Origin of the sequence: Mycobacterium ostraviense (assembly GCF_002705925.1) — a bacterium.
In the GTDB taxonomy this organism is placed as follows: Bacteria; Actinomycetota; Actinomycetes; order Mycobacteriales; family Mycobacteriaceae; genus Mycobacterium; species Mycobacterium ostraviense.
On sequence record NZ_NKRE01000001.1, the window covers coordinates 2,312,286 to 2,369,956 of the forward strand.

The following is a 57,671-nucleotide window of genomic DNA, read 5'->3' on the forward strand; positions in this document are numbered from 1 at the left end:
CCATCACCGGACCCGCAGCCGATCCCACCGTCACCGACAACACCGGCCGGCAACTAAGCGCAGGATCGCTGGCACGCCCACCCACCCAACCCCCGCCCGCTGTCGCAGCCTATCCTGGGCCCACCGGCGAGCGCGCCGACTGGTGGTGGTACGACCCCTTCCAACCCCAACCACCACCAACCAACTGAGTTGGCTGCCGGCCCGGTTCCTGCCGGCACCGGATCGACGCTCAAACTGGTTGGCGCATCAAGGAATTCCGACAACCACACCCGCACCGCCGCCGACCTCGCAACACCCTCCCCACGACCCGCGACAACGTGCACACCATCGTGAGCCAAGACGGGGCAGCGCCACGTGCACTCCGCATTCCTGCGCGCTCACCTAGGCTGCGGCTCAAGACATTCCGCGGCGTGACAACGGTGCGGCGGCCAGCTATGCGGACGCGTGTTCGCGTCCCGCGTCAGTAGTGCGGCGTGCTCACCGGGAATCGATCGGTGTCCGCGGTTTCGGATGGGTCAACGGACTTGCCGTCGCGGGGCAGCAACAAAGCACGAACCAACGGCCGGGGGCCGTAAGGCCGAAGTAGCTGACTGGCCGGCCGGGTCCGCACTCGCTGCGGCCACCAGAACCAGCGGCCCATCAGCGCGGCGACGGAGGGCATCATGAACGACCGCACAATCAGCGTGTCGAACAGCAGACCCAGCGCGATCGTGGTGCCGACCTGTCCGATCACCTTCAAGTCGCTGAAGATGAACGAGGCCATGGTGGCGGCGAAGACCAGGCCCGCAGACGTCACGACGGCGCCGGTGCCGGCCATCGACCGGATGATCCCGGTCTTTATTCCGGCGCCGATTTCTTCCTTGAAGCGCGATACCAGCAGCAGGTTGTAATCCGACCCGACGGCCAACAGCAGGATGACCGACATTGCCAGCACCATCCAGTGCAATTCGAAACCGAGAATGTCCTGCCAGACCAGAACGGAAAGCCCGAACGAGGCACCCAACGACAACAGCACCGTGCCGACAATGGTGAACGCCGCCACCACACTTTGGGTAATGATCAGCATGATGATGAAAATCAGACTGGCGGCGGCAATTCCGGCGATCATGAGATCCCACTTGGAACCGTCGCGCATATCCTTCAAGACTGCGGCGGTGCCGCCGAGATAGATCTTGGCGCCTTCCAGCGGAGTTCCCTTGACGGCCTCCTTGGCCGCCTTCAAGATCGGCTCGACGTGCGAGATGCCTTCGGGGGTAGCCGGATCACCTTCGTGGGAGATGATGAAGCGGACCGCCTGCCCGTCCGGCGACAAGAACATCCTCAGACCCCGTTTGAAGTCGGGGTTGTCGAAAACCTCCGGCGGTATATAGAAGGAGTCGTCGTTGCGCGACGCGTCGAAAGCCTGCCCCATCGCCGTCGAATTCTTGGTCATCTCGTCCATCTGGTCATACAGCGACGACATCGAACTGTGCATGGTCAGCATCATCGTCTTCATCGTCTTCATGGTCGCGATCTGCGGCGGCAGCTGGGCAAGCATCTGCGGCATCAACACGTCCAATTGGTCCAAGTTGCCGGAGAGTTCCGCCAGCTTCTCGTCGATCTGGTCAAGACCGTCCAGCGCATCGAATATCGACCGGAGCGACCAGCAGATCGGAATGTCGTAGCAGTGTCGTTCCCAGTAGAAGTAACTGCGAATCGGCCGCCAGAAATCGTCGAAATCGGCGATGTGGTCCCGCATTTGGTTGGTGATCTCAACCATTTCATGGGTCAGCGTGTCCATGTTGTGGGTGACTTTCACCGTCTGGGCCATGATGTCGTACATCCGCTGCATGGTGTCGATCGACTGCTGCATCGCATCGGCCTGCGTCAGCATGTCGGCCATCCGCTGCTTCATGTACTGCATGTTCTCGACCTGGACAGTGCTTTGCATACTGATCTGGAACGGAATCGACGTGTGCTCGATCGGTCTGCCCAACGGCCGGGTGATCGCCTGCACCCGCCCGATACCGGGCACATGAAAGACGGCTTTGGCTATCCGGTCGATGACCAGCATGTCGGCCGAATTGCGCATATCGTGATCGGTCTCCACCAAGAGCAGCTCCGGATTCATCCTCGCGTGGGAGAAATGCCGGTCGGCAGCTGCGTAACCTACATTGGCCGGGGTCCACGGCGGCAGATATTTCTTGCTGTCGTAATTCGTCGTGTACCCCGGCAGCGCGAGCAGCCCGATCAGGGCGATCGCGATGGACACGGCCAGGATCGGTCCGGGCCAGCGCACGATTGCGGTACCTACCCGCCGCCAGCCCCTGGTCCGCATCTTGCGCTTCGGGTCGAAGATTTTGAAAAAACTGCCCACGACCAGCACGGCCGGCCCCAGGGTGAGTGCGGCCAGCACCGCTACCAGCATTCCTATTGCGCACGGGGCACCCAGGGTCTGGAAATAGGGAAGCCGGGTGAAGCTGAGACAATACATCGCACCGGCGATGGTCAGGCCGGAGCCGAGGACGACATGCGCGGTTCCGTGGAACATCGTGTAGAACGCCTTTTCCCGGTCCTCACCGAGACCGCGCGCCTCTTGATATCGGCCGAGCACGAATATCGCGTAGTCGGTGCCGGCCGCGATCGCCATCAGCACCAGCAGATTAACCGCGAAGGTGGAAAGCCCGATGATGTTGTAATGCCCCAGGAAAGCAACCACCTGCCGGGCCGCCATCAACTCGATTCCGACCATCACCAAGACCAGCGCCGTCTGGATAATGGATCGGTATACGAAAAGCAGCATCACGATAATCACCAGAAAGGTGATCATCGTGACTTTCTTGACGCCTTTGTCGCCGGACGTGGACTGATCGGCGGTGAGCGCGGCCGCGCCGGTGACATATGCCTTGACACCTGGCGGGGCCGGAACGCTGTCGACGATCTTGCGCACCGCTGCAACCGACTCGTTGGCCAGCGACTCGCCCTGGTTGCCGGCCAGGTTCAGCTGGACGTAGGCCGCCTTGCCGTCGGGGCTCTGCGAACCGGCCGCCGTCAGCGGATCGCCCCAGAAATCCTGGATGTGCTGAACGTGTTTGGTGTCGGCGGAAAGCCTGCGGATCAGTTCGTCGTAATAGTGGTGGGCGGCATCGTCGAGCGGCTTGTCGCCTTCCAGCACGATCATCACCGAGCTGTCGGTGTTGAATTCCTGAAAGACTTTGCCAACGCGCTTCATCGCGACCATCGATTCCGCATTGCTGGGGCTCAACGACACGGTGTGGTCTTGGCCGACCTGTTCCAGCGACGGTACGAAAATGCTGAGAACAACGACGAGTCCGATCCAGAGAAGCACGATCGGCACCGCAAGGCGGTGAATTATCCGGGCAAACGAGGGCCGTTTCCCGGCCTCGTTTCGGGTTGGGTCCGCGGGACTGTTTTCGGTGGTCGTCTGGATATCGCTCATGCCGATTTCACCAAGCAGAAGGTTTGGGCGTTCACTCCGTTCTCGGACCTTTCGTCCTTGACTTCGCCGTTCACGATGATGCGGCAACCGATCTGGTCGCTGTCGCCTTGCGCCACCACGTTGACGCTCACCGAAGCCAGCGTGGTGGTGACGGAAAGCGTCCAGGGCAGCGGCACGTTACTGGCCCGCTGCGGCTGCGCATTGATGTCCAAATAGTTGATGTTGGCAGTGGTCCCGGGGGGGCCGAAAACCTCGTACACCACATGCTTGGGGTTGAACGGCTTGATGTCGTCGGCAATGCCGCTGGTGATCGGCCCCTTGTCCTGATAGCCGAAAAAGCTGCGCAGGCGGTGGACACTGAAACCCGCCACCGCGACCACGGCAACGATGACGAGCGGGATCCACACTCGCTTCAGCATGTTGGTGACCGAAATCTTTGCCACCCATCACCTTCCGCTCGCCGAGACCGGGACCGTGCGTCCGAGCGCTTCGGCCATCGCGCGCGCCGGGTTTGTCGAACGAATCCAGGGAGCAAACCCGAGGCGGCTGGCAACGGCCGGCGTTCGTGGCCATCCCACCCAGATGGTTTGTTGCACTAAGTATCTTAAACGTACCCGTGGCGGGCCGCAGAACCTCGCCCTCGCGACAGTCCCAACCGGTTGTGATCTGGTCACGAAACTCTCCATCCTCGGTGGCTCAGGGACATTCGGCGGTGAGGCCGAAGCAGGTCGCGGTGAGCAGCCGGGTGAGGGCGGAGGCGAAGTCGAGGTTCCACTCGGGCGGCAGGACGTCCGGCTCCTCGGCGTAGGCGTCGGTGAGCCGCTCCGGCGGATTGGCGATCTGCCACAGCGTGGCCGCCAACGAGTAAGCCGCCAACAGAATGTCGAAGGCCCCGGAACGCCCGAGCGCCGGCAGCGCATTCTCGATCGCGTCCGCGAGCGCGATCACCGCGGCGGTGCTGGTGCGCTTTACCTCGACCACCCGGTCGACATCCACCTCGTGTTCGAGGTGCAGATGCAGATTGGCCAGCAGGTCACAGAACAGCGGATCGGCGGCCAGGCCGTCGGCCAGGGCTGCGGCCACCCGGGAATGCGACATCGGGCCGGGCTCGCTCAGGCTCTCGCATACCGTCTTCGACCACCGCACCCAGCCCTCGGCAGCGAGGTGCAGCAGGACCTCCTTGTGGGAGGTGAAATAGCGGCGCACCGCCGAGTAGTGAATGCCGGCGCGGTTGGCGACGGCGGTCAAGGTCACCGACGCCACCCCGGTTTCGGATGCCAGCGAACGCGCCGCATCCATCAACGCCGCGGCACGCCGGCGTTTGTTCTCCTCGGTGCGGGCGCGCCGGAACGTCAGTTGCGCCACTGGCAGAGGATAACGCACATCGTGTGATTTGAGAGCAGTAAGCCGGCCGGGTAGCGTGCCGTTACGCACGTGGTATGCGTTACACTGCCGCCGTGCGGGGAAGGAGCCGCGCTCCGCACCGCAATGGTTTACTTAGGCAAGGCTAGGCACAGTAATGGCGTGCTCGAGGTGATTCAGGGTGACCCGCGACGAGTAGCTCGTCGCGGCAACCGGCATCGCTGATCGGGTGCGTCGCGGCTGATCGGGCGCGTCGCGGTGCTCTGTCGTTGAAAGCTCGGAAGGACGTCATCAGGGGCGAGTATGGTTCGCCCGTAGCAAATACCAACCGGCGAAAGGACTTGAGATCTTCAAGGTGCTGTCGCGGACATGGATCGCGCTGGTAATCCTGGCGGTGGTCATCGCCGGGGGGTTCACCGTGCACCGGATTCGCGGCTTCTTCGCATCCGAGAAACGCGAGTCCTATTCCGACAGCAACCTCGACAGCAAACCGTTCAACCCCAAACAGATCACCTACGAAGTCTTCGGCCCACCCGAAACGGTCGCCGATATCAGCTATTTCGATGTCAATTCCGACCCGCAACGGGTCGATCAAGCGGTGCTACCGTGGTCGTTGCACTTCACCACGAACTTGGCGGCAGTGATGGGAAACCTTGTGGCTCAAGGTGACAGCGACAGCATCGGTTGCCGGATCACTGTGGACGGCGTGGTCAAGGCGGAGAAGGTTTCGCACGGGGTCAATGCCTACACCTACTGCCTGGTGAAGTCGGCGTGAGCTTCAAGTACGCGAACGACCCCGACACCGGCACCCATGCCGAAAAGCCGTTGATCGCGCGGATCATCCACGCGTTCGCGGTGCCGATCATTCTCGGCTGGCTCGCGATCTGCGTTGCGCTCAGCGTTTTCGTCCCGTCGCTGGAAGAAGTCGGGCAAGAGCGCTCGGTGTCGCTGAGCCCCAAGGAAGCGCCGTCGTACCAGGCCATGAAGCACATCGGGCAGGCGTTCAACGAAGGCAACACCGACAGCGTCGCCATGATCGTCCTGGAGGGCAACCAGCCACTCGGCGACGAGGCCCACAAGTACTACGACGTTCTCATCCGCAAACTGCGAGCCGATACCAAGCATGTCCAGAGCGTCCAGGACTTCTGGGGAGATCCGCTCACGGCGGCCGGGGCGCAAAGCAACGACGGCAAAGCCACCTACGTCCAGTTGAATCTCGCCGGCAACCAAGGCGAGCCGTTGGCCAACGAGTCCGTCGAAGCGGTGCGCAAGATCGTCGCGGACACGCCGGCGCCGCCAGGAGTGACGACGTATGTCACCGGCGCGGCGGCGATGGTCGCCGACATGCACCACAGTGGCGACAAGTCGATGATGAAGATCACCATCACCACGGTCGCCGTGATCTTCATGATGCTGCTGCTGGTATACCGCTCGCCGATAACCGTCGTCATGCTGTTGCTGACGGTCGGGGTGGAATTGACCGCGGCCCGGGGAGTGGTCGCGCTGTTCGGACACCTCGGGGCCATGGGACTGTCCACCTTTGCGGTCAGCCTGCTGACCTCACTGGCGATCGCCGCCGGCACCGACTACGGCATCTTCATCTTCGGGCGCTACCAGGAAGCACGCCAGGCCGGCGAAGACCGGGAAACCGCCTTCTACACGATGTACCGCGGCACCGCCCACGTCATCCTGGGCTCCGGATTGACGATCGCCGGCGCGACCTTCTGCCTCAAGTTCGCCCGGATGCCCTACTTCGAAACCCTCGGCATCCCCTGTGCGGTGGGGATGCTGGTGGCGGTCTTCGCGGCACTGACGCTGGGGCCCGCGGTGCTGACCGTGGGCAGCCGATTCGGGCTGTTCGACCCCAAGCGGCTGCTGAAGGTTCGCGGCTGGCGCCGGGTCGGCACGGTGGTGGTGCGGTGGCCGCTGCCCGTTCTCGCCGCCACCTGCGCCGTCGCCCTGGTCGGTCTGCTCGCGCTGCCCGGATACCGGACCAACTACAACGACCGCGCCTACCTGCCCAACTTCATCCCCGCCAACCAAGGGTTCACCGCTGCGGAACGCCATTTCTCGCAGGCCCGGATGAAGCCCGACGTGTTGATGATCGAGTCCGATCACGACATGCGAAATCCTGCCGACTTTCTGGTGCTCGACAAGCTGGCCAAAGGAATCTTCCGGGTTCCCGGCGTATCCCGGGTGCAGGCGATCACCAGGCCCGACGGAACGGCGATGGACCACACGTCGATCCCGTTTCTGATCAGCATGCAAAACGCCGGTCAGGTGCAGACCCTGAAGTACCAGCGCGACCGGATCGACGACATGCTCAAGCAGGCCGACGAGATGGCCAAGACCATCGCGATCATGCAGCAGATGTACAGCCTGATGTCGCAACTCGCCGAGAACACCCACCGCATCGCCGGCGACACCGAAGAGATGCAGCAGATCACCAATGAGCTGCGCGACCATATCGCGGACTTCGATGATTTCTGGCGCCCGATCCGCAGCTACTTCTACTGGGAGAAGCACTGTTACGACATCCCCATCTGCTGGTCCTTCAGGTCGATATTCGACGCGCTGGACGGGCTCGACCAGGTTGACGAGAAGCTCAGCGATCTGGTGGCCGATACCAAGAACATTGACCGGCTGATGCCGCAGATGCTCGCGACGTTCCCGCCGATGATCGACAGCATGGAGAGCATGCGGATCATGATGCTGACCATGCACAGCACCATGGCCGGCTTCTACGACCAGATGAACGAGATGAGCGACAACGCGAACGCCATGGGCAAGGCGTTCGATGCGGCCAAGAACGACGACTCGTTCTACCTGCCGCCGGAGGTCTTCAAGAACAAGGACTTCCAGCGCGCCATGAAGTCGTTCCTGTCACCCGACGGGCACGCCGCCCGCTTCATCATTTTGCACCGGGGAGATCCGCAATCGCCCGAGGGAATCGCGAGCGTCAGTGCGATACGCACCGCGGCCGAGGAGTCGCTCAAGGGAACCCCGCTGGAAGACGCCAAGATCTATCTGGCCGGGACGGCGGCCGTCTTCTACGACATCTCCGACGGGGCCAAATGGGACCTCCTTATCGCCGGGATTTCCTCGCTGTGCCTGATTTTCATCATCATGCTGATCTTGACCCGCGCCTTTGTCGCGGCGGCGGTGATCGTGGGCACGGTGGCGCTGTCCCTGGGCGCCTCGTTCGGGCTGTCGGTGCTGTTGTGGCAGCACATTCTCAGCATCGAGTTGCACTACATGGTGCTCGCCATGTCCGTCATCGTGCTGCTGGCCGTGGGTTCTGACTACAACCTGCTGCTGGTTTCCCGGTTCAAGGAGGAAATCAGCGCCGGGCTGAATACCGGCATCATTCGCGCGATGGGCGGTACCGGCAAGGTCGTGACCAATGCCGGGCTGGTGTTCGCGTTCACCATGGCCTCCATGGCCGTCAGCGATCTGCGGGTGATCGGCCAGGTGGGCACCACCATCGGCCTGGGTCTGCTGTTCGACACGCTGATCGTGCGTTCGTTCATGACGCCCTCCATCGCCGCGCTGCTGGGCCGCTGGTTCTGGTGGCCGATGAAGGTGCGTTCGCGGCCGGCCCGAATCCGTTCGGCACTAAGGGGTCCCGGAGAGGAGCCGCAAACGGACCGGCTGATGGCGATGAGCGGCGAACATTAGGCCGGTTAGCCGTCCCATCCGCGCTGCCGGCGGTTCCGAATACCTGATGTGCAGGAACGACATCCCCCGAGACGCTCGATAGCGGTCATCGGCAGCGGCGTCGCCGGCCTCACCGCCGCCTACGTGCTGTCCGGACGTGACCGAGTCACCTTGTACGAGGCCGACACCCGGCTCGGCGGACATGCCCACACCCACTACGTCGATCGCGACGACGGGACGGGTAATGGCGGTCTGGTAGCCGTCGACTCGGCGTTCCTGGTGCACAACGACCGCACTTACCCGACGCTGTGCCGACTGTTCGACGACCTGGGCGTGGCCACCCAGGAGTCGGACATGTCAATGTCGGTGCGCGCCGACGACATCGGCCTCGAATATGCCGGGGCACTGGGAGTCCGGGGACTGTTCGCGTGCCGGCAGGCGCTGCGGCCCCGCTACCTGTTGATGCTGGCCGAGATCCTGCGCTTCCACCGCGCCGCCTCCCGACTGCTGCTCGCGGAACCGGGCGACGAACCAGAGACATTGGAAGCGTTCCTCAAGCGGCACCGCTTCTCGCCATTTTTCGTCGACTACTTCATCACTCCCCTGGTGGCCGCGGTGTGGTCGTGCGCGAGCGCAGATGCGTTGCGCTACCCGGCCAGGTATCTGTTCGTCTTCCTCGACCATCACGGGATGTTGTCGGTGTTCGGCTCGCCCACCTGGCGCACCGTCACCGGGGGTTCGGCGGCCTACGTCCAGGCGATCACCTCACGTCTGCCCGAGGTGTCAACGGGCGCACCGGTGCATTCGCTGCGCCGGGTGGCCGGCGGCGTGGTGGTCCGAGCCGGTCACGACGCCCCGCGAGAGTTCGACGCGGCCGTGGTCGCCGTGCATCCCGACCAGGCGCTGCTGCTACTCGACCAGCCGACTGCCTGGGAGCGCCACGTGCTGGGCGCGATTCCCTATTCGACAAACCGGGCCCAGCTGCACACCGACGAGTCGGTGCTGCCCCGGCACCCCGGCGCCCGCGCGTCGTGGAACTACCTGGTGACACCGGGCACCGACCACGTGGTGGTCAGCTACGACGTCAGCAGGCTGATGCGCATCGACGACAACCGCCGGTTCCTGGTCACCCTCGGCGGCCATGACCGGGTGGACCCCGGGTCGGTGCTAGCCGAGATGACCTACAGCCATCCGCTGTACACACCGGAATCGGTTGCGGCCCAACATCTATTGCCTACACTCGATGATGATCGGGTGGTGTTCGCCGGGGCCTATCACGGCTGGGGGTTCCACGAGGACGGCGCCGCCTCCGGGCTGCGGGCGGCCCGCCGGCTCGGGGCGGACTGGCCGGCCGCAACCCGAAGGGAGGTGGTGCCATGCTGACTCCGGCGATCTACCGCACCACCATCACCCATGCGCGACGGGCCCCGGTGCACCACTCGTTCGAATATCGAAGCTACAGCTGGTATGTCGACGTCGACGACCTGCCGCGGCTGCCGTGGTGGCTACGACCGTTCGCCCGATTTCGCGCCGACGACCACTTCACCGGGACGCCGCACGGTTCATTGCGGGACCGGTTGGAGGCGTTCTTCAACGATCGCGGCGTCGCTGTTCCCGACGGCAAGATCACCGCGCTGCTGCAGGCGCGCGTGCTCGGGCATGTCTTCAACCCGTTGAGCGTCTATTGGTGTCACGACCGTGACGGCCGGGTGCGCCATGTGGTGGCCGAAGTGCACAACACCTATGGGGAACGGCACGCGTACCTGCTGCCGCCGGCCGACCTGCCCGTGGTGACGGCCAAGAAGTTCTACGTCTCGCCATTCAACGATGTCGACGGATACTACGTGGTGCGGGCGCCACGGCCCGGCCGCGAGGTCGACGTCACGGTTGCGCTACACGGCGAAAACCACCCGGCGTTCCCGGTTTTCAACGCGAACCTTCGCGGGACGCGACGACCCGCGACAACCAAAGAAGTCGCGCTCATGCAATGCATTTCACCGTTGGCCCCGTTGGTGGTGGCCGCCCGTATCCGGATACAGGGGATCAAGTTGTGGTTACGTCGAGTTCCAGTGGTACCGCGATGAGCATCGAAACGATCCGAACACCTTCGGTCACAATAGATTCCGAGCGCTGGCCGGCTGTCGCCGAGGTGCCGTCCGGACCGGTCGCCGCGGTGTCGGCGGCCATCGCCGACTGGCTGTTGCGTCGCGCGGTCGCCCGACTGCCGCTGCGACTGGTTTACCCGGACGGCACGGCGATCGGCGCCGGCGACGCCACGTCGGCGACGCTGACGGTTCACCGCCCGCAGGCGCTGGCACGACGGATCGGGCGGCACGGCCTGATCGGCTTCGGCGAATCCTACCTGGCCGGTGATTGGTCGTCGGAGGATCTCACCAGGGTGCTGACGGTCCTCGCCGAGTCGGTGGCCGACCTGGTGCCGGGCCCGCTGCAGTGGCTGCGTCCGCTGGCGCCGGCGTTCGAGCCGACGCGGCGCGGTCCCAGCCGCGATCAGGCCCGCCGCAATGTCGCCGAGCACTATGATCTGTCGAACGACCTGTTCGCTGAGTTCCTCGACGAGACCATGACATATTCGTCCGCGCTGTTCGACGATCTTCCCGCCTCGTGGCCCGATTTGGCTGCCGCCCAACGGCGTAAGATCGATCGGCTGCTCGACCTGGCCGGTGTCGGACCGGGCAGCCGGGTGCTCGAGATCGGTACCGGCTGGGGCGAGCTGTGCATCCGAGCGGCCGCCCGCGGGGCCCGGGTGCGGTCGGTCACGTTATCGGTGGAACAGCAGCGGCTGGCGCGTCAGCGGGTCGCCGCCGAGGGTCTGTCCCATCGGGTGCAGATCGACTTGTGCGACTACCGCGATGCCCGGTCGGGGCATGAGCCTTATGACGCGATACTCTCGGTCGAGATGATCGAGGCCGTCGGATACCGCTCCTGGCCAACGTATTTCGCGACGCTGGATCAGCTGGTGCGCCCGGGCGGCCGAGTGGCGATCCAGGCGATCACCATGCCCCACGACCGGATGCTGGCCACCCGCAACACCCGCACCTGGATCCAGAAGTACATCTTCCCCGGCGGACTGTTGCCGTCCACGCAGGCCATCGCGGCGATCACCGAGCGCCACACCAGCCTGCGCACTGTCGACACCGCCTCGCTGCGACCGCACTACGCCGAGACCCTGCGGCTGTGGCGGGAGCGGTTCGTCGAGCGGCGAGACCGGTTGGCACACTTGGGTTTCGACGAGGTGTTCGCCCGGATGTGGGAGTTCTACCTGGCCTACTCCGAGGCGGGATTCCGGTCCGGGTACCTCGATGTCGTCCAGTGGACGTTCGAGCGCAAGGATGACCGGTGAACGAGACCGACATCTTCCTGGTATCGGGCGCTGCGGCGCTGGCACTGGTCGCGGTGCATTCGACGGCATTCCTGATCGGCAAGTGGCTCGGCCGCTACAACGTCGTCGACGTCGCCTGGGGGTTGGGGTTCATCGCAGTAGCAGCGGTGGCGGCCGTATTCGGCACCGGAGACCCGACCCGGCGGTGGCTGCTGCTGGCACTGGTGACGGTGTGGGGTCTGCGGCTGAGCTGGCACATGTACCGCAAGACCGCCGGCAAGGGTGAGGATCCCCGCTACGCCGATCTGCTGCGCGGTGCCACCACAGCTCAGGTGCTGCGCAAGGTCTTCGGACTGCAGGCATTCCTGACGCTGTTCATCTCCTTCCCGCTGCAGTTGTCGGCGGTCACCGGGCCCACCCCGAAGCCATTGCTGGCGGTCACCGGTGTGGGCGTGGCGGTGTGGCTGGTCGGGCTCGTCTTCGAAGCGCTCGGCGACCGCCAGTTGCGGGTCTTCAAATCCGACCCGGCCAATCGCGGGGCCATCATGGACCGCGGCCTGTGGGCCTGGACCCGCCACCCCAATTACTTCGGTGACGCCTGTGTCTGGTGGGGGTTGTGGCTGATCACCATCAACGGCTGGGTGCCGCTGCTCACGGTGGTCTCGCCGTTGTTGATGACCTACTTCCTGGTCGACGTGAGCGGGGCCCGGCTGACCGAGAAGTATATGAAGGGCCGTCCCGGTTTCGGCGAATACCAGCGCCGGACAGCGTATTTCGTGCCGCGGCCACCGCGATCGGCGCGTCAGTTATGACCGGTGTGGCGATTTCGGTGCTGGTTGACGATAGGCTACCGTCGATGACGGGACCGCCACGGCTGAGCAGCGACCTCAGCGCCCTGTTGCACCAGATCGCACGGGGCGACCGCGACGCGTTCGCAACGTTCTACGACCACACCAAAACCCGGGTGTACGGACTGGTGACGCGGGTGTTGCGGGACCCGGGCTACAGCGAAGAAACCACTCAGGAGATCTATCTCGAGGTGTGGCGCACGGCGTCGGAGTACGACGCCGTCAAAGGCTCGCCGCTGGCCTGGTTGCTGACCATGGCACACCGGCGCGCCGTCGACCGGGTACGTGCCGAGCAAGCCGGCAGCCAGCGGGAATCACGCTACGGCGTGGCCAATATCGACCCGGCGAGTGACGTCGTCGCCGACTCCGCGATCGCCGGTGACGAACGCCGCCGGGTCGCCGCCTGCCTGGGCGGGTTGACCGACGCGCAGCGGGAGTGCATCGAACTGGCCTACTACGGCGGCCTGACGTACGCCGAGGTGTCGCACCGGCTGGCCACCAACCTGTCGACGATCAAATCTCGCATGCGGGACGCGTTGCGCGGTCTGCGGAACTGCCTGGGTATGTCATGACCGAGCCGACCGATTTCGGACTGTTGGAGCTGGCGATCCCGTATGCCCTGCATGCGATGTCCGACGAGGAGCGAGTCGACATCGAGCGAATGGTCGCCGCTGCGCCGTCGGCGGTGACGGCCGCCTTCAACGAAGAAGTTCGCGCGGTTCGCGAGACGATGGCGATAGTGTCGGCGACGACGGCCACCGAACCGCCGGAAGGTCTGCGCGCGGCCGTCCTGGACAGCGTCAAGCCAACCACCGGCCGCCGTCAGTCACGTTGGCGTACGGCCGTTTTCGCGTCCGCAGCCGCTATCGTGGTAGGGCTGGGCGCGTTCGGCCTGGGGACAGTGCTGCGGCCGCCGGCGCCGCCCACGGTCGCCGAGCAGGTCCTGGGCGCACCGGATGTGCAGACGGTCTCCCGCCCGTTGGGCAACGGGACCGCCACGGTGATGTTCTCCCACGACCGCAATGCCGGCGTGCTGGTGATGAACAACGTGCCGCCACCGTCCCCGGGCACCGTCTATCAGATGTGGCTGCTGGGCGCCAACGGTCCGACCTCGGCGGGGACCATGGGCCCGGCGGCGGTGGCGCCGTCGACGAAGGCCACGCTGACCAACCTCGGGAACTCGACCGCGCTGGCGTTCACCGTCGAACCCGGCACCGGTTCTACGCAGCCGACCGGCGCGATCTTGGCCGAGCTGCCGCTGCGTTAGTACGGTGCCGGCTCGCCCGGCAGCCATGGCCGCCACTCGCGATCTGGCGACGCTACTTCAGCAGCTACTTCCACAGACTTCCCAGCATCGCGGCCAGCACGCCCAGCGCCACCAGTGCCGCACCGGCGGCCAGCGTCAGGTTCAGCCACAGGTGCAGGCTGCCCTCCGCCGTAGCGACCATGACGTCGGCCACCCGCCGGATATCACCGGTGGTCCGATTGAGCGCGTCGTTGACATACCGGGTGCCGATCTCGATACCCGCCCAGCCGGCGGCGCCGACGAGCAGCGCCGACACGCCGAGGCTGGTCAGCGCCTTGCCTCGGCGGCGCGCGGTGGCCAGCATCAGCAACGCGCAGCCGGCACTCGATGCTGCGGCGCCGATACTGACCCACGGGCCCCACACCGCCAGCCGCCGCAGCTGTCCCTGGTGCACCGACTCAGGCAGCGACACCGTCAGCGGAACCTTCAGTGTCGCCGGCACCGTGACGTGGTAGCCGCTCAAAACCTGCTGCATCGAGCTGTCGTTGAGCATCGGGGCCAGATCAACCACCCATTGGTCACCGGTGCGGCCGGACTGCGGCTCGCCGAACAACCAGCGGTGCGCGACCCGGTTGGCCTGGGCGAACAGCGGCGGAAACGCGGGGCCGGCGGTGAATGCGGCCGCGGCATCGTGCACGGTCGAGCTGTCGACCGGATGGCTCGGATAGCTCGGCCCCCTGCGCTCGGCGATGAGCGCGGTTGCGCGGGTGGTGAGTTCGGCCGCCATGGCGGACTGCAGAACGGGATCGGCCGCGGCGGTCCGGGCCAGCTCGGCGTAGCCGTCCTCGTCGATGATCGTGATCTGCGCCCACGCCGCCGGCACCGCTACCGCCAGCGCGACCGTGGTGGCCAGCCACAACACCAACGTCGCAACGAATCGCACGCCTTGAAACCTACTCGGCAGCTACTGCGCCTGCGGCACGATCCCACGCAGGTAGGCGGCCTGGCCGAGATGTTGTGCGCAGTCGTCGATGATGCTGACCAAGCGCATGCTGGCGGTCACCGGCGGGTCCCAGTTGGTGTCCACGATGCGGGACAGCTCGACCGCGGTCACGCCGGCGACGTATTCGAGGGTGAGCTGGTGCACCGCGTAGTAGTAACCGTGCAGCAGGCCCGCCGGTGCGCGCACCTTGCCCACATCGGCGGGGCTGTGCCCGTAGCCGGTGTCGTCGCGCGGTAGGTCAAGGCCGAACCGGTCGACCCAGCCGTCGCGGGTCCACACCTGTTCCACGCCGGCGATGTGGGCCAGCTGGATGTCCTGGACGCGGGCACTGTGCCAGAGCAACCACGCGATGCTGTTGGCGCTCGGGGTCGGCCGGTAGGTGGCGACGTCGTCGGTCAGGCCGTCGGTGAGGTCGTCGGCGTGTTCGATCAGGCGGGTGAACGCGTCGCGCAGCAGCTCCTGGGCCGGGGCATCGTTGGCATCGGTGCTGGCCATACCGGCGACTTTACGGGCCGGCGCAGGATTCTGGCACCACCCGCCGCGGCGGTCGTAGATTAATTAGATGACCTATGACCTGCTCATCCGCAACGGCACCATCGTCGACGGGTCGGGCGGCGAACCGTATGTCGGCGACGTCGCGGTGCAAGACGGTGTCATCACAGCGGTCGGGTCAGTCAACAGCGAATTCGCCAAGCGGCAGATCGACGCGACCGGTCTGCTGGTCACCCCAGGTTTCGTCGACCTGCATACCCACTACGACGGCCAGGCCATCTGGTCCGACCGGCTGACACCGTCGTCGGCGCACGGGGTGACCACGGTGGTGATGGGCAACTGCGGGGTCGGCTTCGCGCCCTGCCGCCAGCAGGACCACGACGTGCTCGTCGACGTGATGGCCGGCGTGGAGGACATTCCCGGCGTGGTCATGACCGACGGCCTGCCGTGGACCTGGGAAACCTTCCCCGAGTACCTGGACGCGCTCGAGGCGCGCAAACGCGACATCGATGTGGCCGTCTACCTGCCGCATTCTCCGTTGCGGGTTTACGTGATGGGGCAGCGCGGCGCCGACCGCGAACCGGCCACCCCTGAAGACCTGGCCGCGATGCGGGCCCTGGCCAAGGAGGCCGTCGAGGCCGGCGCGCTGGGGTTCGCGTCGTCGCGGCTGACCATCCACAAGACCGAGAGCGGCTCGCCGATCCCCAGCTACGACGCCGCGCGGGAGGAGATCGAGGAGATCGCCAGGGGTGTGGTCGACGGCGGCGGCGGGCTGCTGCAGTTCGTGCCCGACATCCCGGCCGGCGGCTATCAGCCGGTTTTGCAGCTGGTGTTCGACGTCGCCGAGGACTTGGGGCTGCCGGTCACCTTCACGCTGGTGGTCGCCAACGCCGGCAACCGGACGTGGCCGGACGCCATCACCATGGTGGAGAAGGCCAATGCTGCAGGTGGCGATATCACCGCGCAACTGCTGCCCCGCCCGATCGGGCTGATCATCGGGCTGCAGCTGTCCGCCAACCCGTTCGTGCTGTACCCGAGCTACCGGGAGATCGCGCATCTGCCGCTCGCGCAGCGGGTCGCCGAGATGCGCAAGCCCGAGGTGCGTGCGCGCATCCTGGCCGACAAACCCGGCCACGGCCATCCGATCCTGTATGTGGCCCAGGCCTGGGACTGGATCTTCCCGCTGGGCGACAGCCCCGATTACGAGCCGGACCCGTCGGGCAGCATCGGGGCCCGCGCCCGGGCCCGGGGGGTGAACCCGATGGAGGAGGCCTACGACCGGCTGCTCGACGACGACGGTCACGCCATGCTGCTGGTCGCCACGAGCAATCTGGAGAACAACTCGCTGGACACCGTCGGCAAACTGCTGCACCGCGACGACGTGGTGCTCGGCCTCGGCGACGGCGGCGCCCACTACGGCATGATCTGCGACGCCAGCTACTCGACGTATTTCTTGGCGCACTGGGCGCGCGACCGGGCGTCCTGGCGGTTCACGGTGGCCGAGGCCGTGCGCGAACTCACCTCTGTTCCGGCCCGGGTGGCCGGGCTGGCCGACCGCGGACGCATCGCCGTCGGCTACAAGGCCGACCTCAATGTCATCGACCACGGCGCGCTGCGGCTGCACAAACCGGTCATCAGATACGACCTGCCCGCCGGAGGGCGGCGCCTGGACCAGACCGCCGAGGGCTACGTCGCGACCGTCGTCTCGGGCGAGGTGATCGCCGAGAACGGGGTGCCCACCGCCGCCCGACCCGGCAAGCTGGTCCGCGGACGTCGGTCCGCTCCGGTCCCTGCCTGAGCACTTAGGGGGTTCCTGTGCAGCGGGTATGGATATGCAGTTTTCCCGCGCCGATAATGGCCACGTCGAGGGGCTCGGGCGGGTAGTTTGGGCTAGTGACAAACCCGCATTTCGCGTGGTTGCCGCCAGAGATCAATTCGGCATTGATGTTCGCCGGTCCCGGCGCGGGACCGCTCCTTGCCGCGGCCGGGGCCTGGAACGGCTTGGCCGAGGAATTGGCGTCGTCGATGTCGTCGTTCAGCTCGGTAGTCGCCGAGCTGACCAACGGCTCTTGGCTGGGTCCGTCGGCGGCGGCGATGATGGCCGTCGCGACCCAATACATGGCGTGGCTCAGCGCGGCCGCGACGCAGGCCGAGCAAGTCGCGGCTCAGGCCGCGGCCACGGCGACGGCCTTCGAGGCGGCGCTGGCGGCCACGGTGCAGCCCGCGGTGGTCGCGGCCAACCGTGGCCTGATGCAGGTGCTGGCGGCCACGAACTGGCTGGGTTTCAACACTCCGGCCATCATGGACATCGAGGGCGCCTATGAGCAGATGTGGGCGATGGATGTGGCAGCGATGGCGGCATACCACGCCGACGCCTCCGCGGCCGCCTCACTATTGGCGCCCTGGCAACAGGTGCTGCGCAACCTCGGCATCGACATCGGCAAGAACGGCGCGATCAACCTCGGCTTCGGCAACACCGGCAGGGGAAACATCGGTATCGGCAACACCGGCAGCGGCAACCTGGGCATCGGCAACACCGGCAGCAGCAACATCGGCAGCGGCAACACCGGCAACAACAACGTCGGCGTGGGCAACCTGGGCAATAGCAACATCGGCTTCGCCAGTACCGGCAATCGTGACGTCGGGTTTGGGCTGACCGGCAATAACCAGGTCGGTTTCGGCGGCTTCAATTCCGGTAGCGGCAACATCGGCTTCGGTAACTCCGGCACCGGCAACGTCGGCTTTTTCAACTCCGGCAACGGGAACCTGGGAATCGGCAACTCGGGCTTCCTCAATAACGGGTTTGGGAACTCGGGAAACATCAACACCGGCTTCGGCAACGGCGCCATGAGCGCGGGCCTGTGGCAATCAGTGATGCAAAACAACGTGCCGGGCACGGCCGGCTTGGACGTGGGCTTGGCCAACTCCGCGAGCTACGCAACCGGTGGCACGGCGACCTTGAGCTCGAGCATTCTCAGCTCCGCCCTCGGTCAGACGGGCGGCGTGCACCCGGGTCTGGCAAACGCGCTCAACCCGGCCCCGGCCACACCCCCGGCGGCAACGCCGATCACCCCTCCCGCCGCAGTTGACCCCGCGGCCGCGACCAGCGGCGGCGCCAATGCCGGCACCGGCTCACCGGCGAATGCCGGACTGCGAAGCGCGGGCAGCGGGTACACCGGTTTCTACAACTCGGGCAGCAACGATTCGGCTGTGCGCAACACCCCCGTCCGTGAGCCGGTCAGCGGCGCTCCGGGCGTTCCTGGGTCGGGCATCCCCAAGTCGACCTTCTACCCCAGCCGCGAACCGGCCGACCCCGGCACCGGCATCAAGCTGCCGGTCCGGTCAGACTAGCCCCGACTAGCTAGCCCCGATCGGCCCCGACCAGCTCAGCAGCGCACGTCGGCCCGTCTTTACCGGCGCCTATCCTCGATTGCATGGGTGCCAAAAAGGTAGACCTCACGCGGTTGGCCGCCGCCTTGGCCGACTACCCCTTCGCCTACCTGATCACCGTCGATGACGACTACCGCGCGCACACCGTGACCGTCGAGCCGGTACTGCGCGGGGCCGTCCTCGACGTGGGGCTGGTCGGCGGAGGAACCCGCAAGAACCTGGCGCAGCGCCGCGACGTGACGCTGCTGTGGCCCCCGCGTGAGCCCGGCGGCTATTCGCTGATCGTTGACGGCAGCGCCGAAGTAACAGGAGCCGGTGAGGAGACCGTCCGTCTGGGGGTGGTGCCCACCCGCGCGCTGCTGCACCGCGAGGCCGAACCCGACTCCCCCGCGGCGGCCAAGGGATGCCGCCACGACTGCGTGGTGTTCTCGGCGCCGTAGCGTGCCCCGCGCGCGTGTCCAGTCTGCGGTCACTGCGTCGAAACTGCGGTGAGCGTCTACGTTGCCTTAGTTCTCTAGCCGGGCACGCAGTCTCGTCGCACGAAAAAGCCCGGCCCCATGACGGGACCGGGCTTTTTCGCTGTCATGGACCTAGAAGTCCATACCTCCCATGTCGCCGCCACCGGGCATGGCGGCCTTTTCCTTCTCCGGCTTGTCGGCAACGACGGCCTCGGTGGTCAGGAACAGCCCCGCGATGGACGCCGCGTTCTGCAGCGCCGACCGGGTCACCTTGACCGGGTCGGCAACGCCGGCCTTGAGCAGGTCCTCGTACACGCCGGTCGCGGCGTTGAGGCCGTGCCCCGCGGGCAGGTTGCGCACCTTCTCCGCGACCACGCCGGGCTCCAGGCCCGAGTTGAACGCGATCTGCTTCAGCGGAGCCTCCAGCGCCACCTTGACGATGTTGGCCCCGGTGGCCTCGTCGCCCTCGAGCTTGAGCTCGTCCAACGTGGGCGCGGCCTGCAGCAGCGTCACACCGCCGCCGGCGACGATGCCCTCCTCGACGGCCGCCTTGGCGTTGCGCACCGCGTCCTCGATGCGGTGCTTGCGCTCCTTGAGTTCCACCTCGGTGGCCGCGCCGGCCTTGATCACCGCAACGCCGCCGGCCAGCTTGGCCAGGCGTTCCTGCAGCTTCTCGCGGTCGTAGTCGGAGTCGCTGTTCTCGATCTCCTGACGGATCTGTGCCACCCGCCCGGCGATGGCGTCGCTGTCGCCGGCGCCCTCGACGATGGTGGTCTCATCTTTGGTGACGACGACCTTGCGAGCCTTGCCGAGCAGGCTCAGGTCGGCGTTCTCCAGGGTCAGGCCGACCTCCTCGCTGATCACCTGACCGCCGGTGAGGATCGCCATGTCCTGCAGCATCGCCTTGCGGCGGTCACCGAAGCCGGGGGCCTTGACCGCCACCGACTTGAAGGTGCCGCGGATCTTGTTGACGACCAGGGTGGACAGCGCCTCGCCCTCGACGTCCTCGGCGATGATCAGCAGCGGCTTGCCGGCCTGGATGACCTTCTCCAGCAGCGGCAGCAGGTCCTTGACCGTCGACACCTTCGAGCTGACCAGCAGGATGTAGGGGTCCTCCAGAACGGCTTCCTGACGCTCGGCGTCGGTGACGAAGTAGCCGGAGATGTAGCCCTTGTCGAACCGCATACCCTCGGTGAGCTCGAGCTGCAGGCCGAAGGTGTTGGACTCCTCGACGGTGATGACACCCTCGTTGCCCACCTTGTCCATCGCCTCGGCGATCAGGTCACCGATCGACTGGTCACCGGCGGAGATTGCCGCAGTGGCCGCGATCTGCTCCTTGGTCTCGACCTCCTTGGCGCCCTTGAGCAGCGTCTCGGTGACCTTCTCGACGGCCTTCTCGATGCCGCGCTTCAGGCCCAGCGGGTTGGCGCCGGCCGCGACGTTGCGCAGACCCTCCTTGACCAGCGCCTGAGCGAGCACGGTGGCCGTGGTGGTGCCGTCGCCGGCGACGTCGTCGGTCTTCTTGGCGACTTCCTTGACCAGCTCGGCACCGATCTTCTCGTACGGGTCCTCCAGTTCGATCTCCTTGGCGATGGAAACCCCATCGTTGGTGATCGTGGGGGCGCCCCACTTCTTCTCCAGGACGACGTTGCGGCCCTTGGGTCCCAACGTCACCTTTACCGCGTCGGCGAGGGCATTGAGGCCCCGCTCGAGGCCGCGACGGGCCTCTTCGTCGTACGCAATTGTCTTGGCCATTGCGAAGTGATTCCTCCGGATCGGGAATGAAACCGGGGCCGCCGGGTGGTGACAACCCCGTTACTTACGCTGGCCGGGCGCAGTGCCCGCGACGGACGATCGCAGCTGTTGCGGCTGGACCTCACCGTCCCGACCTAGCACTCGCCGGTGGAGAGTGCCAACGTCATTCTTAGCACTCGCCCATGACGAGTGCAAGGAACGGGTCGGTGATCGATTCCCGCAGCGTCCCGCCTTGAATGGAACGCCACGGCGAATTTCCGAGCGGATTTTCGCCGTGGCGTTACGCTCGGCGGCTCGGTGCGGGCAAGCTGGCGATCCACGGCTTCCGCAACGACTCCGACCAGCCGGCGTCGATCCTGAACCTGTTCGCCCCGGGCGCACCTCGCGACGGCTATTTCGAGGGTTTGCCGCCCTGGCCGAGACGTCGGCCAACAGCGCCGGGCGCCCCCGTCGACGCCACTGAGTATCTTGTGCCCCATGACCTCTGACGTCTCGGCGAACCGCAAATGGACGCGGGCCGACATCCCGGATCAAAGCGATCGCGTGGCCGTCGTCACCGGCGCCAACACCGGCCTGGGCTACCACACCGCCGCGGTGCTGGCCTTTCGCGGCGCGCACGTGGTGCTGGCGGTACGCAACCTCGAGAAGGGCAACGCCGCCCTGGCGCGCATCGTCGCCGCCGCGGGCCGGAATGCCCAGAGAGTAGACGTCACGCTGCAGCAGCTCGACCTGAGCTCGCTGGGTTCGGTGCGCGCCGCCGCCGAGGCGCTGCGTTCGGCGTATCCCCGCATCGACCTGCTGGTCAACAACGCCGGGGTGATGTGGACGCCCAGGCAGGTCACCGAGGATGGGTTCGAGATGCAGTTCGGCACCAATCATCTCGGTCACTTCGCGCTGACTGGCCTGCTGCTCGACCGACTGCTGCCGGTGCGCGGTTCGCGGGTGGTGACGGTCAGCAGTCTGGGCCACCGGATTCGCGCCGCGATCCACTTCGACGACCTGCAGTGGGAACGCGGCTACGACCGCGTCGCCGCCTACGGCCAGTCCAAACTGGCCAACCTGCTGTTCACCTACGAGCTGCAGCGCCGCCTGGCGGCAGATCCCACGGGCGCCACCATCGCCGTCGCCGCCCACCCGGGCGGCTCCAACACCGAATTGGCGCGCCACCTGCCGCGGGTTGTGCGGCCGCTGTCGAACATCTTCGGGCCGGTGCTGTTCCAGAGTGCGGAGACGGGTGCGCTGCCGACATTGCGGGCCGCCACCGATCCGTCCGTCGAGGGCGGGCAGTACTACGGTCCCGACGGTTTCGCCGAGCAGCGCGGCCACCCGAAGCTGGTGCAGTCCAGCGCTGCGTCACATGACGAGGAGCTGCAACACCGCCTGTGGGCGGTCTCCGAGGAGCTCACCGGCGTCCACTTCCCGGTGTAGCGGAACGATAATGGCCGGGTGGGGTCAGACTTGCGATCAGTAGCAGAACACCAGCGCGTCGTCACCGACATGATCCGGGCGCGTCCGGCGGTGACGCTGGCGTTGAGCGAGGCCCAGGGCCTTGTCCTGGCCGGCGACGTGATCGCGCAGCTGTCACTGCCGGTGTTCGACAACTCGGCGATGGACGGATACGCGGTTCGCGCCCAGGACACCGCGGACGCGACGGCCGAGCATCCGGTGACGTTGCCGGTGGCCGAGGACATACCAGCCGGGCGCACCGACCAACTGCGGCTGGCACCCGGCACCGTCCACCGCATCATGACCGGCGCGCCGATACCCTCCGGTGCAACGGCCGTCGTGCCGGTCGAAGCCACCGACGGCGGCGTAACGACGGTGGCGATCCGCCAGCCGGCCACACCGGGCAAGCACATCCGGCGCGCCGGCGAAGACGTCGCCGCCGGCACCACGGTGCTGCACGCCGGTCAACATGCGACGCCGGCCGCGCTGGGTTTGGCCGCGGCGCTGGGGCTGCCCGAACTGACCGTGATTCCGCGCCACCGGGTGCTGGTGGTCTCCACCGGGTCCGAGCTGGTGCCGCCGGGCAGCCCGCTGCGACCGGGGCAGATCTATGAGTCCAACTCCGTCATGCTGGCCGCCGCGGTTCGCGACGCGGGTGCCGCCGTCGTGGCAACCGAGACCGCCGGCGACGACGTCGCACAGTTCGCCGCGATCATCGACCGCTATGCGGGTGACGCCGACCTGATCATCACCAGCGGCGGCGTCAGCGCCGGCGCCTACGAAGTGGTCAAAGACGCCTTCGGCCGGACCGGCGACCAGGGCGTGGAATTCGTCAAGGTGGCCATGCAGCCGGGAATGCCGCAGGGCGTCGGCGTGGTGGCGGGCACACCGATCGTGACCCTCCCGGGCAACCCGGTCAGCGCGCTGGTGTCCTTCGAGGTGTTCATCCGGCCCGCGCTGCGCAAGGCGATGGGTTTTCCCGATGCGATTCGGCCGCGGCGGGCCGCGATGCTCACCGAGTCGGTGACCTCGCCGCGCGGCAAGCGGCAATTCCGGCGGGCGGTACTGGACGCCGACAGCGGGCAGGTCACCAGTTACGGCCCGCCGGCCTCCCATCATCTGCGCTGGCTGGCCTCGGCCAACGCGCTGCTGGACATACCGGAGGACGTCGTCGAGGTGTTCGCCGGAACCGAGCTGCAGGTCTGGGATCTGTCCTGATCTCGGTGCGCCGGTCAACGGTCCCATCAGATAGCCGTGGCCACCGGATCGACTCGGGGACACCGGACGGCCAGCTTCCGTAAGATGACCGCGTGGCACGACGCCCCCGCCCTGAAGGCCCACGACACCTGCTCGAGTTAGTGCGGTCCACCATTCCGCCGATTCACCCGGCCGGGCGGCCGTTCATCGCCACCGGCCTCGCGGTTGCGGCGGCCGGATACCGCTATCGACGGTTGCGCCGGACCGGCTTGCTGGCCGCCGGTGCAAGCGCGGTATTTTTCCGGCACCCTCCGCGAGTGCCACCGACCCGGCCCGGCGCCATCGTCGCGCCGGCCGACGGCGTGATCTGCGTGATCGACTCCGCGGCACCGCCCGCCGAACTCAGCATGGGCGCCGCACCCCGGCCCCGGGTCAGCATCTTCCTGTCGGTTTTCGACGCCCACGTGCAGCGGTCACCGGTGAGCGGCGAGGTGATCGCCGTGCAACACCGGCCCGGTCGCTTCGGATCCGCCGACCTGCCCTCGGCCAGCGTCGACAACGAACGCACCAGTGTGCGGATCCGTACGCCCGGCGGCGCCGAGGTGGTCGCCGTGCAGATCGCCGGGTTGGTGGCACGCCGCATCGTGTGCGACGCACGTGTCGGGGACAAGCTGTCGATCGGGGACACCTACGGCCTGATCCGGTTCGGCTCGCGGCTGGACACCTACCTGCCGCCGGGAGCGGAACCCGTGGTCAAAGTGGGCCAGCGGGCGATCGCCGGCGAGACCGTACTGGCCGAGCTGCCATGACCACCAAGCCTCGGATCAGACGAGGGGTGAACCTGCATCTGTTGCCCAGCGCGATGACGGTGCTGTCCATCTGCGCGGGATTGACCTCGATCAAGTTTGCCCTCGACCACAAGCCGATACCCGCGATGGCGCTGATCGCCGTGGCCGCCATCCTCGACGCCCTGGACGGCCGGGTGGCCCGCATCCTGGACGTCCAGTCGCGGATGGGCGCCGAAATCGACTCACTGGCCGACGCCGTCAACTTCGGCGTGACACCGGCGCTGGTGGTCTACGTGACGATGCTGTCGAAGTGGCCGATCGGCTGGATGGTCGTGCTGCTGTATGCGGTATGTGTGGTGTTGCGGTTGGCCAGGTACAACGCTCAGCTAGACGACGGCACCTTGCCCCCCTACGCGAAGGAATTCTTCGTCGGAATGCCCGCGCCGGCCGGCGCGGTGTCCATGATCGGTCTTATCGGCCTCAAGCTGCAGTTCGGCGAGGGCTGGTGGACGTCGGTGTATTTCCTGGCCTTCTGGGTCACGGGCACGTCGCTGCTCATGGTCAGCGCGATCCCAATGAAGAAGATCCACACCGTCGCGGTGCCGCCCAACCTGGCCGCCCCGCTGCTGGCGGTGCTGGCGATTGTGGCGGCCGCCGCCGTCCTGGCGCCTTACATCCTTATCTGGATCATCATCATCTCCTACGTGTGCCACATTCCGTTCGCTGTGCGCAGCAAACGCTGGCTTGCCGAACATCCCGAGGTGTGGGGCGAAAAACCCAAGCAACGACGTGCCGTCCGGCGCGCAATCCGCCGAGCGCAGCCGCACCGGCGGTCGATGGCGCGGCTGGGGCTGCGTAAGCCGGGCGGGCGGTTGTGACTCGTCCCGGCGATCCGGTTCGTAGCAATGCCCCACAGCTGACGCTGACCGCCCGGCTCAACACCTCGGCCGTCGACTCGCGCCGGGGTGTGGTGCGGCTGCATCCGAGCGCCATTGCCGCGCTGGGCATCCGGGAGTGGGATGCGGTGTCGCTGACCGGGTCCCGGACGACCGCGGCGGTGGCCGGCATGGCGGGCCCGCAGATTCCGGTGGGCACCATCCTGCTGGACGACGTCACGCTGTCCAACGCCGGAGTGCGGGAGGGGACCGCGGTGCTCGTCAACGCGGTCACCGTCTACGGCGCGCGAACGGTGACGCTCAGCGGCTCGACGCTGGCCTCTCAGTCGATCTCGCCGCTCACCCTGCGCCAGGCCCTGCTCGGCAAGGTGCTGACCGTCGGTGACGCGGTGTCACTCCTGCCCCGCGACCTGGGCCCCGGCACCTCCACGTCGGCGGCCACCCGGGCGTTGGCGGCTTCGGTCGGGATCAGCTGGACCTCGGAGCTGTTGACGGTGACCGGCGTCGATCCCGAAGGGCCGGTCAGCGTGCAGCCGAACTCGCTGGTCAGCTGGGGCTCCGGGGTTCCCTACCGGGCGTCGACGGCCGCGGAGAAGGCCAGCGTCGCCACCCCGGAGATCCAGGTCGAGGAGCTCAAGGGCACCCAGCCGCAGGCCGCCAAGCTCACTGAATGGCTCAAGCTGGCCCTCGACGAGCCGCACCTGCTCAAGACCCTGGGGGCGGGCGCCAACCTGGGGGTGCTGGTGTCGGGTCCGGCCGGCGTCGGCAAGGTGACGCTGGTGCGCGCGGTGTGTGCCGGGCGCAAGCTGGTGGAGCTGGACGGACCGGAGGTCGGCGCGCTGGCTGCCGAAGACCGGCTCAAGGCCGTGGCCGCTGCCGTGAAGGCAGTGACGGCAGAGCGTGACGGCGGCGGGGTGCTGCTGATCATCGACGTCGACGCCTTGCTGCCGGCAACCGCCGAACCGGTGGCCTCGCTGATTCTGGCCGAGTTGCGTACGGCGGTGGCCACCGACGGCGTGGCGGTGATCGCCACCACCGCCCGGCCCGACCAGATCGATGCCCGGTTGCGCGCGCCCGAGCTGCTGGACCGGGAACTCGGTCTGCCGCTTCCCGACGCCGGCACCCGCAGGGCGTTGCTGGAAGCGCTACTGCGACACGTCCCCACCGGTGACCTTGATCTCGACGAAATCGCAAGCCGCACACCGGGTTTCGTCGTCGCCGACCTGGCCGCACTGTTGCGTGAGGCGGCATTGCGGGCCGCCTCGCGGGCCAGCGCGGACGGTCAGGCGCCGACGCTGAACCAGGACGATCTGGTCGGCGCGCTGACCGTCATCCGGCCGCTGTCGCGCTCGGCCAGCGAAGAGGTCGCCGTCGGCAGCATCACGCTCGACGACGTCGGCGACATGGCCGAGGCCAAACAGGCGCTGACCGAGTCGGTGTTGTGGCCGTTGCAGCACCCGGACACCTTCGCCCGGTTGGGGGTCGACCCGCCCCGCGGGGTGTTGCTCTACGGACCGCCCGGGTGCGGCAAGACCTTTGTGGTGCGCGCGCTGGCCAGTACCGGGCAGCTGAGCGTGCATGCGGTCAAGGGCTCCGAGCTGATGGACAAGTGGGTCGGCTCGTCGGAAAAGGCGGTGCGCGAGTTGTTTCGGCGCGCCCGCGACTCCGCGCCGTCGCTGGTGTTTCTCGACGAAGTCGACGCGCTCGCACCCCGGCGCGGCCAAAGCTTCGATTCCGGTGTGAGCGACCGGGTGGTGGCGGCGCTGTTGACCGAGCTGGACGGCATCAACCCGCTGCGCGACGTCGTCGTGCTGGGCGCCACCAACCGGCCCGACCTGATCGACCCGGCCCTGCTGCGCCCGGGGCGGTTGGAACGCCTGGTGTTCGTCGAACCGCCCGACGCGGCGGCGCGGCGCGAAATTCTGCGCACCGCCGGCAAGTCGGTCCCGCTGGCCGCAGATGTCGACCTGGACGAGGTGGCCGCCGGGCTCGACGGGTACAGCGCCGCCGACTGCGTCGCCCTGCTGCGGGAGGCCGCCCTGACCGCGATGCGGCGTTCCATCGATGCCGCCGACGTCACCGCCGCCGACCTGGCCGCCGCCCGGGAAATCGTCCGGCCGTCGCTGGATCCGCTGCAGGTCGCGGCGCTGCGCAGCTTTACCGAGGGCCGCTAGCAACCCATCTTGACGCGCGCCCGACCGAGCATCATGATGCCTGGTATGCGCACCACTTTGACGCTCGACGAGGACGTCGTTCGCTTGATCGAGGAGGCGGTTCACCGCGAACGCCGCCCCATGAAGCACGTCATCAACGACGCGCTGCGCAAAGCGTTGGCGCAGCCGATGGAGCCCCGTACGCCGTATGAGTTGAAGCCGCATCGCTCGGCAGTACGGCCGGGATTCGATTTGGCCGGCTTCAACCGGCTGGCCGACGAGATGGAGGACCAAGCGATCCTGGACCGGACGCGACCGGCCCGGTGATCATCCCCGATGTCAATCTGCTGCTGTACGCGGTCATCACGGGCTTCCCACAACATCGGCGCGCGTACGCCTGGTGGTACGACACCGTCAACGGCCCCGAGCGCGTCGGGCTTACATACCCCGCCATATTCGGCTTTTTGCGGATCGCGACCAACGCACGCATCCTCACCGAGCCCCTGTCGGCGACCGAAGCAGTCTCCTATGCGCGCGACTGGCTTACCCAGCCCAACGTCGACCTTCTTACCGCTTCTGGTCGCCATCTGGACCTGGCTTTGGGGCTGCTCGAGGAACTCGGCACGGCCAGCAACCTGACCACCGACGTCCAATTGGCCGCCTACGCGATCGAGCACAACGCCGAGATGCATTCCAGCGACGCTGATTTCGCCCGATTCGCCGGTCTCACGTGGACCGACCCACTGCGTGACCGATAACCGGCGCGCTATTCGGACAGCTGGAACTCCACTATCGCGGCCACCGCGTCGACAGCCTCACCCAGCGCTGCCAGCCGCGCCGCAGCCGACGGCGCCGACAGCACCGCGTAACAATCAGCGGTGCCCATCGGAATCCGCGATGCCAACGCGTACAGGCGTTGCCCTGCTTCCCGGTCGGCACGGCCGTAGCCCAGCAGGACGTCGCGACCCGGCAACTGCGCACCACGGGCCGCGGCGATCCGTTCGAACAACGCCATCACCCGATCCTCGAGCTCGAGCAACTGCGCTTCGGTCACCGGTTCCCCGGGCTCGTCGGGCCAGCTCTGCGCGATCGCCCGCGGGTAGGGATCGTCGGGCAGCCACTCGGCCACCCGGATCCGCTCGCCGATGCGGCAACGCAACAGATATCGGCCGAGGCCGAGATCGGCGCATTCCTCGATTCTGGCCAAAGTCCCTACGTCACAACGTGTTTCGCCGCCACCGACCTCACGCCCGCGGGAGATCAGCACGACTCCGAACGGATCGCCGCTGCCCGTGCAGTGCCGCGCCAACGCGGTGTAGCGCGGCTCGAAGATGCGCAACGGCAGGTCCTGGCCGGGCAGTAGCGCCGTCTCGAGCGGGAACATGGGCAGCTCCACCGGTGCGAAAGGCGCCATCAGCTAAACCTAAAGCCACCGAGCCGGGAGTTGATAGCTCGGACCCTTAGATGTCGAGCTCGGCAACCAGCGCGTCAACGACGGCGCGCAGGTCGCCGTCATGGTCCTCGGCCACCCGGCGCTGCCGTTGATAGGAAGCACCCACCCGGGGGATGTCGGCTACCGCGGCCAGCTCGTCGGCACAATTCAGCGACTTGGCGACCGGCTCCAGCCGGGTCAGCAGATCGCCGAGGTCCTCGGTGACCAGCCGCTCGTTGCTGTCGGAGTCCAAGATGATCACCGCGTCCAGGCCGTAGCGAGCGGCACGCCACTTGTTCTCCTGGACGTGCCAGGGAGGCATGGTCGGCAGCGTCTCCCCGGCGTCGAGCCGGCGGTCCAGGTCGACCACCAGGCAATGAGTGAAGGCGACCAGCGCGCCGAGCTCACGCAAGTTGGAGATGCCGTCACACACCCGTACCTCGATCGTGCCCAGATGCGGCGAAGGTCTTATGTCCCAACGGATTTCGTCCATGTGGTCGATGATGCCGGTCTTCTTCTGGTCGTAGACGAAGCCTTCGAACTCGGCCCAGGTTTGGAACTGGAACGGCAGCCCGGCGGTGGGCAGCTGCTGAAACATCATCGCCCGGTTACTGGCATAGCCGGTGTCATCGCCGCCCCACCAGGGTGAGGACGCCGACAGCGCCAACAGGTGCGGGTAGTAGTTGAGCAGCGACGAGATGATCGGCATCACCTTGTTGGCCGACGAGATCCCGACGTGGACGTGCACGCCCCAGATCAGCATCTGGCGACCCCACCATTGGGTGCGCTTGATCAACTCGGCGTAGCGCGGCGCGTCGGTGAGCTTCTGGGTCGACCACCGCGCGAACGGGTGAGTGCCGGCGCAGAACAGCTCCATGCCGCGGTCCCGGACGATCCGGCGCGCAGAGCCCAGGGTGTCACGCAGATCCTGCATCGCCTCGGCGGCACAGTCACAGATACCGCTGACCACCTCGACGGTGTTGCGCAGCAATTCCTTGTGGACGCGCGGGTTTTCGCCGATCTCGGCAATGACGGCGGTGGCTTCGTTGCTCAGGTCTCGGGTCTGCGCGTCGACGAGCGCGAACTCCCATTCCACACCGACAGTCGGCCGCGGTGACGGGGCGAAATCGATACGGGCATCACCTTTTTTGGGCGCCCTGTCGGCCGGCGAGCTAGCCGGCACCGATGACACCACACGCCACCCGCTTGCCGGCGTCACCGGTGGTCATCGTGGTCTGATCGGGCCCCGGCGTGCCGTTGGCCTGGGTGTAACGGTCCGCCGGGATGTTGGCGAAGTTGTCGGCACCGGCGTGGATGATGATCGCGGTTTTCTCGCCGCTCACCAGGTCGTCCATGGTGAAGGCATCGGTGGTGGTGACCAGCGTGCCGCTGCCGTCACCACGCACCTGCAGCGACGTCAGGTCACCATTGGATTGTCCGGCCTTGGCACGCCCGGGCACCTGGAAGTGCCCGCCGGCGGACAGGAAGTCGCCGGCAGCCCCGCCGGACGGGGCGACCGAATTGGGCTCGCACTTGCCCGCCTGGTGGATGTGCACGCCGTGGAAGCCGGGCGCAAGGCGGCCGGTGCCGGTTGTCACGATGGTGATGGTCGCGAACCCGTTGGCGAACTCGAACTTGGCGGTTGCCACCTCGGTGCCGTCGGGCGCCCGCAGCTGGGTGGTCAAGCCCTGTGCGCCGGGCACCCCCTCCTGGTTGCCCCTGCCCTCCGACGGCGCGGGTGATCCGGTCCAGATCGACGGCGTGGTACCCGGTGTCGTCGAGGCGCGTTGCGGCGACGAGCACGCGCTTACCAGCGCGACGCAAGCGGCCGCCGACAGGGCGGACAGGGTGGTGACTACGACATGGCGATGACCGGCGGGCATAGACATAGCGGAGAGCCTAGCCTGGCTCCGAAGCGGGTCGAAACGACCCGCTGAGAAGCCAGGCAATCAGATCTAGCCTGGCGCCCCCCTTCCTACCGAGCGGGTCGAAACGACCCGCTGAGAAGCCAGGCTCAACCCGTGACGAGGACGATGACGCCGGGCGGCTGGTCGGCGAGTTCGGCGATGCGCCGCTCGACGGGCGCTCCCAGTTTCTGTCCGACCGCGTCCGCGGTGGCCCGCTCCCCCTCGGCGTCGCCGTAGTAAACGGTGGTGGCGGAGACGTCCGACACGGCGAGGTTCGTGACCTCGGTCACTTTGAAACCGGCCGCTTTGAGTTGGTCCGCGGTACGCCCGGCGACTCCCTCTTTGCCGGAGATGTTGTACACCCGCACCTCGGCCTGGTTCGCCGCGGGCTTGGCGCTGGTCGAGGTGGGCGCGGTGCTGGTGGTCGTCATGCCGGCCACCGTCGACGAGTCGTCGTCGGATTTCCCGGACGAACCCAGGGCTTGCCAACCCAGCAGCAGGAAGATGACGCCCAAGAACAGCAGCACCATCACCATGGCCCGCAGGGGAAGCCCCGTAGAGTCGGGTACGCGCTCGTTCATCGAGCCCACTGTAGCCAGGAGTAGGACGAAACCTGTAACGGCACGTCAAAAAGGTGGACGGCTGTCAGGTCACCTCGAAGCCGAGGCGCCGCGCCGCCCGGGCCTTCTGGCGGCTGGCGCGCAGCCGCCGCAGCCGTTTCACCAGCATGGGATCCGCGGCCAGTGCCTCGGGTCGGTCAACCAGCGCATTGAGCACTTGGTAATAGCGTGTCGCCGACATGGAGAACAGCTCTTTGATCGCTTCTTCCTTGGCACCGGCGAACTTCCACCATTGACGTTCGAAAGCCAAGATGTCGTGCTCGCGACGGGTCAGACCTTCGGCAATGTCAGAGTCGTCCCCCGCTCGATTTGCCCGCGCCATAGCGCCGTCCATATTGCTTCCCCTGGGCCCTTCCGGCGAATGCTCACTTAGCTCGAATGACTTGACCTACAAAGGCGCATGTTCCGGCGAATATTGAACCACGCCCGGAAGTGATGCCCGGTGACCCTGACCCGCGAGTCGGCCGATTGGCGCGCCGATAGGGTTCATTGACCTGCTGCGCCCGCCGCGCAGCCGCGAGCACGTTGTCGGCAGCCAGCCCGCTGCGCCGCTTCACGGCGGGTCCTGGGGCCGGGGTCGGCCCGCCTAAGCTAGCCGACCATGGCAGTCGTACCTATTCGCATCGTGGGCGATCCCGTCTTGCACGCTCCGACGAAGCCGATACCGGTCGGCGCCGACGGATCGCTACCGGCCGACCTGCCGCAACTGATCACCGATATGTACGACACTATGGACGCCGCGTACGGCGTCGGCCTGGCCGCCAACCAGATCGGCTACGGACTGCGGGTGTTCGTCTACGACTGCGCCGAGGACCGCGGTAAGACCGCGCGCCGCCGAGGGGTGGTCATCAACCCGGTGCTGGAGACTTCGGAGATCCCCGAAACCATGCCCGATCCGGATAACGACGAGGAGGGCTGCCTGTCGGTTCCCGGCGAGTCGTTTCCCACCGGGCGCGCCAAGTGGGCGCGGGTCACCGGCCTCGGCGCCGACGGCACGCCGGTCGACATCGAGGGCACCGGCCTGTTCGCGCGGATGCTGCAACACGAAGTCGGGCACCTGGATGGCTTCCTGTACCTGGACTGCCTCATCGGCCGGCATGCCCGCAGCGCGAGACGGGCGGTCAAGTCACACGGTTGGGGCGTACCCGGCCTGTCGTGGCTGCCGGGCGAGGGGCCCGACCCGTTCGGTCACTGATGGCCGTCTCGTGGCCGGACGCCGGGACGCGGGTGACGGTTCGCTACCGCCGGCCCACCGGGTCTGTGCCGCCGCTGACCGACGCGGTGGGCCAGCTGTTGACCGTCGCCCCGACGGTGCGGGTGCGGACGAAGACCGGCGCGACGGTCGAAATCGCACCCGCGGACGTTGTGGCGGTGCGGGTTCTCACCGATGCTCCGGTGCGCACCGCGGAGATCCGCGCCGTCGAACACGCGGCCGCCAAGGCCTGGCCCGGTGGGGAACGCTGCTGGCTCGACGGCTGGCTGCTGCGAGCCGGCGACGGCGCCACCCCCGCCGATTCAGCAGTGCCGCTGGACATCTCGGCCCGCGCCGGTACCGTCCCCGCGATCGCCGACTGGTACCGGGCCCGCGGCCTCACGCCTCGGCTGGTGATCCCCGAACGGCTACTGCCCCACCCGACCGGCTGGGTGCCCGAACGCACCGAACGCCTACTGGTGCGCGACGTGGAAGAAGGGGCCAGCCGCCCAACCGACCGCTCGATCATCGTGTCCGCCAGTCCCGACGACACCTGGCTGCGGCTCGACGACCGCCGGATACCCGTTGATGTCCTTACCGCCGTCGTCGACGGTGAACTGGCTTTCGGCAGCTACCCCGGGGTGGCCGCCGCACGCGCGGCCGTGACCGACGCACCGGACGGCAGCCGGTGGGTGGGGCTGTGGGCAACCGGTGACCAATCCCGCGCCGCCCCACTGTATGAAGCGCTGCTGGCCTGGGGCGCTCGGCGCGGCGCGACCCGGGCCCACCTGAGCGTGCCGGACACCGGCCCAGCCCAGCTACTGGGTTTCCGGCCGCACCATCGCCGCCGCTACCTGCGGCCACCCGATAGCCTCTAGCCATGCCCGAGGGCACCATGCGGCTGGCCACCTGGAACGTGAATTCGATTCGCACCCGCCTGGACCGCGTCCTCGACTGGCTTGCCCGCGCCGACGTCGACGTATTGGCCATGCAGGAGACCAAGTGCGCCGACGGACAGTTCCCCACACTGCCACTGTTCGAACTCGGCTACGAGGTCGCGCATGTCGGCTTCGATCAATGGAACGGCGTGGCAATCGCATCCCGGGTCGGTATCGACGATGTCCAGGTCGGCTTCGACGGCCAACCCACCTGGAGCCGTAAACCCGAGGCGGCGGCCACCGCGGAAGCTCGCGCCCTGGGTGCCACCTGCGGCGGTGTCCGGGTGTGGAGCCTGTACGTGCCCAACGGTCGGGCCCTGGGCGATCCGCATTACACCTACAAGTTGGATTGGCTTGCGGCGCTGAAGGATACGGCCGAAGGCTGGCTACGCGTCGACCCCGCCGCCGCCATCGCGCTGGCCGGCGACTGGAACATCGCCCCCACCGACGACGACGTCTGGAGCACCGAATTCTATGCCGGAGCCACGCACATCTCGGAACCGGAACGCAAGGCGTTCAACGCCATTGTCGACGCCCAATTCGCCGATCTGGTAAGGCCTTTCGCCCCCGGACCGGGGGTCTACACCTACTGGGACTACACCCAGCTGCGCTTTCCCAAGCGGCAGGGAATGCGCATCGACTTCATCCTCGGCTCGCCCGCGCTGGCCCGCCGTGTCGTCGACGCGCAGATAGTCCGCGAGGAGCGCAAAGGTAAGGCGCCCAGCGACCACGCGCCGGTCTTCGTCGATGTACGTGACGGTACGACTGGATAACCGGTAGACACTCTCCCGTCACTGTTCGTTGTCCTGGCGTTGGTAACGTGGCAGGCTTTTAGTAGACATGCGTGCTGTGAAGTGTGCGGCCCAGAGTAGATAAACGATTACAAGCCAGGGAGTCATCATGGGAGTCGTCGGCGGAGCGGTCCGCAGCGTTGGTCGAACGGTCAGTCAGGCCGCCACGGTGACTACGGCGGCCGCGGGCGCCGTCGGCGGCGCGGCGGTCAACGGCGTTGTCGGCGGCGTAAAAGGAGCCGCGGAAGGCATCCAGCGCGGACTCAGCACCGGCACCAAGTCGACACCGGCGGCCGCGTTGGCCATCGGCGCGCTCGGCGTCACCGGAATTGTCGAGTGGCCGATCCTGTTGGCCGTCGGGGGCGGCGCGTTGTTGTTGCGCCGGTTGAACAAGAAACCCGGGGACTCCGGGCCGCCGGTGAAGGCGAAACTCACCTCGGTACCCAGCGAGTCCGAGCCGGAAAAAGCCCCACCGCAAAAGACAACCGGCAAGGCACCGGCCAAGAAGGCGGCCGGGCGTCGGGCAGGTAGCACCGAGCTGCGCAGCACCAACTGACGGCGGTGTCGAGCACCCGTTGAGCATTGCCAAGTCCATAACACGGTCTCTGCCGCTGCGCGCGCTCGTGACTGGCATTCAGGCGACCACCGCGCTTACTGTCGCATCGGTCACGGTCGCCGCGGACGTCGCCGAAACGTTGGGTAAGACGGCGGGTTCGGTTACCAAGGTGTGTTTCGAGGCGTGTTTCGAGGCGTGTTTCGAGGCCGGTACCGCGCGGCTGCGCGACGGAGCCAAGACGGTTTCCGGCGAGCTGTGCCGCGAGACACTGAGCCGGCACTGCTGGCGCGGTGACGACCGCGCCTGGATCGAGGTGCGGGGCCTCGGCGACGACGGCGAACTCGGCCGCCTGGTGCTCGAGTCGATACGGGCCCACCCCGGCGTGGCGTCGGCCAGCCTGAACTACCCGTTATCCCGTGTCGTCGTCGGCATCGACGAGCCCACGACGACGCTGCGGGAGCTGTGCCGCGTCGTCGCTGACGCCGAAAAACGTTACCGCTCAACGCAAGACAGGTATCACCGGACACCCGCGGCCAGCCTGCCCGGCGATGGTGTGGTGCTGGCGACCCGGGCGGTGACCCTGGCCGCCAACGCCGCCGGGCTGGGCCTAGCGGTCAGTGGCCGGGCCCTGCGCTGGCCCCGATTGCCGACCAGCGTGCTCGCGGGCGTGGTGGCGTTCGACTACCAGCCGCGATTACGCGGCCTGCTCGAAGACCGCATCGGCGCCGCGGCGACCGACACCGTCATGACCCTGGCCGTCGCCGCGGCAGAGACGCTCACCCAGGCGCCGGCGTCGTTGTCGGTGGGCCTGGTGATGCAGACGCTCAAAGCCGCCGAATCCCGTGCCGCGGCACGGGCCTGGCACTACCACGAACCACTGTTGGCGCGGCATGCGGACCAAGCCCCGATCGAGCCCGTCCGCCGGACCGCGCCGACCGTCGAGCGCGCTACCGGTCGTTTTGCGCTTATCCAGGCGATCAGCGCCGGTCTGGTCGGCGCCAGCACCCGCAGCCTGGACATGGCCGCCACCGCCGCGCTGGTGGCCACCCCAAAGGCCAGCCGAACCGCGCCGGAGGCATTCGCCGCCGCGCTCGGGCAGGGGCTGGCCGATCGCCATCGGGTTTTACCGTTACGCCCGGAGGGCCTACGCCGCCTGAGCACGGTCGACGCGATCGTCGTCGACCCTCGGGTGTTGTGCACCGAAAAGCTGCGGGTGGCCCGCATCGCCGGCGCCGAGCAGGACGAGCTGTCCGCGGCCTGGAACCGCGCGCAGCTCCTCCTGGAAAAAAATGGTCTTCGTCCGGGCTGGCACCCGGTACCCGGAATACCTTCTGGCGCAACGGGAGACGGCGTCAGCGCGCTTTTCCTGCCGGCCCACGACCCGTTCGCCGCGGCCGTCGTGGCCGAGGCACATCGCACCGGAGCAGAGCTGGTCTCGGTGGACGATGCTTCGTTGGGCGAGCTGCGGCCGGCATTCGACGATATCCGGCCGTTGCCGAATGGAGCGCAAAACGGCTCGATCGACGACGCCCTGGCCGGCGCGGTGGCCGATCTCCAAGCGGCCGGCCGGAAGGTGGCGGTGTTGTCCTCGATTGGCGGCCAAGCCATTTCGTCGGCAGACGTGGCACTGGGCGTATTGCCGCACGGCGCGGCCGGCCCGACGTGGCATGCCGACGTATTGCTGCCCGACCTTGCGGCCGGCTGGCGCATGATGAGCGCAATTCCGGCGGCCCGGGAAGCATGTCGGCGGGGCATCGAAATCTCCGGTGGTGCATCGGCTTTGGGCGCATTGCTGATGCTGCCCGGGGTCCGCGGGCTGGGCCCCGGACCCGTGACCACCGGAGCGGCGGCGGGAATGCTGTCGGGATATCTGTTGGCGCGCAAGGTCGTCGGTGCGCAGCCGCCGCGCCCGGCGGCCTTCCACGAGTGGCATGCGATGTCCCCCGAGCAGGTCCGTAAACTCCTGCCGTCACCGGGCAACCCGGAACAGCCGGCACCGGAGCACGCCACGCTGGCCACCCGCGCCATTGCCGGTGGCATCCATACGGCACAGCGCGGTGCCCGGCTCACCGTGGAGCCTGCGCAAGCAATCGGGCAGTTCCTCGGCGCGGTGCGCGCGGAGTTGTCCGACCCGCTGACGCCCATGCTGGCGCTGGGCGCCACCGCCAGCGCCGTGCTGGGGTCGCCCGTCGACGCGGTGATGGTCGGCTCGGTGCTGACCGGCAACTCGGTGCTCGCCGCGACCCAGCGGTTGCGCGCCGAAAGCAGACTGAATCGCCTACTGGCGCTGCAGGTTCCGCCGGCCAGGAAGGTGCTGACCGGTCCGGGCGGGCAGCGGGTGTACCGCGACGTCATCGCCGAGCAATTGCAGCCGGGCGATGTCATCGAGGTGCGAACCCACGAGGTGGTCCCCGCCGACGCCCGGGTGATCGAGGAGGTCGACGTCGAGGTCGACGAATCCGCGCTCACCGGCGAATCGCTGTCGGTGACCAAACAGGTGGAAGCCACCCCGGGTGCGGACCTGGCCGAGCGCCGCTGCATGTTGTACGCGGGCACCACCATCGTCGCGGGTACCGCGGTCGCGGTGGTGACCGCCGTCGGCGCCGACACTCAAGAACGGCGCGCTGCCGAGCTGGTGTCCAGCGACCTGTCCAATGTCGGTCTGCAATATCAGCTGAGCCAGCTCACCACCCGGGCCTGGCCGGTCAGCATGACCGGCGGCGCGGTGGTCACCGGGCTGGGGCTGCTGCGCCGCCAGGGCCTGCGGCAGGCGGTGGCCAGCGGTATCGCGGTCACGGTGGCCGCCGTCCCGGAAGGCATGCCGCTGGTGGCGACGCTGGCACAGCAAGCCTCGGCGCGGCGGCTGACCCAGTTCGGCGCGCTGGTTCGGATCCCACGTTCGGTGGAGGCGCTCGGCCGGGTCGACATGGTCTGCTTCGACAAGACCGGGACACTCAGTGAGAACCGGCTGCGCGTGGCCAAGGTGCGCCCGGGGCCGGGGTACAGCGGCGACGAGGTGCTGCGCTGCGCCGTGCACGCGGCTCCCGCCACCATCGGTGGCCCGCAGCTGCACGCGACCGATGTCGCGATCGTCGAGGCGGCGCCGTCCGGCGTGGCCGGCAACGGGGACCCGCCGGATGCTCACCTCCCGTTCCGCTCGGGCAGGTCGTTTTCGGCCTCGGTGTCGGGCGCCGAGCTGACCGTCAAAGGTGCGCCCGAGGTGGTGTTGGCCGCCTGCGGCGCCGACGGCCCCGACATGGACCAGATGGTCGCCGGTCTGGCCGCCGACGGGTTGCGGGTGATCGCGGTCGCGCGCCGTCAGCTCGACCCGCAGCAGGCCCGGTCGGTTCTCGACGACCCCGACGACATCGCCCGCTTCTGTCGCGACGGCCTGTCCCTGGTGGGGTTCCTCGGGCTATCGGACACCCCCCGCGGACCGGCCGCCCGACTGCTCGCAGACCTGCACGAACACGGGCTCGACGTGCGGCTGATCACCGGCGATCACCCGATCACCGCCGCGGCGATCGCGAAAGATCTGGGTATGTCGGTGACCCCGGATCAGATCATCAGCGGTGCGCAGTGGGATGCCTTGTCGCGCAAGGACCAGGAAACGGCGGTGGCCGAGCGGACCATCTTCGCCCGGATGACCCCGGAGAACAAGGTGCAGATCGTGCAGACGCTGGAACGCAGCGGCCGGGTCTGCGCGATGGTCGGGGACGGCTCCAACGACGCCGCCGCGATTCGGGCTGCCACCGTGGGGATCGGGGTGGTCTCGCACGGTAGTGACCCCGCTCGGGTCGCCGCCGACATGGTGCTGATCGACGGACGCATCGAATCGCTGCTTCCCGCCATCCTGGAGGGTCGCCAATTGTGGCAGCGGGTACAGGCGGCGGTGTCGGTGTTGCTGGGCGGCAACGCCGGCGAGGTGGCATTCGCCATCATCGGCAGCGCCATCAGCGGAACCTCGCCGTTGAACACCCGACAGCTGCTGCTGGTGAACATGCTGACCGACGCGTTGCCCGCCGCGGCGCTAGCGGTCAGCAAGCCCCGCGACCCGACCAGCCTGGACGCCCGCGGCCCGGATCAGCGTGCGCTGTGGCCGGCCGTGGGCGTTCGCGGGGCGACCACCGCTGCCGCGGCCACCGCGGCGTGGACGATGGCGAGGTTCACCGGCCTGCCGCGCCGCGCATCGACCGTGGGACTGGTCGCACTGGTCGCGGCCCAGCTGGGCCAAACGCTGCTGGACTCGCATGACTGGCTGGTGGTGCTCACCGCGTTGGGCTCACTGGCCGCGATGGGAACCCTGATCAGCATTCCCCTCGTCAGCCAGCTGCTCGGCTGCACCCCGCTCGGCCCGGTCGGGTGGGCACAGGGCCTGGGGTCGGCCGCCGCCGCGACCGCCGCGATGGCCGTTCTGAACCGCATTCTGGACAGTACGGATGCGGAACCGGATCCATCGGGCCCGTCGGCACCCCGGAGGAGTGGGCCCCCGATGCCCGACGAGGAGCCGGCTTCCGCTCCACGACCTCCACGAACCCCACGCGCCACAGCAGCGCGTAAAGCTCCCGCAACGGCACGCTCAGCACCGCGGCAATCGACGAAACCAGCGGATCGGCCAGGGCGTCGGTCGTCGACATACTCCCGACGGTGACCCTACGACACTGCTCGGCGGCAAACCCTTCGTTACTGAAAGGCAAATGATGGTGGAAAAGAAGGCTCGTCGCGGAACATCGCAGCGCGAAGCCGTGAAGAAGATCAGAGAGGGCGAGACCTTCGTGGTTAATCTTCCGTTGGTAGGACAACTAGAAGTGCCCCGGCCCGAGCAATTGGCCTACTACGGCGGTCTGGCCGTGTTGGCCGCCCTCGAACTCATCGACTGGCCGGTAGCTTTGGTGATCGCGACCGGACACATCCTGGCGAGCAACCACCACAACCGGCTCCTGGAAGAGCTCGGCGAGGCGATGGAAGAGGCCTAATCAAGGCCTGGTTAGGTCTGGTCAGGCCTGGTCAGGCCTGGTTAGGTCCCGTTCAGGGTGCCGCCGCATCGTCGAACTGCAGCGCGACCCGGGTTCCGCCGGCATTACGGATGGTGTCGACCCGGTCAGCGAGCCCGCTCATCAGGGTGAGCCCACGTCCGCGCCGCTGGCTGCGCAGGCTGGCCGAGGAATCACCCGCCCACCGGCCGGAGTCGCCGACGGTGACCACGACCCGGTCCCGGTGCAGGAAAGCCTCGATGGAGACGGTTTTGCGGGCATCGCAGCCGCTGCCGTGTTCGATTGCGTTGGTCACCGCTTCTCCCGTGGCCAGCAGGATCTTGTCGCTACCGGCGGGTGCGATGTCGACGGTCGCCAACCAGTCCCGCAGGCGCTGCCGAGCGACCGGAATTTCTGCCGGCACAGCGCGCAGCACGGTGGCGAAGCTGCGCGGACCGGCATGGCTGGGACGAAGCGCCAGCACCACGACGTCGTCGCGGTAGCCATCCGGGGGGCACATGCGGTGCAGCAATTCGGCGCAGACCGCATCGACGGGTAGCCCGGCGCACGCTGCGGCCGCGGTTCGCAGACGGGCGAATCCCTGGTCGAGCGTCTCCCCAGCCCGCTCGATCAATCCGTCGGTATAGAGCAGGATCAAGCTTCCCGCGGGTAGCTCGGCGTGTCCGGTGGCCTCGGCTGAGTTTTCCGTGTACGTGGCCACCGGTGGACGCCGCCCCGACTTGAGATAGACCGGGCGACCGTCCGTGGAGACCAACAGCGGATAGGGATGCCCGGCACACAGGTACCGCATGGCTCCACGCCCGGCGTCGGGTCGGCCGTCCGGTCGAGTGTCGATGACGGCGTAGGCAACGGTGGCACAACGGGCGCCGGCGATGGTAGCCGTATATTTGTCCAGCGCCGCCAGCACATCGGACGGCTCGGCCGACGAGAGCGCGGAGGCAGCCACCGCCGCGCGCAGTCGGCTCATCACGGTCGCGGCGGGCAGACCGTGCCCGACGACGTCACCCACCGATATCCCGATCGTGCCTTCGCCGTCCAACGGCGTCACCGAATACCAGTCGCCGCCGACCCGCATCGCTTCACCCGCCGGTTGGTACACCGCGGCCACCACCGCGGCCGTCGACCCGCGATTCAGGTCGAGAAGGTGCTCCTGGAACGAGACGGCAATCCGGTGTTCCTGGGCTCTGAGCAGCACCCGGTCCAGTGCGGATTGAGCGAATCCGGCTATCCGGGTGAACATGTCGAGTTCGGCGGCGTCGAACTGACGCGGCGTGGGCCAGAGCAGGACCAGCACTCCGATGACACGGCCGGTGCGACCGCGCAACGGGTGGGCGACACAGGCGCGAACACTGGCCGCGGTGTCCTGCACGGCGTGTTGAAAGCGCGGCGGGAGCACCACGGTGTCGCTGATGACCATGGGTGTTCCGCGGCGGATGACGTCGGGCCCGACCAGCGGGCTGCTCAGCGAGACAACGTGATAGCGGTCGCGCACTTCGGCGGGAAGACCGCCGGCGTATTCGAAGCGGGCGTACTCGCCGTCGACGACACCGATTCCGACCGCTGCCGCGTCCGAACCGAACCGGGAGTCGAGCATCGCGGTCAGTATTCCCGCCACCGAGTCCGTGGCCTGCAGCGCGGCGTCGAGCTCGGCCAGATCCACCGCCAGCCCCTGCCGCCTGCGCTCGCGGGCGACGGCGGCCAGCCGCGACTTCACCCGTTCGACAAGTTCCTGGGACCGGAACGGCTTGGGCAAGTAGTCGTCGGCGCCGCCGGCAAGGCCTTCGCTGACGGCCTCGGCGCCGGCCCGGGCGGACAGCATGATCACCGGCGTCGCCGCCAAGACCGGATCATTACGAATGGCCGCGACGAATTCGAATCCGTCCAGGGACGGCATCATGACATCGGTCACGATCACATCCGGGTGCAGCCGGCGAGTCGCGTTCAGTGCCGCCTCGCCGTCGGCAACCAGGACGGTCTGCCAGTGCGGCGACAACAGTCGGTCCAGGTAGGCCCGCATGTCGGCGTTGTCGTCGACAATCAACACCACCTCGCGCCGCCGGTCACGGCTGACCTCCGGGCGCGGCGCGGTGTTGATCGTCGACCCCAACCACTGGCTGGCCTCCTCCACGTACGGATTGTTCGCGTCCTTCCGTCGGGTGAACGACGGGTCGACCGCGGTGTCACCCAGCGACGACGGAAGGCGAATGGTCACGGTGGTACCGCGGCCCGGTTCACTGTCGATCTGCACCGTGCCGCGTTGCAGCTCGACCAGGCCGCGCACCAGGGACAGCCCGATGCCGGTGCCCTCCGCGCTGCGCCCGCTGACGTTTGCGGCCCGGTAAAAGCGCTCGAACAGGCGGCCCCGGTCGTGTTCGGCAATCCCGACCCCGGTGTCGCGCACGGCAACGCGGCAGTGCGCGCCTTCGCTGCGCACCTCGACCGTGATCGACCCGGTCAGCGTGTACTTGACCGCGTTGGACAGCAGGTTCAGCACGATCGTCTCCCACATGTCCGGATCGACATCGGCTAACACCGGATGACAGTCCAGCACCAGATCGAGACCTGCGCGCGCACACAGCTCGCTGAACGAGCAGGCGATGTTCGAGGTCAACGCCCCCACGTCGGTGCATGCCAGCTTCGCGTTGGCGCGGCCGGCTTCGATGCGGGAGAAGTCCAGCAGCGAGTCCACCATCCGCTGCAGACGCCGGGCGTTACGTCGCGCGGTGCCCAGCCGTTCGGCCAGCAGCGTGCCGGACGCCGCGTCGGACTGCGCGTCGTCGAGCGGGCCGAGCAGCAGCGTCAGGGGCGTGCGGAACTCGTGGCTGACGTTGGTCAAGAAGGCCGTCTTCGCCCGATCCAGTTCGGCCAGCGCATCGGCTCGCCGCCGTTGCTGCTCATAGGAAAGCGCGGCTGCGAACGCCGCAGACAGCTGGTCGGCGAGCAGCCGGCAGAAGCTGTGATACCGCGGGTCCAGCGAGCGGCGCGGATTCGTCCCGACTACCAGCGCCCCGGGGGCCGAGTTCTCGCTGAGCGGCAGCACCAGCGCTTGCGTCGGGCAGTCCTGGGTGAAAACGGTGTCGATGCCAGGCATCAGCTCGTCAAGGTGGTCGACGACGTGCGCCGTCTCCCGCGATTGCACTGCCGGATCCCACCGCGTCAGCAACGCCAGGTCGGCGGGTAGCACCGCCCGCATCGACGGCGTGGCGCCGCGCAGCGTGGCCCCATCCTCATCGGTGTCGAGGCCGTCTTGCACGTAGACCGCGATGAACGGCAGATCCTCTGGCTGGCTGGCACAGGCGGTGACGGCTGCGCTCACCGCGTCCTCGATGGTCCGGGTCTCCATGGTCGCCGATGCCACGGCGTTGAGCAGGTGCAGGCGGCGCTCGCTCAGCACCCGCTGGGTGGTTTCGATGACGGCGCAGAAGACGGCCGTGACGGCACCGCGGCCGCCGATGATCGGGCTGTAGGTGAACGTGAAGTACCGCTCCTGCGGCATCCCCGCGGTCACCAGCGGCAACATCAAGTCGTCCGACCAGGTGGCCCTGCCGGTCGCCACGACCCCGGCCAGCATCGGTCCGATCGCTGTCCAGATCTCCGGCCACACCCGTCGGCCGGGAGCGCCCAAAGCCGCCGGGTGCTTGTCACCCAAGATGTGCACGTATGCGTCGTTGTACATCAGAAACAGATCTGTCGGGCCCAACCACAAGACGATGGGAAACCGCGACGTCAAAGTCACCGCCAGCGCCGCACGAATCTCGGGTGACCAGTCGGCGGGCGGGCCGAGCGGATGAGCTGCCCAGTCGAATTCGGCGAAACGCCGGCCCATCTCACCGCCCAACGGGACCGCGGCCGCCAAGTCATCGGGTAGCTGGCGCCTACCGAATGTGCTGGGTGGGGTCGGCTCGCTCATCGCGCCTTTTCAGGATCCTTGGGTGTGCCCGATCTGCAGGGCTTGTGACAGGGTCGGGTAGATCTCGAGAATGCGGTCGAGTTCGGTCACTTCGATCGGCTGGGTGACCTGACCGTGGGAGGCGACCAGCCGGACCGACGTCCCGGCGGCGATCCCTTGCTCGTGGCAATCCAGCACCGCGTTCAATCCCGCGCTTCCGAAGAAGGTCACCGGCTGCAGATCGATGACGACCAGGCGGGCAGGGTGGGTGGCGGCCAGCTGCAGGGCCGCCGTCAGGTGGGCGGTGAGTTCGTCCACGGTGGTCGAGTCGACATCGCCCTCGGCACGCACCACAACCGCGTCCTGGCAAACCTCATGTCCGACCGTCAGCAGGTCCATGGCCCTCACTCCGCCCGCGAATTTGTCGAATTCCGGTGGCTAACTGGGGCGGGGCGCCCGACCCACGCCTGCGCCGTCCTAGATTGCTACAGCCTAACCCGCTCCGGCGGGGATGCGTTCATGCACCGTCAGCAACAGATGGTCGAACTGGCTTTGGACGGTCGCCGAGGGCGCCGGCAAGGTGGCGACTTCGGCGATTATCTGCTTTGCCAGCGCGCGCACTTTGGTATTGGTCTCCTGCGACCGCCATTGCAGGACACGGAAGGCCTGCTCGGGGCTGATCCGGTATACGACCATCAGCACACCCTTGGCCTGCTCGATCGCCGCGCGGTTCTCGAACAGGTCGGGCAGGGCCTCGTCGAGCACTTCCTGCCGGGCTTCGTCGAAGGTGTCGGTGAGGTCGATGTAATAACCGGCGGTGCCCAGTACCGCACCCGAATCGTCGAGCATGCGATCGGCCACCACGATCGCGTCGTGCACGTTGCCCCTGGTGTCGACGAAACGGTGACGGCTCGAAAACGAGCCCCCGGAGCGCAACGCGTAGTCGAGCAAGTCCTGGACATGGGCGCGGTCGCCGGGATGTTTGTGCGACAGCAGCAGCTTCGTCGTCGGCACCACCGATCCGGGTTCGTAGCCATGCATTCGTGCTACTTCGTCGGACCACTCCCAACGTTGACCGACGAACCAGAAACGAAAAGCGCCGACATTCAAGTACTTACTGAGCCCGGCGGGCATTTCGCCGCCGGTCGGATGGTCACGGCAGTCGGGCATGTGCACGTCTGAAATCATCCCACTTCCCGGGCTGACCGGCCAGCACGCTCCAGACGCCCCTGCACAGCGGTGCCGCGCTGCGCTAGCGTTGGGTACATCCACCTAATCCACACGGGAGCGCACACCCAGTGCGCTGAGAGGACGGCTCGGGGCCGTCGACCGTACGAACCTGACCGGATAATGCCGGCGTAGGGAGATGACATGACCGTGACCACCCAACCGTCGGCAGCTTCCGTGACCACCGGACCCATCGTGGGCAGCAGCAAGGCTTATCGCGCACTGGACGGGATACCCGGCGCGCGTGTGCCGTTTCGGCGGGTGCACCTTTCCACCGGGGATCACTTCGACCTCTACGACACCTCCGGCCCCTACACCGATCCCGACGCGGTCATCGATCTGACGGCCGGCCTGCCGGGGCGGCCCGGGGTGGTGAGCGACCGCGGCACCCAACTGCAGCGCGCCCGGGCCGGCGAGATCACCGACGAGATGGCGTTCATCGCGGCCCGCGAAGACCTGCCGGCCGAGTTGGTCCGCGACGAGGTCGCCCGGGGACGGGCGGTGATACCGGCCAACCACAAGCATCCCGAGAGCGAGCCGATGATCATCGGCAAGGCGTTCGCGGTCAAGGTCAACGCGAACATCGGCAATTCGGCGGTGACGTCCTCGATCGCCGAGGAGGTCGACAAGATGGTGTGGGCCACCCGGTGGGGCGCCGACACCATCATGGACCTGTCCACCGGTAAGAACATCCACGAAACGCGCGAGTGGATCCTGCGTAATTCGCCGGTGCCGGTCGGCACGGTGCCGATCTACCAGGCGCTGGAGAAGGTCAAAGGCGACCCGACCGAGCTGACCTGGGAGATCTACCGCGACACGGTGATTGAGCAGTGCGAGCAGGGCGTGGACTACATGACCGTGCACGCCGGGGTGCTGCTGCGCTATGTGCCACTGACCGCCAAACGCGTCACCGGGATCGTGTCCCGCGGCGGATCGATCATGGCCGCCTGGTGCCTAGCCCATCACCGAGAGTCGTTCCTGTACACGCATTTCGAGGAACTGGCCGACATCTTCGCCCGCTACGACGTCACGTTCTCGCTGGGTGATGGGTTGCGGCCGGGTTCGATCGCCGACGCCAACGACGCCGCGCAGTTCGCCGAGCTGCGCACCCTGGGCGAGCTGACCAAGATCGCCAAAGCCCATGGCGCACAGGTGATGATCGAAGGACCGGGCCACATACCCATGCACAAGATCGTCGAAAACGTGCGCCTGGAAGAAGAGTTGTGCGAGGAGGCCCCGTTTTACACGCTGGGTCCGCTGGCCACCGACATCGCCCCGGCTTACGACCACATCACCTCGGCCATCGGCGCGGCCATCATCGCGCAGGCCGGCACGGCGATGCTGTGCTACGTCACCCCGAAGGAACACCTCGGGTTGCCCGACCGCAAGGACGTCAAGGACGGGGTGATCGCCTACAAGATCGCCGCGCACGCAGCGGATTTGGCCAAGGGACATCCGCGTGCGCAGGAAAGAGATGACGCGCTGTCCACTGCTCGATTTGAATTCCGGTGGAATGACCAGTTCGCCTTGTCGCTGGATCCCGACACCGCACGGGAATTCCACGACGAGACGCTGCCCGCCGAACCGGCCAAGACCGCGCACTTCTGCTCGATGTGCGGGCCCAAGTTCTGCTCGATGCGAATCACCCAGGATGTGCGGGACTATGCGGCCGCGCATGGTCTCGACAGCGAGGAAGCCATCGAAGCGGCCATGCAGGAGAAGTCGCTGGAGTTCGCCGAACACGGCAACCGGGTGTATTTGCCGATCACGCAGTGAACTACCTGCCTTTGCCGCCGCCGGGTACGACGCCGCTGCGGGCGCTGACGGTCGCCGGCTCGGACTCGGGTGGTGGTGCCGGTATCCAGGCCGATATGCGCACCATGGCGCTGCTGGGGGTGCATGCCTGCGTCGCCGTCACCGCCGTTACCGTCCAGAACACACTGGGAGTCAAAAGCTTTCACGAAGTTCCGGGCGATGTCGTGGCAGGTCAGATCGAGGCGGTGGTTTCCGATATCGGCATCCAGGCAGCCAAGACCGGGATGCTGGCGTCGTCGCGCGTCATCGCCGCGGTGGCGGAGACTTGGCGCCGCTTGGAATTGAGGGTTCCGCTGGTCGTCGACCCGGTCTGCGCGTCCATGCACGGAGACCCGCTGTTGGCCGCGTCGGGCCTGGATTCGCTTCGCGCTGAAATGTTTCCGTTGGCGACGCTGGTGACACCCAATCTGGACGAGGTGCGCCTGCTGGTGGATATAGAAGTCGTCGACCCGGATTCGCAGCGCGCAGCGTGCAAGGCCCTGAGTGCGCTGGGTCCCCGGTGGGTATTGGTGAAGGGCGGGCACCTGCGATCGTCCGAGCGCAGCCGCGACCTGCTCTATGACGGAACCGACTTCTACGAATTCGATTCGGAGCGGGTACCGACCAACAACGACCACGGCGGCGGCGATACCCTGGCCGCCGCGGTCGCTTGTGCGCTGGCGCACGGGTTCACCGTGCCCGACGCGGTAGCCTTCGGGAAACGATGGGTCACCGAATGTTTGCGCGCCGCTTACCCGTTGGGGGCCGGCCATGGCCCGGTCTCGGCGTTGTTTCGGCTGTCATGAAACTCGACCGGATCGCGGGCATCGCCCACCAGCCCGACGGCCGCGCAAGGGGTGTGGCGGTGTTGACTCACGGTGCTGGCGGTGACCGGGATTCCCCACTGCTGCAACGTGTTTGCGACGAATGGGCCCGACGCGGCTGGCTGGCGGTCCGCTACAACCTGCCCTACCGTCGTCGTCGCCCGAAAGGCCCACCGTCCGGCTCGGGCGACGCCGACCGCGCGGGCATCGTCGAAGCGATCGAGGTGTGCCGCGGGCTGGCCGGCGGCCCGCTGATCGCGGGCGGGCATTCCTACGGAGGCCGGCAAACCTCCATGGTGATGGCCACCGGTGCGGCGGAAGTTGCCGTGCTGACGCTGTTCTCCTATCCGGTGCATCCGCCGGGTAAGCCGGAGCGCGCCCGCACCGAGCACCTGCCGAACATCACGGTGCCGACGGTGTTCACCCACGGCACATCCGATCCGTTCGGCACCCTCGCGGAGCTGCGCGATGCCGCGGCGCTGATCCCCGCACCAACCGAAATCATCGAGATCACCGGCGCGCGACACGATTTGGCGTCGAAGACTCTCGACGTCGCGGCGTTGGCGGTCGATGCGGCACTGCGCCTGTTATCAGGCTGACCGGGTCACCTCTTAGGAGCGCGGTGCGACGGTGGACAGCGGCTACCTGACGCGTTCGCCGTGGCCAGTCGTAGGGAACCCGGTGATTGCGCATCAATGAGGCCGCCGATCTGGGACCGCGGCGGGCGCTGACGGGCGAGCAGTTGCCGCCGCTGTTGAGCGCCACCGCCGCCGCCCAACGCGCCGGGCACATCAACAGCGCGCATCCGGGTGATCCGCACCTTCCTTCAGCAGCTGCCCAGCTTCGTCGGCCTGGCCCTCCGCGACAAAGCCGAAGCCGACCTGGCCCGCCTCGGCAAAAAACACCGCCCCGACCAACTCGAGCGCCTGGCCGCCAAGATGGCCGACTGCCTCAACCCCGACGGCAATGTCACCGACACCGACCGCGCCCGCCGGCGTGGCATCACCATCGGCAACCAAGGCCCCGACGGCATGTCGGCGATCAGCGGATACCTGACCCCCGAAGCCCGCGCCACCTGGGATGCGCTGCTGGCCAAACTGGCTGCCCCGGGCATGTGCAACCCCGAGGACCTCACCCCTGTCTCAGCGGCACCCCCACCGGAACCGCGATCGAGTCCGACACTCGCAGCGCCGCCCAACGCACCCATGACGCGATCGACACCGCGTTGCGGGCCATGCTGTGCTCGACTGATCTGGGTCAACACAATGGGCTGCCCGCGACCATCATCGTGTCCACCACGCTGGCCGAGCTGGAATCCGCCAGCGGCCACGCGCTGACCGGCGGCGGCACCCTGCTGCCCATGCACGATGTGATCCGGCTGGCCTCCCATGCCCATTACTTGCGGATTTTCACCAGAGGACGCGAGCTGGGCCTGTATCACACCAAACGCATCGCCACACCCGGACAACGAATCGTGTTGTACGCCAAGGACCGAGGCTGCTCATTTCCCACTGCGAAGTGCCGGGCTACCTCACCGAGGTACACCATGGACCTCCCCCAATGCCAACAAACCAACATCGACGACCTGGCATTGGGCTGCGGACCCCACCACCAGCTGGTTACCTCCGGCGGCTGGACCACCCGCAAACTCAGCGACGGAACCACCGAATGGATCCCACCGGCGCACCTGGACTCGTCTGGATCAACGGGCCAACCCAGAACCAACACCTACTTCCACCCGGAAAAGCTGTTACACCACGACAACAAAGACGGCGACGACCCGTGATCACCGGCGGGGGCTGAGCTTGTTGCAGCGCGCCGGATCCCCGGCAAGCCCGGTCAGGGAACGCTGTCCCACTGCTGCTCGGGTGCACCGGCGTTGCACCATCGGGTGGATACCCACGTCCCCGGGTCGGGGCCGCCGAGAACCGCGAGGCACCCCCCAAGGTCATTCGTCACCTGGCCGTTGGACTGGATGGTCCAATGCTGGCTGATCCAATTGGTGCAGGGATTGAGTTTCGCCCACCAACCCTCCCCCGGTTGTGTCAGGCACTCCCCGGGGAAGGCCACGCTTTCGATCTCCTGACCATTGAGATTCCAGCGCTGGAAGCCTGTCCCATTGCAGGGGTTGATCACCACCGGGCTGACCCAGCTGCCGCTCGGGGCGTCCAGACAGACATCGCCTAATCGGCTTTTCAACTGGACCGGGCCGTCGGCATGTGCCACACCGGCGTTGAGCAGGGCGAGACCCAAGACTGCACCGACCACGGCAGGGGCGCGGCGCCCACCGCACATCAACCGCGGCATCCCAGCTCCACCATCGTGTCGAACCACCTCACCCACCCGGCAGCGCAGCTCTCGCCGAAACCACACCCGCCGCAGCCGGTTTGCCGCGGATAACCAGATCCTTACCTTAGCCTGCACCGAGCCACTCTGCATCTGGTAACTCGCTCCTTGCCCGACGCTGTCCAATAATCCCTTGCACAGCAACGGAATTCGAGTTCCCGAATGCGGCCGGCCGCGCTACAACGCGTAACGCGAATAGCAGGCCTCCATGTCGCCACCCACTCCGGCACGAAATGCCGCGATCCGGGTGAACCCGGCCGGCACGCTGATCCCGTCGGCGTCGCTGGCCACCATGTGGTTGGTCAGCAGTCCGGAAACGGCTTCGTCGAGATCACCGGCGGTGAGAATGAGTTGCTGACCGGACGGCAGTTCGATCGGCTCGGCCATTTTCCGGTGCGCGACGCCGGTCAGGCAGGCCGTCCGCAGGGCGGTCCACGGACTCTGCATCGCCAGCCCGCGTTCATGCTGCGCCGCCAGTGCGTATCTTGACATCACGATCGACAACGCGGTGTCATCGCCTTGCGGCAACGACTGCTCGTCGGTGCCGGCGACCTTTCCCATGGTCGCCAACGCCGGCAGGTCGACGACGATCGTGTTGCTGGCCGGACAGTATGACGCCGGCGGACTGGGCTTGGCATCTCGGCAACCGGCCGGCTGGTAGGACAGCGTGGGCGGATTCTTGGGCGAAAAGATCTTGCCCATCAGCTCCATCAGCGTCTTCAGTGTGTCTTCGTTGATCGCGACCTCACCGGTCTCCGGGTTCCCGCTGCTGTCGACCCGCAGGCCTTTCGGCAGATCCCCACGGCGCCGCTCGATCTCGGCCTTGTTGATCGCCGCACACGCCTCGGTCCCGCTGAGGAAGCCCATCTGGAAGGCGCTGACGCGGTCCAGGGCGGACCCGTGTTCGTCGTCGTTCTCCGCGTCCGCGTCCATCACCGGGTCGCGGGTGGTGATGATCCCGGCGAGCACGTGGTCGAGGCCGTCCGCGGTGCTCAGCGTGAAGCGCGGCGACTTACCCGCGGCGACCCAGTACAAATAGACGCCGGCGAAGCAATCCGCTTGTTGCTCACGGACAATGGTGGCATCGTTGCGGGTCACCAACTTCGCCATCACCTGCAGGGCATGCCCGAACTCGTGTGCTAACACGCCGGTGACGGAGATGTCGCCGAAATACTTCTCGGCGACCGGCATGAACACTCCGCGGTCCCAGGCGATCATGTTGCAGCGCGAAGTGAAGAACGCGTTGACCAACTGGTAGGTCTCGTTGTGGCAGACCATCGGGCTGCTGGGATCGTCGGAGTCGTAGGACACCAGTTTGTCGACGGGCTTGAACGTGCCCTTGAGGGCTTCGCTGTAGACCGCTTTCCAGTAATCCTGGATGTCGTTGACCGACAGCAACGACAACTTGTCGATCGGTCCGTTGTTGGTGTTGATCACCGTGCCGGTCGGAGCGGGCCCGTCGGGACGGGGGCCGCTGGGACCGTTGGTGGCGGGCAGACCTCCTACCCGGAACGGGTCGTTGAGGATCGACAGCGCGCGTCCCCCCACCATCGTGGTACAACCGGCCACCACCAGCATGGCACCCAGGCCGGCTGCCGCGGCGCGTAGTGATGCGGTCAGCCCGCGTGTGCGTCGCCGCCGCAATTGACGTCTTGCCCGACCGCAGTTATCCATATAATCGACCCCGATCCCGACCGGCCTGCACCCAAGGGTCCCAGTTTAGATCGGTTGATTGGAAGTCAGTGCGCAAACCAAGCAGCGACGCCGCAAAAAGTCCGGGTGCCGCATACGGCCCGAGCAGGCCGGTGCCACAACGGTTTCTATACTTGCGGTTTCTATACTCGCCGGACCTGCCGGACTCCGCCCGGCGCGGCAGCCGCTACGACACCGGCGCGCGATGGCGCTTGTCGTGTGGGGTGACGCCGTTGACGCCCGCGATGGACTGCGCATAGCTGCCCACCGCGAACGCCACCGCCGAGCCCATCACGGCCAGTGCTTGCCTGTTGACGTTGTCGGCGGTGTCCCGGACGCTCAGGTAATTGGGATCGAATGCGACGCCGGCCTGGCCGCCCCAAAGGCGTGCCTGCACAGTAGTTTTCGTCTGGGAGGCGCCGGTGGTCAGACCGCCGATCGGCACACCGGCGATCAGGAACGGATGGTAGTCGGCACTGGCGGTCAGCGGCATGTCGGCGGGCCGCTTACCCGCCAGGTTCACATAGCCAGCAAGGGTGCGTTCGATCCCGGCCGAACCTTCCGGCACATCGGCTGACGCCACACCGGGACCCGGCGGGCCGGACTGGTCGCCGTCGTCGGTGAAGAAACCCGCGTTGGGCGAGCCCAGCATGTCGAAATTCAGGTACATCGCGATGTTGTTGAGCTGTTCGCCATTCAGACCAAAGACGTAGTCCATCGCGCCGGTGAGCCCGGCGCCCCAGAAGGCGAACCGCACCGCATTGTTCACCGGCGGCAGCGGCCCCAACTGCAGCGCCGTTTCCAGCACCGCGGCCACCCCGGACCCGCCGTCGTTGATGCCCGGGCCCCCGGCTGGGCTGTCGAGATGTGCGCCGAGCATGATCACCTCGTTCGGCGATCCGGTTTTGGTCTGCGCCAGCACATTTCGCGATGTGATCTTGACGTTCTCGGTGTCCAGCACCAGCCGCACCGGGGCGGTTGCGCGTCCCAGGGCAGCGGCGACGTTGGCGTCGACCACCGCGACGGGCACGGTGAGCTGGTTGTAGTAGCCGGGGCTGAAGAGAGTCGGCGGGCTTCCCTGTCTCGTGGGCTCACTTACCACGATCAGCCCGATAGCACCTTTGGCGAGCGCACTGTTCTGCTTGTCGACCACCGAACAGCGCGTATCGTCCACCACGGCGATCGCGCTCTTCGGCAGGACGGACGGGTAGTCGCCGACGGCGCAGCCGGCTGGTTGGGTGGGCCGTACCGGCTGGCCGGTCAGGCCACCGGGTGGCGTCCGAACCAGCAGCGAGGCCTGGTCGACGGGATAACTGCGGCCGGCGACCGTCAGCGCCGGTTTGCCCTGCGACGCCGTGTACACCCGCTCGAACTGTGCTGTCGACACCTCAAAACCCTTGGTGCGCAGTGCGTTCGCCACATAGTCGACGCTGGCGTCGTAGCCACGCGTACCCGTCGCCCGGTTGCCGTTGTTGGCGTTGGCGATGGCCTGCAGCGCCCGCAGGTGGGTGAACATCCCGTCGTCGGTGACCTTGCCGGCCAGCGTGCGACCCAGATCAGGGGCCGCGGCCGGCGGCGCGAGTTTGGGCGCCGAGCATGCGGTCAGCAGACAGGCCAGCACCAGCGTCGCTGTCAAGCTTCGCATCATGGCTTGACGAGCACGTGACGGGTGCGATCCTCTATCGGGGGAACACCGTTACGGCCGGTCAGGTCCTGCGCGTACAGGCCCACGGCGTAGGCGACACCGGCGCCCTGGATGCCCAGCGCCGTGCGGTCGATGTGCTCTAAGGTGTCACCCTTTTGGTGATAGTTGGGATCGAAGGGCTCGTTTGCGGTGCCGCCCCACAGCTTTGCCTGCTCATCGGTCTTCTTGACCTCCGCGCCGGCGAAGAGCCCGCCGGACGGGATCCCCGCCAAGGTGAATCCGTCGTAGTCGGAACGACCGTCGAACGCGGTGTCCTGCGCGGTCTTGCCGGCCAACTTCAAATACGCGACCAGCAGCCGCTCGATTCCGGCCGAGCCTTCCGGCACCACCGGCTGGCCACGGCTGTCCAGTGGCAGCGACTGGTCTCCGTCATAGGCGAAGTAGCCCGGATTGGGGGAGGCCAGCATGTCGAAGTTCAGATAGAGCGCTATGTTCTTCAGCGCCTCGAGATTGAGCGACTCGACATAGTTGCGGGATCCGATCAGCCCTAGCTCTTCGGCACCCCAGAATCCGAATCGCACCGCGTTGTGCACGCGCGGCGAGTTGCCCAGTTGCACTGCGGTTTCCAGGACCGCGGCCACTCCGGAGCCGTTGTCGTTGATACCGGGCCCCTCGGCCACGCTGTCCAAATGCGCGCCTGCCATCACCACGTCGGCGGTGGACCCGGTTTTGGTCTGCGCAATGACGTTGCGCGCCTTGAAACTCTGGGTGCTCGCGGTGAGCTTGACGGTTGTGGGGCCGGACTTCGCGCGCAATTGCATGCCCACCGACTTGGTGACACCGACGACCGGGATCTTGACGTCGGTGTTGACCCCCAGGGTGCCGCCCATCGACTGCTCGTCGACGTTGTCGACGATGATCAGCGCCGCGACGCCCTGCTGGGCGGCGACGTCTTCTTTCTGGGCGAACTCGCAGCTGCCACGGTCCACCAGCGCCACCGCACCCCTTGCGGGCAGTTTGTCGTAGTCGGCGGCGGTGCAGCCCGGGCTGTCGTCGGTAGGAACCGACAGCAACGGTCCGCTCACCCCGTCCGGGGCGGTGCCGAGACTGTACTCCAGCGCATGTGCCTCCACGGTCAGGCCACCGACGGTCACCGACCCCTTCTCGGCGTGGAACACCCGGGCCGAAAACTCGGGTGTCTGCACGTCAAAACCGCTGTTGCGCAAGGTGTTGACGACGTAGTCGACGCTGGCCTCATAGCCCGGGGTGCCTACCGCCCGGGTGCCGTTGTTGGCGTTGGCGATGTCCTGCAGTTTGGCCAGATGCGCCATCATCGCTTCGGTATGCACCCGGTTGTGCAACGCATCGGCGAACTCGGCCGCGGCCGGATTACCGGTAAAGGCCTGGGGACAGCCCGACGAATGAACACAACCGACCACCAGCAAGGCAACGACCACCACCACCACGGCCATCGCCGGGGTCCTTGATTTGTTCGCCATCGCGCCCAGATTAGACCGCGGTCCAGGCATGGCGCCGCGTGACACCCATTCGGCGGGCGATCGATCCGGACTTAGTGAATGCAGGTGAACGCAACGATCAGACGAACCCAGCCGAACCCAGCCTCAGACAAACCCAGACTCAGACAAACAACGCGCTGAACGGCGCAACCGGGATGTTGCGCACCACGAACCAGGCCAGCACCAGCGACAGCGTCACCAGGGCCGCCCAGCGACTGCGCTGCCACCCGCGCATTCGCCGGCCTACCAGGCGACCATAAGTCCACGCCAGGTAGGCCCACACCAAGAGCACCACCGCCGCCAGGCCGAGAGCGTTGAATCTGGCGGCGGCCAACAGATTGCCGTGCATCAGGCTGTACAGCATTCGCAGGCTGCCACAGCCGGGACAATCGATACCCAGCAATGCCTTGGTGGGGCATACCGGCAGCGGACCGTTCGGCGTTGTCGGGTCCCCCACCCAGACAACGGCGCATACCGACATGGTGGCCGCGGCCACCAGCAGTGGCGCACCCAACCGCAACGGCACCGATCCTTGGTGGGTCACCATGTACTCGCCTTAGAACATCCCCACGAGCATGGCCGCGCTCGACGTCCCGGCGTTCAGCGCGCCGACCGCCATCAAGATGCCGTAGATGACGATCACGATTACGCCGGCGATGGCCGACCACATCACGAACTTCTTGGCGCTGTCGGCGGCCGCCTGGGCCTCTGCATAGCGCCCCTGTGCCCACAGCCCACTGACCTGGGTGGACTTGACGATCGCAACGATCCCGAGCGGAAGACAGCAGAACAACGTCACCAGAATGGACCACACCAAGTAGTTGTCAGGTTGTTGCCCGGCAGGTGGCTGCTGCGGTGGGTAACCAGGCGGTGGTGGTTGTGTCATGAAAACTCCAGATCAAGAGAAGTTAGCTGGCCTAAAGCGGTGCTTACCATACCCGAGAGCCGTCCTGACGGCATCACCTAAGCGGAAAAATCCGCGCGGCGGCGGGCAACCGCTGAACCGCTTCCATGGCGCAACGCGGCGCCCCTGTCCGAATCGGCTCGACCCGGATGACCCCCGGGGGCAATCGTTTACCGCTGCCACCAGGGTCAGCCGGAGCGAGAATCAGTGGTCAAACTCGGGCGAAAGGAATTGTGCGACTATTCATTTCACCAATCATCGGCACCAGCGCCCAGACGTGCTGGCAGCTTGATCAATGTCGGCCGCACACCGAAATTAATGTCACAACAGACAATTTCCAACAGAATATGTGTTCGGCCGGGGACATAGCCTCGTCACGGCCCTCCCATGCCGATCGACGAAGCCCTGTTTTCCGACGAGCGACACCAATACACTCACCGATGTCAACGCAGCCGCATCGTCGGTCCGACACACCAAGGAGTCAAGGATGTCTCACTTCATCACCGCGCTGCGAGCCGCGGCGGCTGCAGCACTCATGGGTAGCCTCGCCTGCCTGGGTACTGCCACCGCGAACGCGGACCCCACCGGCACTGCGTCCGACGTCAACACCCTCGCCGGTTCGGTGTCGAAGGGTTACGGCCTCAACAACTGCACGGCCCAGACGATCACCAGTGGCGAACTCGCCGCGCTTTCCTGCGGGCAAAACCCCGACGCCGCGGGACCCGCCCTAGCCAAGTACATCCTCTTCGCCACCCCCGACGACATGAACGGATCATTCAAGGCCAGCATCAAGGACGAAACCCTCACCGCGTGCGGGGACAGCGGCCAGTCGCCGACCACCTGGCGCCAGGGCAGCGCGGGCGCCACGGCCGGACAGGTGGCCTGCGGCACCTACCAGGGTGCCGCCGAGATCATCTGGACCACCGACGCCAAGAACGTGCTCAGCTACATCCGTGCCGGCAACTCGGATGTCCCCGCGCTTTACCAGTGGTGGCGGACCAACGGCTGACGCTTACAGTTGGGCCGCAACCAGTTTCGCCACCGCGCGCATCCCGGCGGCATTGGGGTGCAGCGGCGCCGGCCGCGCCGGTAGCGGCACCGCTAACCGTGCAGGCTTTTCCGTCCACGGCTCGGGTGACCATGCGTGGTGGTCGCGGCTGGCTGCCGCGGCGCGCACGACCTCACAGCCGGTGAGCGCGGCGGCGTCGGCGGTAAGTCGTTCCAGCGTTGCGGCGACGTGGCGGCCGAGTTCGCTGTCGGCCGCGGACAACGGCGGAGCCGCGACCCCCGCCGGGGGCAACACCGTGAGGTAGTCGACGAAGAGTACCCGCGCCCGCGGCGCCCGCCGCCGTAACGAACGACCGACCTCGCACAGCGAATCGAATACCTGGGCCAGGGCCTGATCGCGGGAGTTGCGGTCGCGCAGTTCGGCTATCCACGCGCCGAGCATCGGCAGGCGCCGCGCCGGTCCCGGCAACGCCGCGGCCATCAGCAGCGGAATGTAGCCGACGTCGTTGCCGCCGATGGTGACCGTGACCAACGACTCCGAGCCGTCCAGCGCGGTTATCTGAGGTGGCGCGCCGTGCTGGTGATCACCGAGCACATTGGCGGTGGTGGCGCCGGAGTAGGTGACGTCCACCAACTCCAGGCGTTGTTGTTCGGCGACCAGGTGCGGGTAGTTGCGGGCCGATCGGCCGGATCGCCACGGCGCGCCGGCCGCGCGGGGCCGGATGCCCGGGCCGGCTGCCATCGAACTGCCAAGCGCCACATAACGTTTGGTGCGTTTGGTCATAGCTCGGGGCTGGAGGCCTGCGCCCAAAAGCGTTTCGGGATCCTGCCGGCACGGCGGGCCAGATGGCCGGCGGTGACGGCAGCGGCCATTGCGGCGGCCATCGCCGGAGGATCTGCGGCCCGGGTCACCGCGGTAGCCAAC

50 protein-coding genes, 4 pseudogenes and 1 riboswitch (1 of these 55 only partly in view) are annotated in these 57,671 nt (G+C 67.1%); of the genes and pseudogenes, 31 read left to right on the forward strand and 23 right to left on the reverse strand.

Annotation, left to right across the window (positions count from 1 at the left end; genetic code table 11):
• Positions 1-188: pseudogene (locus CDN38_RS10585) on the forward strand (hypothetical protein); the annotation flags it as partial.
• Between the two features lie 272 nt (positions 189-460).
• On the opposite strand, the gene CDN38_RS10590 reads toward CDN38_RS10585, so the two are convergent.
• The 3 genes from CDN38_RS10590 to CDN38_RS10600 all read right to left on the reverse strand — a co-directional run bounded on the left by CDN38_RS10590 (position 461) and on the right by CDN38_RS10600 (position 4,822).
• Positions 461-3,439, reverse strand: a complete 2,979-nt coding sequence (locus tag CDN38_RS10590; RefSeq protein WP_075510476.1) for an MMPL/RND family transporter — start codon at positions 3,437-3,439, stop codon at positions 461-463.
• A complete protein-coding gene (locus CDN38_RS10595; RefSeq protein ID WP_075510528.1) occupies positions 3,436-3,858 on the reverse strand; it encodes an MmpS family transport accessory protein in 423 nt (140 codons plus the stop codon). The genes CDN38_RS10590 and CDN38_RS10595 overlap by 4 nt, the downstream gene beginning before the upstream one ends.
• Before the next feature lie 277 nt (positions 3,859-4,135).
• Positions 4,136-4,822: a TetR/AcrR family transcriptional regulator gene (locus tag CDN38_RS10600; protein WP_075510477.1), complete on the reverse strand. Its 687-nt coding sequence runs from the start codon at positions 4,820-4,822 to the stop codon at positions 4,136-4,138.
• Positions 4,823-5,156: 334 nt separating this feature from the next.
• Between CDN38_RS10600 and CDN38_RS10605 the strand changes: the two genes are divergently transcribed.
• Genes CDN38_RS10605 through CDN38_RS10640 form a run of 8 tightly spaced genes read left to right on the forward strand, consistent with a single transcriptional unit; the run spans position 5,157 to position 13,913 of the window.
• Positions 5,157-5,576: an MmpS family transport accessory protein gene (locus tag CDN38_RS10605; RefSeq protein ID WP_075510478.1), complete on the forward strand. Its 420-nt coding sequence runs from the start codon at positions 5,157-5,159 to the stop codon at positions 5,574-5,576.
• The gene (locus tag CDN38_RS10610) at positions 5,573-8,479 is read left to right on the forward strand and encodes an MMPL/RND family transporter (RefSeq protein ID WP_075510479.1); all 2,907 of its coding nucleotides are present in this window, start codon (positions 5,573-5,575) and stop codon (positions 8,477-8,479) included. Before CDN38_RS10605 ends, CDN38_RS10610 begins: the two co-directional genes overlap by 4 nt.
• A 48-nt stretch (positions 8,480-8,527) precedes the next feature.
• On the forward strand, positions 8,528-9,841 hold the full coding sequence (locus tag CDN38_RS10615; RefSeq protein ID WP_099318944.1) for an NAD(P)/FAD-dependent oxidoreductase: 1,314 nt from the start codon (positions 8,528-8,530) through the stop codon (positions 9,839-9,841).
• Positions 9,835-10,542, forward strand: a complete 708-nt coding sequence (locus tag CDN38_RS10620; RefSeq protein WP_075509556.1) for a DUF1365 domain-containing protein — start codon at positions 9,835-9,837, stop codon at positions 10,540-10,542. The genes CDN38_RS10615 and CDN38_RS10620 overlap by 7 nt, the downstream gene beginning before the upstream one ends.
• Complete coding sequence (locus tag CDN38_RS10625; protein WP_099318945.1) at positions 10,539-11,819, forward strand: class I SAM-dependent methyltransferase; 1,281 nt, start codon at positions 10,539-10,541, stop codon at positions 11,817-11,819. The genes CDN38_RS10620 and CDN38_RS10625 overlap by 4 nt, the downstream gene beginning before the upstream one ends.
• Positions 11,820-11,836: 17 nt before the next feature.
• Positions 11,837-12,610, forward strand: coding sequence for a DUF1295 domain-containing protein (locus CDN38_RS10630; protein WP_075509572.1), 774 nt, complete (start codon positions 11,837-11,839; stop codon positions 12,608-12,610).
• A 44-nt stretch (positions 12,611-12,654) separates the two neighbouring features.
• Positions 12,655-13,218, forward strand: coding sequence for a sigma-70 family RNA polymerase sigma factor (locus tag CDN38_RS10635; RefSeq protein WP_075509571.1), 564 nt, complete (start codon positions 12,655-12,657; stop codon positions 13,216-13,218).
• Positions 13,215-13,913: an anti-sigma factor gene (locus CDN38_RS10640; protein ID WP_075509554.1), complete on the forward strand. Its 699-nt coding sequence runs from the start codon at positions 13,215-13,217 to the stop codon at positions 13,911-13,913. Before CDN38_RS10635 ends, CDN38_RS10640 begins: the two co-directional genes overlap by 4 nt.
• Positions 13,914-13,977: 64 nt before the next feature.
• Here the strand turns inward: CDN38_RS10640 and CDN38_RS10645 are convergent, their stop codons facing one another.
• Both CDN38_RS10645 and CDN38_RS10650 read right to left on the reverse strand, forming a co-directional pair.
• On the reverse strand, positions 13,978-14,835 hold the full coding sequence (locus CDN38_RS10645; protein ID WP_075509553.1) for a hypothetical protein: 858 nt from the start codon (positions 14,833-14,835) through the stop codon (positions 13,978-13,980).
• A 21-nt stretch (positions 14,836-14,856) separates the two neighbouring features.
• The gene (locus tag CDN38_RS10650; protein WP_075509552.1) at positions 14,857-15,390 is read right to left on the reverse strand and encodes a mycothiol transferase; all 534 of its coding nucleotides are present in this window, start codon (positions 15,388-15,390) and stop codon (positions 14,857-14,859) included.
• Positions 15,391-15,457: 67 nt separating this feature from the next.
• On the opposite strand from CDN38_RS10650, the gene CDN38_RS10655 reads away from it, so the two are divergent.
• From CDN38_RS10655 to CDN38_RS10665, 3 genes are all read left to right on the forward strand, one after another.
• Positions 15,458-17,185, forward strand: a complete 1,728-nt coding sequence (locus tag CDN38_RS10655) for an N-acyl-D-amino-acid deacylase family protein (RefSeq protein WP_099318946.1) — start codon at positions 15,458-15,460, stop codon at positions 17,183-17,185.
• A 95-nt stretch (positions 17,186-17,280) separates the two neighbouring features.
• Positions 17,281-18,738, forward strand: coding sequence for a capsule stability/integrity protein PPE10 (locus CDN38_RS10660; protein WP_075509550.1), 1,458 nt, complete (start codon positions 17,281-17,283; stop codon positions 18,736-18,738).
• Between the two features lie 83 nt (positions 18,739-18,821).
• Positions 18,822-19,217 carry a hypothetical protein gene (locus CDN38_RS10665; RefSeq protein WP_075509549.1) on the forward strand — a complete coding sequence of 132 codons (396 nt, stop codon included), beginning with the start codon at positions 18,822-18,824 and terminating at the stop codon, positions 19,215-19,217.
• A gap of 150 nt (positions 19,218-19,367) precedes the next feature.
• On the opposite strand, the gene groL is transcribed toward CDN38_RS10665, so the two are convergent.
• Positions 19,368-20,990, reverse strand: coding sequence for a chaperonin GroEL (gene groL / locus CDN38_RS10670; protein WP_063466942.1), 1,623 nt, complete (start codon positions 20,988-20,990; stop codon positions 19,368-19,370).
• A 314-nt stretch (positions 20,991-21,304) separates the two neighbouring features.
• Here groL and CDN38_RS10680 point away from each other — a divergent pair.
• The 8 genes and pseudogenes from CDN38_RS10680 to CDN38_RS10715 all read left to right on the forward strand — a co-directional run.
• Positions 21,305-21,394, forward strand: a pseudogene (locus CDN38_RS10680) (cupin domain-containing protein); the annotation flags it as partial.
• 73 nt (positions 21,395-21,467) lie between these two features.
• On the forward strand, positions 21,468-22,418 hold the full coding sequence (locus CDN38_RS10685) for an SDR family NAD(P)-dependent oxidoreductase (protein ID WP_075509547.1): 951 nt from the start codon (positions 21,468-21,470) through the stop codon (positions 22,416-22,418).
• A 30-nt stretch (positions 22,419-22,448) separates the two neighbouring features.
• Complete coding sequence (gene moeA, locus CDN38_RS10690; protein ID WP_075509546.1) at positions 22,449-23,654, forward strand: molybdopterin molybdotransferase MoeA; 1,206 nt, start codon at positions 22,449-22,451, stop codon at positions 23,652-23,654.
• A 92-nt stretch (positions 23,655-23,746) separates the two neighbouring features.
• Positions 23,747-24,442, forward strand: a complete 696-nt coding sequence (locus tag CDN38_RS10695) for a phosphatidylserine decarboxylase (RefSeq protein WP_082276984.1) — start codon at positions 23,747-23,749, stop codon at positions 24,440-24,442.
• Complete coding sequence (gene pssA, locus CDN38_RS10700) at positions 24,439-25,299, forward strand: CDP-diacylglycerol--serine O-phosphatidyltransferase (RefSeq protein WP_075509544.1); 861 nt, start codon at positions 24,439-24,441, stop codon at positions 25,297-25,299. The genes CDN38_RS10695 and pssA overlap by 4 nt, the downstream gene beginning before the upstream one ends.
• Complete coding sequence (locus CDN38_RS10705) at positions 25,296-27,491, forward strand: AAA family ATPase (RefSeq protein WP_075509543.1); 2,196 nt, start codon at positions 25,296-25,298, stop codon at positions 27,489-27,491. Before pssA ends, CDN38_RS10705 begins: the two co-directional genes overlap by 4 nt.
• Positions 27,492-27,536: 45 nt before the next feature.
• The gene (locus CDN38_RS10710; RefSeq protein ID WP_075509542.1) at positions 27,537-27,797 is read left to right on the forward strand and encodes a ribbon-helix-helix protein, CopG family; all 261 of its coding nucleotides are present in this window, start codon (positions 27,537-27,539) and stop codon (positions 27,795-27,797) included.
• Positions 27,794-28,228 carry a type II toxin-antitoxin system VapC family toxin gene (locus CDN38_RS10715; protein ID WP_075509541.1) on the forward strand — a complete coding sequence of 145 codons (435 nt, stop codon included), beginning with the start codon at positions 27,794-27,796 and terminating at the stop codon, positions 28,226-28,228. The genes CDN38_RS10710 and CDN38_RS10715 overlap by 4 nt, the downstream gene beginning before the upstream one ends.
• Before the next feature lie 8 nt (positions 28,229-28,236).
• Here CDN38_RS10715 and CDN38_RS10720 read toward each other — a convergent pair whose 3' ends face one another.
• From CDN38_RS10720 to napA, 5 genes are all read right to left on the reverse strand, one after another.
• Positions 28,237-28,884 (reverse strand): LON peptidase substrate-binding domain-containing protein, encoded by a 648-nt coding sequence (locus CDN38_RS10720; protein WP_075509540.1) that lies wholly within the window; start codon positions 28,882-28,884, stop codon positions 28,237-28,239.
• A 46-nt stretch (positions 28,885-28,930) separates the two neighbouring features.
• A complete protein-coding gene (locus CDN38_RS10725) occupies positions 28,931-30,094 on the reverse strand; it encodes a glutamate--cysteine ligase (RefSeq protein ID WP_082276988.1) in 1,164 nt (387 codons plus the stop codon).
• Entirely contained in the window at positions 30,075-30,791 is a 717-nt protein-coding gene (gene sodC, locus CDN38_RS10730; protein WP_075509538.1) for a superoxide dismutase[Cu-Zn], read from the reverse strand. Before sodC ends, CDN38_RS10725 begins: the two co-directional genes overlap by 20 nt.
• 125 nt (positions 30,792-30,916) lie before the next feature.
• Complete coding sequence (locus tag CDN38_RS10735; protein ID WP_075509537.1) at positions 30,917-31,390, reverse strand: LytR C-terminal domain-containing protein; 474 nt, start codon at positions 31,388-31,390, stop codon at positions 30,917-30,919.
• 64 nt (positions 31,391-31,454) lie between these two features.
• A complete protein-coding gene (gene napA, locus CDN38_RS10740; protein WP_023370272.1) occupies positions 31,455-31,763 on the reverse strand; it encodes a nucleoid-associated protein NapA in 309 nt (102 codons plus the stop codon).
• Positions 31,764-32,030: 267 nt separating this feature from the next.
• Here napA and CDN38_RS10745 point away from each other — a divergent pair, with 267 nt between their 5' ends.
• From CDN38_RS10745 to CDN38_RS32380, 5 genes and pseudogenes are all read left to right on the forward strand, one after another.
• The gene (locus tag CDN38_RS10745; RefSeq protein ID WP_075509536.1) at positions 32,031-32,624 is read left to right on the forward strand and encodes a peptide deformylase; all 594 of its coding nucleotides are present in this window, start codon (positions 32,031-32,033) and stop codon (positions 32,622-32,624) included.
• Positions 32,624-33,499, forward strand: a complete 876-nt coding sequence (locus tag CDN38_RS10750) for an N-acetylglutamate synthase, CG3035 family (RefSeq protein ID WP_075509535.1) — start codon at positions 32,624-32,626, stop codon at positions 33,497-33,499. Before CDN38_RS10745 ends, CDN38_RS10750 begins: the two co-directional genes overlap by 1 nt.
• Positions 33,500-33,516: 17 nt before the next feature.
• Positions 33,517-34,332 (forward strand): exodeoxyribonuclease III, encoded by an 816-nt coding sequence (locus CDN38_RS10755; protein ID WP_075509570.1) that lies wholly within the window; start codon positions 33,517-33,519, stop codon positions 34,330-34,332.
• A 127-nt stretch (positions 34,333-34,459) separates the two neighbouring features.
• Positions 34,460-34,906, forward strand: a complete 447-nt coding sequence (locus CDN38_RS10760; protein ID WP_075509534.1) for a hypothetical protein — start codon at positions 34,460-34,462, stop codon at positions 34,904-34,906.
• A gap of 2,200 nt (positions 34,907-37,106) precedes the next feature.
• A pseudogene (locus CDN38_RS32380) lies at positions 37,107-39,266 on the forward strand (cation-translocating P-type ATPase); the annotation flags it as partial.
• Here CDN38_RS32380 and CDN38_RS32385 read toward each other — a convergent pair.
• Entirely contained in the window at positions 39,229-39,543 is a 315-nt protein-coding gene (locus CDN38_RS32385; protein ID WP_267888217.1) for an Rv1535 domain-containing protein, read from the reverse strand. The pseudogene CDN38_RS32380 and the gene CDN38_RS32385 overlap by 38 nt on opposite strands.
• A 63-nt stretch (positions 39,544-39,606) precedes the next feature.
• Here CDN38_RS32385 and CDN38_RS10770 point away from each other — a divergent pair, with 63 nt between their 5' ends.
• Positions 39,607-39,882, forward strand: a complete 276-nt coding sequence (locus tag CDN38_RS10770; RefSeq protein WP_099319370.1) for a hypothetical protein — start codon at positions 39,607-39,609, stop codon at positions 39,880-39,882.
• Positions 39,883-39,934: 52 nt separating this feature from the next.
• Here CDN38_RS10770 and CDN38_RS10775 read toward each other — a convergent pair whose 3' ends face one another.
• The 3 genes from CDN38_RS10775 to CDN38_RS10785 all read right to left on the reverse strand — a co-directional run bounded on the left by CDN38_RS10775 (position 39,935) and on the right by CDN38_RS10785 (position 44,923).
• A complete protein-coding gene (locus CDN38_RS10775) occupies positions 39,935-43,810 on the reverse strand; it encodes a SpoIIE family protein phosphatase (protein ID WP_075509532.1) in 3,876 nt (1,291 codons plus the stop codon).
• A 9-nt stretch (positions 43,811-43,819) separates the two neighbouring features.
• Positions 43,820-44,188, reverse strand: a complete 369-nt coding sequence (locus tag CDN38_RS10780) for an STAS domain-containing protein (RefSeq protein WP_075509531.1) — start codon at positions 44,186-44,188, stop codon at positions 43,820-43,822.
• Between the two features lie 93 nt (positions 44,189-44,281).
• The gene (locus CDN38_RS10785; protein ID WP_075509568.1) at positions 44,282-44,923 is read right to left on the reverse strand and encodes a PAS and ANTAR domain-containing protein; all 642 of its coding nucleotides are present in this window, start codon (positions 44,921-44,923) and stop codon (positions 44,282-44,284) included.
• A gap of 137 nt (positions 44,924-45,060) precedes the next feature.
• Positions 45,061-45,171, forward strand: a riboswitch (TPP riboswitch).
• Between CDN38_RS10785 and thiC the strand changes: the two genes are divergently transcribed.
• The 4 genes and pseudogenes from thiC to CDN38_RS10805 all read left to right on the forward strand — a co-directional run.
• Entirely contained in the window at positions 45,161-46,792 is a 1,632-nt protein-coding gene (gene thiC, locus CDN38_RS10790; RefSeq protein WP_075509530.1) for a phosphomethylpyrimidine synthase ThiC, read from the forward strand. Its footprint overlaps the riboswitch before it by 11 nt.
• Positions 46,789-47,616 carry a bifunctional hydroxymethylpyrimidine kinase/phosphomethylpyrimidine kinase gene (gene thiD / locus CDN38_RS10795; RefSeq protein ID WP_075509529.1) on the forward strand — a complete coding sequence of 276 codons (828 nt, stop codon included), beginning with the start codon at positions 46,789-46,791 and terminating at the stop codon, positions 47,614-47,616. Before thiC ends, thiD begins: the two co-directional genes overlap by 4 nt.
• Positions 47,613-48,233 (forward strand): alpha/beta hydrolase family protein, encoded by a 621-nt coding sequence (locus CDN38_RS10800; protein ID WP_075509528.1) that lies wholly within the window; start codon positions 47,613-47,615, stop codon positions 48,231-48,233. Before thiD ends, CDN38_RS10800 begins: the two co-directional genes overlap by 4 nt.
• An 89-nt stretch (positions 48,234-48,322) precedes the next feature.
• A pseudogene (locus CDN38_RS10805) lies at positions 48,323-49,420 on the forward strand (13E12 repeat family protein); the annotation flags it as partial.
• Positions 49,421-49,473: 53 nt separating this feature from the next.
• Here the strand turns inward: CDN38_RS10805 and CDN38_RS10810 are convergent.
• From CDN38_RS10810 to CDN38_RS10835, 6 genes are all read right to left on the reverse strand, one after another.
• Positions 49,474-49,941, reverse strand: coding sequence for an Rv1419 family lectin (locus tag CDN38_RS10810; protein ID WP_075509527.1), 468 nt, complete (start codon positions 49,939-49,941; stop codon positions 49,474-49,476).
• A 216-nt stretch (positions 49,942-50,157) separates the two neighbouring features.
• Complete coding sequence (locus CDN38_RS10815; protein ID WP_075509526.1) at positions 50,158-51,654, reverse strand: neutral zinc metallopeptidase; 1,497 nt, start codon at positions 51,652-51,654, stop codon at positions 50,158-50,160.
• A 205-nt stretch (positions 51,655-51,859) separates the two neighbouring features.
• The gene (locus CDN38_RS10820; protein WP_075509525.1) at positions 51,860-53,320 is read right to left on the reverse strand and encodes a M28 family peptidase; all 1,461 of its coding nucleotides are present in this window, start codon (positions 53,318-53,320) and stop codon (positions 51,860-51,862) included.
• Positions 53,317-54,816 carry a M28 family metallopeptidase gene (locus CDN38_RS10825; protein WP_075509567.1) on the reverse strand — a complete coding sequence of 500 codons (1,500 nt, stop codon included), beginning with the start codon at positions 54,814-54,816 and terminating at the stop codon, positions 53,317-53,319. Before CDN38_RS10825 ends, CDN38_RS10820 begins: the two co-directional genes overlap by 4 nt.
• Positions 54,817-54,955: 139 nt before the next feature.
• Entirely contained in the window at positions 54,956-55,381 is a 426-nt protein-coding gene (locus tag CDN38_RS10830; RefSeq protein ID WP_075509524.1) for a DUF2752 domain-containing protein, read from the reverse strand.
• A 9-nt stretch (positions 55,382-55,390) separates the two neighbouring features.
• The gene (locus CDN38_RS10835) at positions 55,391-55,720 is read right to left on the reverse strand and encodes a CD225/dispanin family protein (RefSeq protein WP_075509523.1); all 330 of its coding nucleotides are present in this window, start codon (positions 55,718-55,720) and stop codon (positions 55,391-55,393) included.
• 505 nt (positions 55,721-56,225) lie between these two features.
• Here CDN38_RS10835 and CDN38_RS10840 point away from each other — a divergent pair.
• Positions 56,226-56,747: a serine/threonine protein kinase gene (locus tag CDN38_RS10840; RefSeq protein WP_075509522.1), complete on the forward strand. Its 522-nt coding sequence runs from the start codon at positions 56,226-56,228 to the stop codon at positions 56,745-56,747.
• 3 nt (positions 56,748-56,750) lie between these two features.
• On the opposite strand, the gene CDN38_RS10845 is transcribed toward CDN38_RS10840, so the two are convergent.
• Both CDN38_RS10845 and CDN38_RS10850 read right to left on the reverse strand, forming a co-directional pair.
• On the reverse strand, positions 56,751-57,530 hold the full coding sequence (locus CDN38_RS10845) for an SGNH/GDSL hydrolase family protein (protein ID WP_075509521.1): 780 nt from the start codon (positions 57,528-57,530) through the stop codon (positions 56,751-56,753).
• Positions 57,527-57,671 carry the end of a thiazole synthase gene (locus CDN38_RS10850; RefSeq protein ID WP_075509520.1) on the reverse strand. 611 nt of this gene lie beyond the right edge of the window, so only the last 145 of its 756 coding nucleotides appear in the window; its start codon lies beyond the right edge, outside the window; the stop codon is at positions 57,527-57,529. Before CDN38_RS10850 ends, CDN38_RS10845 begins: the two co-directional genes overlap by 4 nt.

Bases quoted from the DNA above. Each gene is read 5' to 3' on its own strand.
- CDN38_RS10810 (WP_075509527.1), bottom strand. From the start codon at position 49,941: ATGCCGCGGTTGATGTGCGGTGGGCGCCGCGCCCCTGCCGTGGTCGGT.
- CDN38_RS32385 (WP_267888217.1), bottom strand. From the start codon at position 39,543: ATGTCGACGACCGACGCCCTGGCCGATCCGCTGGTTTCGTCGATTGCC.
- CDN38_RS10735 (WP_075509537.1), bottom strand. From the start codon at position 31,390: ATGAACGAGCGCGTACCCGACTCTACGGGGCTTCCCCTGCGGGCCATG.
- CDN38_RS10590 (WP_075510476.1), bottom strand. From the start codon at position 3,439: ATGAGCGATATCCAGACGACCACCGAAAACAGTCCCGCGGACCCAACC.
- napA (WP_023370272.1), bottom strand. From the start codon at position 31,763: ATGGACGGCGCTATGGCGCGGGCAAATCGAGCGGGGGACGACTCTGAC.
- CDN38_RS10620 (WP_075509556.1), top strand. From the start codon at position 9,835: ATGCTGACTCCGGCGATCTACCGCACCACCATCACCCATGCGCGACGG.
- CDN38_RS10750 (WP_075509535.1), top strand. From the start codon at position 32,624: ATGGCCGTCTCGTGGCCGGACGCCGGGACGCGGGTGACGGTTCGCTAC.
- CDN38_RS10720 (WP_075509540.1), bottom strand. From the start codon at position 28,884: ATGGCGCCTTTCGCACCGGTGGAGCTGCCCATGTTCCCGCTCGAGACG.
- CDN38_RS10800 (WP_075509528.1), top strand. From the start codon at position 47,613: ATGAAACTCGACCGGATCGCGGGCATCGCCCACCAGCCCGACGGCCGC.
- CDN38_RS10710 (WP_075509542.1), top strand. From the start codon at position 27,537: ATGCGCACCACTTTGACGCTCGACGAGGACGTCGTTCGCTTGATCGAG.
- CDN38_RS10845 (WP_075509521.1), bottom strand. From the start codon at position 57,530: ATGACCAAACGCACCAAACGTTATGTGGCGCTTGGCAGTTCGATGGCA.
- CDN38_RS10665 (WP_075509549.1), top strand. From the start codon at position 18,822: ATGGGTGCCAAAAAGGTAGACCTCACGCGGTTGGCCGCCGCCTTGGCC.
- CDN38_RS10650 (WP_075509552.1), bottom strand. From the start codon at position 15,390: ATGGCCAGCACCGATGCCAACGATGCCCCGGCCCAGGAGCTGCTGCGC.
- CDN38_RS10775 (WP_075509532.1), bottom strand. From the start codon at position 43,810: ATGAGCGAGCCGACCCCACCCAGCACATTCGGTAGGCGCCAGCTACCC.
- CDN38_RS10835 (WP_075509523.1), bottom strand. From the start codon at position 55,720: ATGACACAACCACCACCGCCTGGTTACCCACCGCAGCAGCCACCTGCC.
- pssA (WP_075509544.1), top strand. From the start codon at position 24,439: ATGACCACCAAGCCTCGGATCAGACGAGGGGTGAACCTGCATCTGTTG.
- CDN38_RS10685 (WP_075509547.1), top strand. From the start codon at position 21,468: ATGACCTCTGACGTCTCGGCGAACCGCAAATGGACGCGGGCCGACATC.
- thiC (WP_075509530.1), top strand. From the start codon at position 45,161: ATGACCGTGACCACCCAACCGTCGGCAGCTTCCGTGACCACCGGACCC.
- CDN38_RS10840 (WP_075509522.1), top strand. From the start codon at position 56,226: ATGTCTCACTTCATCACCGCGCTGCGAGCCGCGGCGGCTGCAGCACTC.
- CDN38_RS10815 (WP_075509526.1), bottom strand. From the start codon at position 51,654: ATGGATAACTGCGGTCGGGCAAGACGTCAATTGCGGCGGCGACGCACA.
- CDN38_RS10820 (WP_075509525.1), bottom strand. From the start codon at position 53,320: ATGATGCGAAGCTTGACAGCGACGCTGGTGCTGGCCTGTCTGCTGACC.
- CDN38_RS10770 (WP_099319370.1), top strand. From the start codon at position 39,607: ATGGTGGAAAAGAAGGCTCGTCGCGGAACATCGCAGCGCGAAGCCGTG.
- CDN38_RS10825 (WP_075509567.1), bottom strand. From the start codon at position 54,816: ATGGCGAACAAATCAAGGACCCCGGCGATGGCCGTGGTGGTGGTGGTC.
- groL (WP_063466942.1), bottom strand. From the start codon at position 20,990: ATGGCCAAGACAATTGCGTACGACGAAGAGGCCCGTCGCGGCCTCGAG.
- CDN38_RS10760 (WP_075509534.1), top strand. From the start codon at position 34,460: ATGGGAGTCGTCGGCGGAGCGGTCCGCAGCGTTGGTCGAACGGTCAGT.
- CDN38_RS10830 (WP_075509524.1), bottom strand. From the start codon at position 55,381: ATGGTGACCCACCAAGGATCGGTGCCGTTGCGGTTGGGTGCGCCACTG.
- sodC (WP_075509538.1), bottom strand. From the start codon at position 30,791: ATGTCTATGCCCGCCGGTCATCGCCATGTCGTAGTCACCACCCTGTCC.
- CDN38_RS10655 (WP_099318946.1), top strand. From the start codon at position 15,458: ATGACCTATGACCTGCTCATCCGCAACGGCACCATCGTCGACGGGTCG.
- CDN38_RS10595 (WP_075510528.1), bottom strand. From the start codon at position 3,858: ATGCTGAAGCGAGTGTGGATCCCGCTCGTCATCGTTGCCGTGGTCGCG.
- CDN38_RS10755 (WP_075509570.1), top strand. From the start codon at position 33,517: ATGCGGCTGGCCACCTGGAACGTGAATTCGATTCGCACCCGCCTGGAC.
- CDN38_RS10785 (WP_075509568.1), bottom strand. From the start codon at position 44,923: ATGCCCGCCGGGCTCAGTAAGTACTTGAATGTCGGCGCTTTTCGTTTC.
- CDN38_RS10780 (WP_075509531.1), bottom strand. From the start codon at position 44,188: ATGGACCTGCTGACGGTCGGACATGAGGTTTGCCAGGACGCGGTTGTG.
- CDN38_RS10745 (WP_075509536.1), top strand. From the start codon at position 32,031: ATGGCAGTCGTACCTATTCGCATCGTGGGCGATCCCGTCTTGCACGCT.
- CDN38_RS10640 (WP_075509554.1), top strand. From the start codon at position 13,215: ATGACCGAGCCGACCGATTTCGGACTGTTGGAGCTGGCGATCCCGTAT.
- CDN38_RS10635 (WP_075509571.1), top strand. From the start codon at position 12,655: ATGACGGGACCGCCACGGCTGAGCAGCGACCTCAGCGCCCTGTTGCAC.
- CDN38_RS10625 (WP_099318945.1), top strand. From the start codon at position 10,539: ATGAGCATCGAAACGATCCGAACACCTTCGGTCACAATAGATTCCGAG.